At 37.9% G+C, this 57,671-nt stretch carries 45 protein-coding genes (2 of these 45 only partly in view); 29 read left to right on the plus strand and 16 right to left on the minus strand.

Features of this window, described 5'->3' with window-relative positions; translation table 11 throughout:
- Positions 1 to 506: the 5' portion of a diaminopimelate epimerase gene (gene dapF, locus ASF92_RS13510; RefSeq protein ID WP_056093905.1), read on the minus strand. Its footprint begins 277 nt before the window's first position; 506 of the gene's 783 nt are visible here — the first part of the coding sequence; it begins with the start codon at positions 504 to 506; its stop codon lies off the left edge, out of view.
- Positions 507 to 900: 394 nt separating this feature from the next.
- Here dapF and ASF92_RS13515 point away from each other — a divergent pair, with 394 nt between their 5' ends.
- From ASF92_RS13515 to ASF92_RS13530, 4 genes are all read left to right on the plus strand, one after another.
- Entirely contained in the window at positions 901 to 2,451 is a 1,551-nt protein-coding gene (locus ASF92_RS13515; protein WP_056093910.1) for a trypsin-like peptidase domain-containing protein, read from the plus strand.
- Positions 2,452 to 2,673: 222 nt separating this feature from the next.
- Positions 2,674 to 3,357, plus strand: coding sequence for a bifunctional 2-polyprenyl-6-hydroxyphenol methylase/3-demethylubiquinol 3-O-methyltransferase UbiG (locus ASF92_RS13520; protein WP_056093915.1), 684 nt, complete (start codon positions 2,674 to 2,676; stop codon positions 3,355 to 3,357).
- 155 nt (positions 3,358 to 3,512) lie between these two features.
- On the plus strand, positions 3,513 to 5,213 hold the full coding sequence (locus tag ASF92_RS13525) for a glycoside hydrolase family 3 protein (RefSeq protein ID WP_056093917.1): 1,701 nt from the start codon (positions 3,513 to 3,515) through the stop codon (positions 5,211 to 5,213).
- Between the two features lie 156 nt (positions 5,214 to 5,369).
- Positions 5,370 to 5,573: a hypothetical protein gene (locus ASF92_RS13530; RefSeq protein WP_056093920.1), complete on the plus strand. Its 204-nt coding sequence runs from the start codon at positions 5,370 to 5,372 to the stop codon at positions 5,571 to 5,573.
- A 73-nt stretch (positions 5,574 to 5,646) separates the two neighbouring features.
- On the opposite strand, the gene ASF92_RS13535 is transcribed toward ASF92_RS13530, so the two are convergent.
- Positions 5,647 to 6,180, minus strand: coding sequence for a thioredoxin family protein (locus ASF92_RS13535; protein ID WP_056093923.1), 534 nt, complete (start codon positions 6,178 to 6,180; stop codon positions 5,647 to 5,649).
- Positions 6,181 to 6,288: 108 nt separating this feature from the next.
- Here ASF92_RS13535 and ASF92_RS13540 point away from each other — a divergent pair, with 108 nt between their 5' ends.
- From ASF92_RS13540 to ASF92_RS13575, 8 genes are all read left to right on the plus strand, one after another.
- Positions 6,289 to 6,945: a TatD family hydrolase gene (locus ASF92_RS13540; protein ID WP_056093926.1), complete on the plus strand. Its 657-nt coding sequence runs from the start codon at positions 6,289 to 6,291 to the stop codon at positions 6,943 to 6,945.
- A 129-nt stretch (positions 6,946 to 7,074) separates the two neighbouring features.
- Positions 7,075 to 7,869: a ThiF family adenylyltransferase gene (locus ASF92_RS13545; protein ID WP_056093929.1), complete on the plus strand. Its 795-nt coding sequence runs from the start codon at positions 7,075 to 7,077 to the stop codon at positions 7,867 to 7,869.
- 270 nt (positions 7,870 to 8,139) lie between these two features.
- The gene (locus ASF92_RS13550; RefSeq protein WP_056093931.1) at positions 8,140 to 11,358 is read left to right on the plus strand and encodes an exodeoxyribonuclease V subunit beta; all 3,219 of its coding nucleotides are present in this window, start codon (positions 8,140 to 8,142) and stop codon (positions 11,356 to 11,358) included.
- Positions 11,359 to 11,366: 8 nt separating this feature from the next.
- Entirely contained in the window at positions 11,367 to 14,231 is a 2,865-nt protein-coding gene (locus ASF92_RS13555) for a PD-(D/E)XK nuclease family protein (protein ID WP_056094489.1), read from the plus strand.
- 275 nt (positions 14,232 to 14,506) lie between these two features.
- Positions 14,507 to 15,064 carry a GNAT family N-acetyltransferase gene (locus tag ASF92_RS13560; RefSeq protein ID WP_056093933.1) on the plus strand — a complete coding sequence of 186 codons (558 nt, stop codon included), beginning with the start codon at positions 14,507 to 14,509 and terminating at the stop codon, positions 15,062 to 15,064.
- A gap of 37 nt (positions 15,065 to 15,101) precedes the next feature.
- Entirely contained in the window at positions 15,102 to 15,305 is a 204-nt protein-coding gene (locus ASF92_RS13565; RefSeq protein ID WP_056093935.1) for a hypothetical protein, read from the plus strand.
- A gap of 99 nt (positions 15,306 to 15,404) precedes the next feature.
- Complete coding sequence (locus tag ASF92_RS13570; protein ID WP_197413296.1) at positions 15,405 to 15,755, plus strand: hypothetical protein; 351 nt, start codon at positions 15,405 to 15,407, stop codon at positions 15,753 to 15,755.
- Positions 15,756 to 15,989: 234 nt separating this feature from the next.
- Positions 15,990 to 16,976 (plus strand): pyruvate dehydrogenase complex E1 component subunit beta, encoded by a 987-nt coding sequence (locus ASF92_RS13575; protein ID WP_056093938.1) that lies wholly within the window; start codon positions 15,990 to 15,992, stop codon positions 16,974 to 16,976.
- A 272-nt stretch (positions 16,977 to 17,248) separates the two neighbouring features.
- Here ASF92_RS13575 and ASF92_RS13580 read toward each other — a convergent pair whose 3' ends face one another.
- Together ASF92_RS13580 and ASF92_RS13590 are read right to left on the minus strand one after the other, a co-directional pair.
- The gene (locus tag ASF92_RS13580) at positions 17,249 to 20,029 is read right to left on the minus strand and encodes an outer membrane beta-barrel protein (RefSeq protein WP_197413297.1); all 2,781 of its coding nucleotides are present in this window, start codon (positions 20,027 to 20,029) and stop codon (positions 17,249 to 17,251) included.
- 232 nt (positions 20,030 to 20,261) lie between these two features.
- On the minus strand, positions 20,262 to 21,338 hold the full coding sequence (locus ASF92_RS13590; protein WP_056093946.1) for a DUF5694 domain-containing protein: 1,077 nt from the start codon (positions 21,336 to 21,338) through the stop codon (positions 20,262 to 20,264).
- 231 nt (positions 21,339 to 21,569) lie between these two features.
- Here ASF92_RS13590 and ASF92_RS13595 point away from each other — a divergent pair, with 231 nt between their 5' ends.
- Complete coding sequence (locus ASF92_RS13595) at positions 21,570 to 22,070, plus strand: DUF6624 domain-containing protein (protein WP_369817101.1); 501 nt, start codon at positions 21,570 to 21,572, stop codon at positions 22,068 to 22,070.
- Between the two features lie 6 nt (positions 22,071 to 22,076).
- Here ASF92_RS13595 and ASF92_RS13600 read toward each other — a convergent pair whose 3' ends face one another.
- From ASF92_RS13600 to ASF92_RS13620, 5 genes are all read right to left on the minus strand, one after another.
- Positions 22,077 to 23,225, minus strand: coding sequence for a M28 family metallopeptidase (locus tag ASF92_RS13600; protein ID WP_056093952.1), 1,149 nt, complete (start codon positions 23,223 to 23,225; stop codon positions 22,077 to 22,079).
- Between the two features lie 95 nt (positions 23,226 to 23,320).
- Positions 23,321 to 24,238, minus strand: coding sequence for a DUF6607 family protein (locus ASF92_RS13605; RefSeq protein ID WP_082489563.1), 918 nt, complete (start codon positions 24,236 to 24,238; stop codon positions 23,321 to 23,323).
- A gap of 13 nt (positions 24,239 to 24,251) precedes the next feature.
- A complete protein-coding gene (locus tag ASF92_RS13610; RefSeq protein ID WP_056093958.1) occupies positions 24,252 to 25,415 on the minus strand; it encodes a PepSY domain-containing protein in 1,164 nt (387 codons plus the stop codon).
- 8 nt (positions 25,416 to 25,423) lie between these two features.
- A complete protein-coding gene (locus tag ASF92_RS13615; RefSeq protein WP_056093961.1) occupies positions 25,424 to 27,811 on the minus strand; it encodes a TonB-dependent receptor in 2,388 nt (795 codons plus the stop codon).
- A gap of 507 nt (positions 27,812 to 28,318) precedes the next feature.
- The gene (locus tag ASF92_RS13620) at positions 28,319 to 29,029 is read right to left on the minus strand and encodes a DUF4397 domain-containing protein (protein WP_056093965.1); all 711 of its coding nucleotides are present in this window, start codon (positions 29,027 to 29,029) and stop codon (positions 28,319 to 28,321) included.
- A 253-nt stretch (positions 29,030 to 29,282) separates the two neighbouring features.
- Here ASF92_RS13620 and ASF92_RS13625 point away from each other — a divergent pair, with 253 nt between their 5' ends.
- The 12 genes from ASF92_RS13625 (at position 29,283) to ASF92_RS13680 (ending at position 41,649) form a co-directional block, all read left to right on the plus strand.
- A complete protein-coding gene (locus ASF92_RS13625; protein ID WP_056093968.1) occupies positions 29,283 to 29,825 on the plus strand; it encodes a hypothetical protein in 543 nt (180 codons plus the stop codon).
- 366 nt (positions 29,826 to 30,191) lie between these two features.
- Positions 30,192 to 30,890, plus strand: coding sequence for an N-acetyltransferase (locus tag ASF92_RS13630; RefSeq protein ID WP_056093972.1), 699 nt, complete (start codon positions 30,192 to 30,194; stop codon positions 30,888 to 30,890).
- A gap of 1 nt (position 30,891) precedes the next feature.
- Positions 30,892 to 32,085, plus strand: a complete 1,194-nt coding sequence (argG, locus tag ASF92_RS13635; protein ID WP_056093975.1) for an argininosuccinate synthase — start codon at positions 30,892 to 30,894, stop codon at positions 32,083 to 32,085.
- Between the two features lie 151 nt (positions 32,086 to 32,236).
- A complete protein-coding gene (gene argC / locus ASF92_RS13640) occupies positions 32,237 to 33,262 on the plus strand; it encodes an N-acetyl-gamma-glutamyl-phosphate reductase (RefSeq protein WP_056093978.1) in 1,026 nt (341 codons plus the stop codon).
- Positions 33,263 to 33,322: 60 nt separating this feature from the next.
- Positions 33,323 to 33,571, plus strand: a complete 249-nt coding sequence (locus ASF92_RS13645) for a four helix bundle protein (protein ID WP_056093980.1) — start codon at positions 33,323 to 33,325, stop codon at positions 33,569 to 33,571.
- Between the two features lie 168 nt (positions 33,572 to 33,739).
- The gene (locus tag ASF92_RS13650; RefSeq protein WP_056093983.1) at positions 33,740 to 34,876 is read left to right on the plus strand and encodes an aspartate aminotransferase family protein; all 1,137 of its coding nucleotides are present in this window, start codon (positions 33,740 to 33,742) and stop codon (positions 34,874 to 34,876) included.
- A 94-nt stretch (positions 34,877 to 34,970) separates the two neighbouring features.
- Positions 34,971 to 35,942: an acetylornithine carbamoyltransferase gene (locus ASF92_RS13655; RefSeq protein ID WP_056093986.1), complete on the plus strand. Its 972-nt coding sequence runs from the start codon at positions 34,971 to 34,973 to the stop codon at positions 35,940 to 35,942.
- Between the two features lie 63 nt (positions 35,943 to 36,005).
- A complete protein-coding gene (argB, locus tag ASF92_RS13660; protein ID WP_056093989.1) occupies positions 36,006 to 36,794 on the plus strand; it encodes an acetylglutamate kinase in 789 nt (262 codons plus the stop codon).
- Positions 36,795 to 37,024: 230 nt separating this feature from the next.
- Positions 37,025 to 37,834, plus strand: coding sequence for a pyrroline-5-carboxylate reductase (gene proC / locus ASF92_RS13665; RefSeq protein WP_056093992.1), 810 nt, complete (start codon positions 37,025 to 37,027; stop codon positions 37,832 to 37,834).
- Positions 37,835 to 37,922: 88 nt separating this feature from the next.
- Positions 37,923 to 38,990: a M20 family metallo-hydrolase gene (locus ASF92_RS13670; RefSeq protein ID WP_056093995.1), complete on the plus strand. Its 1,068-nt coding sequence runs from the start codon at positions 37,923 to 37,925 to the stop codon at positions 38,988 to 38,990.
- Positions 38,991 to 39,062: 72 nt separating this feature from the next.
- Positions 39,063 to 40,394 (plus strand): argininosuccinate lyase, encoded by a 1,332-nt coding sequence (argH, locus tag ASF92_RS13675; RefSeq protein ID WP_056093999.1) that lies wholly within the window; start codon positions 39,063 to 39,065, stop codon positions 40,392 to 40,394.
- Between the two features lies 1 nt (position 40,395).
- Entirely contained in the window at positions 40,396 to 41,649 is a 1,254-nt protein-coding gene (locus ASF92_RS13680; RefSeq protein ID WP_056094001.1) for a pyridoxal phosphate-dependent aminotransferase, read from the plus strand.
- 75 nt (positions 41,650 to 41,724) lie between these two features.
- On the opposite strand, the gene ASF92_RS13685 is transcribed toward ASF92_RS13680, so the two are convergent.
- From ASF92_RS13685 to ASF92_RS13695, 3 genes are all read right to left on the minus strand, one after another.
- Positions 41,725 to 42,858, minus strand: coding sequence for a Fic family protein (locus tag ASF92_RS13685; RefSeq protein ID WP_056094004.1), 1,134 nt, complete (start codon positions 42,856 to 42,858; stop codon positions 41,725 to 41,727).
- 189 nt (positions 42,859 to 43,047) lie between these two features.
- The gene (locus ASF92_RS13690; protein WP_056094007.1) at positions 43,048 to 44,472 is read right to left on the minus strand and encodes an RtcB family protein; all 1,425 of its coding nucleotides are present in this window, start codon (positions 44,470 to 44,472) and stop codon (positions 43,048 to 43,050) included.
- A gap of 195 nt (positions 44,473 to 44,667) precedes the next feature.
- On the minus strand, positions 44,668 to 45,765 hold the full coding sequence (locus tag ASF92_RS13695; protein WP_056094010.1) for a slipin family protein: 1,098 nt from the start codon (positions 45,763 to 45,765) through the stop codon (positions 44,668 to 44,670).
- Between the two features lie 910 nt (positions 45,766 to 46,675).
- On the opposite strand from ASF92_RS13695, the gene ASF92_RS13705 reads away from it, so the two are divergent.
- Complete coding sequence (locus ASF92_RS13705; RefSeq protein WP_056094017.1) at positions 46,676 to 47,713, plus strand: YafY family protein; 1,038 nt, start codon at positions 46,676 to 46,678, stop codon at positions 47,711 to 47,713.
- A gap of 104 nt (positions 47,714 to 47,817) precedes the next feature.
- On the opposite strand, the gene ASF92_RS13710 is transcribed toward ASF92_RS13705, so the two are convergent.
- On the minus strand, positions 47,818 to 49,401 hold the full coding sequence (locus ASF92_RS13710; RefSeq protein WP_056094020.1) for a peptide chain release factor 3: 1,584 nt from the start codon (positions 49,399 to 49,401) through the stop codon (positions 47,818 to 47,820).
- Positions 49,402 to 49,957: 556 nt separating this feature from the next.
- Between ASF92_RS13710 and ASF92_RS21540 the strand changes: the two genes are divergently transcribed.
- From ASF92_RS21540 to ASF92_RS13725, 3 genes are all read left to right on the plus strand, one after another.
- The gene (locus ASF92_RS21540; RefSeq protein WP_056094023.1) at positions 49,958 to 52,225 is read left to right on the plus strand and encodes a helix-turn-helix domain-containing protein; all 2,268 of its coding nucleotides are present in this window, start codon (positions 49,958 to 49,960) and stop codon (positions 52,223 to 52,225) included.
- A gap of 71 nt (positions 52,226 to 52,296) precedes the next feature.
- The gene (locus ASF92_RS13720; RefSeq protein ID WP_056094026.1) at positions 52,297 to 52,674 is read left to right on the plus strand and encodes a GxxExxY protein; all 378 of its coding nucleotides are present in this window, start codon (positions 52,297 to 52,299) and stop codon (positions 52,672 to 52,674) included.
- Positions 52,675 to 52,801: 127 nt separating this feature from the next.
- Positions 52,802 to 53,410, plus strand: a complete 609-nt coding sequence (locus ASF92_RS13725; RefSeq protein WP_056094029.1) for a SprT-like domain-containing protein — start codon at positions 52,802 to 52,804, stop codon at positions 53,408 to 53,410.
- 23 nt (positions 53,411 to 53,433) lie between these two features.
- On the opposite strand, the gene ade is transcribed toward ASF92_RS13725, so the two are convergent.
- The 3 genes from ade to ASF92_RS13740 all read right to left on the minus strand — a co-directional run.
- Complete coding sequence (gene ade, locus ASF92_RS13730) at positions 53,434 to 55,071, minus strand: adenine deaminase (protein ID WP_056094033.1); 1,638 nt, start codon at positions 55,069 to 55,071, stop codon at positions 53,434 to 53,436.
- A 95-nt stretch (positions 55,072 to 55,166) separates the two neighbouring features.
- Positions 55,167 to 57,143: a thiamine pyrophosphate-dependent enzyme gene (locus tag ASF92_RS13735; RefSeq protein WP_056094037.1), complete on the minus strand. Its 1,977-nt coding sequence runs from the start codon at positions 57,141 to 57,143 to the stop codon at positions 55,167 to 55,169.
- Between the two features lie 36 nt (positions 57,144 to 57,179).
- Positions 57,180 to 57,671, minus strand: partial view of a LutB/LldF family L-lactate oxidation iron-sulfur protein gene (locus ASF92_RS13740; protein ID WP_056094040.1) — the end only. The gene runs 897 nt beyond the window's last position; 492 of the gene's 1,389 nt are visible here — the last part of the coding sequence; the start codon falls outside the window, past its right edge; the stop codon is at positions 57,180 to 57,182.

The following is a 57,671-nucleotide window of genomic DNA, read 5'->3' on the forward strand; positions in this document are numbered from 1 at the left end:
TTGTCGGCATAGGTAGCATTGTTACGAATGGTTTTGCCAGCTGTATAGACATCGAAAATGTCTAAATTACTTTGTTGTGCAACATAGTGAGGTGAACCGGTGTTTAAAACGTACGCGTCAGCATCTCTTGTTATTGCATCAACATCAATCATTTGGAGATCCACCCAATCGCCGGAAGCTGAAATTCTGGCATAATGGGCGCCATCAACTGCCAAAAAGTTAGTATCATTCCCGATGATGCCCAAGTGCTTTGCAAAAGCAACAATGCACCTGCCTCCGTTTCCGCACATACTGCCAAGTTTGCCATCTGAATTGAAATAATGCATCTCAAAATCATAGTCGTCGTGCCCGGTTAAATACATTAGTCCATCGGCACCAATGCCAAATCTGCGGTCGCAAAGCCGCTCAATCATGCCATTATCGATGTTTTTTAACGGGCTTTTCGTGTGATCTATTAAAATAAAGTCGTTCCCGGCGCCTTGATATTTAAAGAAATTAATTTTCATTTATTCTTCATTATTTAATGCAATATTTGAGTTGCAAATGCGGCTTCAGATTTAATGTTTTTTAATTTAACATTTTTTAACACCGCTTGAAGCGCTTTGGTCATGCAAATATCGTTTATATGGTATTAAATTTGAATAAACTTACAAAAGAAAATTTGAGCAGAAAAAAACTGCCGGAGCATTCTGCTTAAATCAAAATGAATAAATGCTCTTGCGACCTTTACGAACAAATAAACGGATATTATTAAGCAAACAATTAGCTGGCAATAATGCTTTTAATATCAGGGGATTTTAAAAAACAATATATAACACATGAAACCATCAAAAGTAGACAAATGAACAAGGGAATAGCTTTTGATAGCTTCATGACCATTAAAAAACAATATACAAACACATGAAAAAAATATTAGGAATTACCGTGTTAGCTGCTTTTATAGGTGGGGCAGCAGCAATTGGGGGCTACAAACTATTTGAGCGAAACCAAACAGGCAGTACAATTTCAGAGAAACAGAATTTATATTTTGCCAATAATCCACTAAAAGTATCATCGGCAGGAACCGCAGATTTTACACAGGCAGCAGCAGCAGTTGCACCAGGTGTGGTTCACATTAAAACGACTTATGCTGCAAAAAGCGGTGGCGGCAGGGGTTCATCTCCTTTGGATATGTTCGATGATTTCTTTGGCGGGGGCGGTCGTCAGATGCAGCGTCAACCAAGAGCAGCGTCTGGTTCTGGTGTAATTATCAGCCAGGATGGTTACATTGTTACCAATAACCACGTTGTCGAAAATGCAGAAAAAGTAGAAGTGATTTTAACAGATAAGCGTAAAGTTGAAGCTAAAATAATCGGTCGCGATCCGAACACAGATTTAGCGTTGATTAAAGTTAGTGCTACAGGCTTGCCTGTTGTAAAAATGGGTAACTCCGATAATGTTCAGGTTGGTGAATGGGTTTTGGCTGTAGGCTTTCCTTTAGATCTTAATACAACGGTTACCGCAGGTATTGTTAGTGCTAAAAACAGGAGCATTGGAATCATTGGTCGTGAGCAACAAGGCAACGAAATTACAGAGGAAGAATATCGTGAATACCAACGTACAGGTAAAAGACCCGATCGTCCGGCCAATACAAGTATAGAATCATTTATTCAAACTGATGCCGCGATTAATCCGGGTAATAGTGGAGGTGCGTTAGTAAATGCTAACGGGGAATTGGTCGGTATTAATTCTGCGATTGCTTCTCAAAGCGGCTATAACCAGGGTTACGGTTTTGCTATACCAGTTAACTTAGCTCGTAAAATTGTTGATGATTTTATGAAATATGGTACTGTAAAACGTGGTTATATTGGCGTTAATTTTGTGCCGTTAAGTGGTGACGAAAAACCAGAAGGTATAAATACGAAAGAAATCAGTGGATTATATGTTAATGAAGTTGTTCCAGGTGGTGGTGCTGCTGCAGCGGGATTAAAATCAGGCGACGTGATTAAGAAAGTTGATGGTGTTGTAATTAATGATTCACCTGATTTACAAGAGAGAATCGGACGTTTAAACCCTGGAGACAAAGTTAAATTGACAGTCCTAAGAGACGGTTCTTTAAAGGATTACAGTGTTACGCTAAAAGATGAGGCCAGTTTAGGCGCAAATACCAGAACTGCCGCTACAAAAAGCATCGAGGTTTCCAAACTTGGCGCCACGTTCGTTCCGGCTACGCCAGCACAGAAATCTAAATATGGTGTAAGCAGTGGGGTTGTGGTAAGTTCAGTTGTTACAGGTAAGGCATTCGATAATATTGGTGTTGAAAAAGGCTTAATCATTACTAAAGTGAATGGACAACCGGTAAACTCAGTTGCTGATGTTCAAAAAGCATTACCTCAAACCAGAAATAACTTGATTTATATGTCTGGTGTAAGTGAGCAAGGAACATTTAATTTTAGTTTTCCTGCACAGTAATTAATTAAAAAATAAGTTATGCTAAGGGTTCCGATTTTCATCGGAACCCTTTTTACTTTAATCCTATGAATTGGCTCATGATTCACATGTAATGTATTCTGGCATTCAATGCAATTAATCAGCGCACTGATGTTTTCTTTTTTAACAGGATAAAGCACAATATCCACATGCCATATTTCGATTTTCTGTCCTTCCTCTAAGCTTTCTAACTATCTTTGTGCTATGGATGTTTTTGGTAAAGCGTTAACAGATTTCTATAAAACTGGAGTCGCAGGCGTGCTTTTGCTGCACAATTCTTACGATAAGCCCGAAGAAATGCCGATAGATTTTTTCTTTCGCGATGAGGAGGAAATGCCGGTTCTGGAACTTCAGGCTCTGCACATGTGTAAGGGAAAGGTACTGGATGTTGGTGCAGGTGTTGGAAGTCATGCGCTGGTTTTGCAGGCATTTAATGGGGATGTTACGGCAATCGATGTATCGGAAGCTGCGGTTGACATTATGAAAGACAGGGGCATAAAAAAGGCTTTATTACAGGACATTTTTACATATACGGAGAAATTTGATACCGTTTTAATGCTAATGAACGGAATCGGTTTAACCGGCACTTTAACTGTTTTCAAAGACTTTCTTGAAAAGTTAAAAGAACTAATCAATCCCGGTGGACAGGTGCTTTTCGATACATCGGATATTGCTTATCTGTACCATGATTTACCAAAACCTCAGAACCGTTATTATGGCGAGGTTTCTTATCAATACGAATATAAAGGAGAAAAAGGAAATTGGTTTAACTGGTTGTATGTTGATCCGGATACCGTTAAAAAAATGGCCTCAGAGGTGGGTTGGACCTGTGAAATTATTTTTGATGATGAACAAGATCAATATCTTGTGAGGTTAACTTTGGTTTAAAATACCCATCTGCGCATTATTGTGATCCATCTTATCTTTTCATTTCGACTTCGGATGGCTCTTATTTAATTCCATTTGTATTAAATCAATTACTTGGATTGGTTTTTGTTTAATTCGATTATTACTTATTAATTTAGCCGTTACAACAAAACAACGTGAAAAAGAATCTATTCCTGGCCATAATCGCCTGCATTGCTACATTTTCTGCAAGCGCACAAAAACAATCTTATTTAGAAATGTTATCCAATCAGCCTAAATGGGTTGATTCTGTTTTCAAAAAATTAAACCGAAGAGAAAAAATTGCGCAAATGTTTTTCGTTCGGGCACACACGAATTTGGGTAAAAAGTATTCTGACTCTGTTGGGATGGTTATTAAGAAAGAGCAACTTGGGGGGGTTATCTTTTTCCAAGGCGGACCAGGCAGGCAGGCAGCTGTAACCAATGCGTACCAAAAAGTAAGTCGCGTACCTTTAATTGTAGCTAACGATGGCGAATGGGGGCTTGGCATGCGTTTGGACAGCACCATTTCCTATCCTTATCAAATGACTTTAGGCGCCATTCAAAATAAGGATTTAATTTACAGAATGGGTCAAGAAGTAGCTAAAGACTTTAAGCGCATGGGTATGCAAATGAACCTGGCACCTGACGCAGATATAAATAATAATGCTAAGAACCCGGTAATTAACTACCGTTCGTTTGGTGAAAATAAATACAATGTTGCGACAAAGACTGCTGCCTACATGAAAGGCATGCAGGATGGCGGATTGTTAACCACCCTTAAACATTTTCCCGGCCATGGTGATACGGATGTTGATTCGCATTATGATTTACCGCAGCTTACCTTTAGTGCTGCCCGTTTAGATAGTTTGGAAATGTATCCTTTTAAGGAGCTTATTAAACAAGGTGCGTCGGGTATTATGATTGCGCACATGAACATTCCATCGTTAGATAACACACCGAATTTGCCGTCAACTTTGTCAAAGCCAATTGTAACAGGTATTCTGAAGGAGAAGTTAGGCTTTAAGGGCTTGATTATTTCCGATGCAATGGATATGAAAGGTGTTGTGAAATATTTCAAAGATGGTGAGGCTGATTTATTGGGCATAATTGCAGGAAACGACATTTTAGAGCTTTCTGAAAACAGTGACCGTGCGATTCATTTGGTGCGTAAAGCGGTACGTCAGGGTCGTATCGATATTAAATCTATTGATGAAAGTGTGCGTAAAATCTTAACAGCTAAATATTGGGCTGGCCTGAATCGACGGGATACTATTGTTACTCAAGGTGTTGTTGCAGGTGTAAATCGTAATGCAAGCAATGCATTGGTTCAGGAATTAGCGAACGCTTCGGTCACTTTATTAAAAGGCAAAGACTACATTAAAAATATGATTCCGATAAGAAGAACTGCCATTATTAGTATTGGTGTTCCTTCAGTTACACGATTTCAAAAAGAGATTTCTAAAGGTTTTTACAATTCAGTTTATTATGTGTTGGATAAGGATGCAACGGCAACTCAGATTTCAAATATCGCCCGCGAAATCGGCGCTTTTGATCAGGTAATCGTAGGTATTCACGACAGTAGAGCAAGACCTGGAAATAACATTCCTTTAAACGCAGGAGTAAAAAACTTTATTAAGGAGCTATCGGGTAGGAATGCTGTTTTTGCATTATTTGCAAATCCATATAACCTTGCGGGATTACCAGGACTTGAAAATAGTAAAGGCCTGGTTGTTGCTTATCAAAAAGAAGATTATATGCAAGTTTCAGCGGCAGCTGTAATCAATAACCGATTGCTGCCTACGGGGAAATTACCAGTAAGTATTTTACCGAATTTTAAGTTTGGCGAAGGTTTGTAAGGTGTTGTTAAGTTCTATTTAGATTGATAGATTAGCCACAGGTTTGCAGATATAGAATTATAGATAATCTGCGAAATTTGTGGTGATCATTTTTGATAACGTTTTTTTAAAACAATTACCTGCTCTAAAACATTATCTATTTATAAAATTAAAGTTATGATAGACCCAAAAGACGAAGATTATTCGAACGACCCAAACGATGCTTTACGCAGAGAGGACGACACAGAAAATATTAAGGAATTGGATGGCGATGATACCAACATTGAACATGATAAAGATTTGTTGGAGCAAGCCGATGAAGCATCGAGAGCATCATACGAATTGAATGTGGATGATATCAAGGATGATGAAAGCGATTAGATAAAAAAAAGAAAGCCGCAGATTTGCAGATTAATATCTGAAAATCTCCGGCTTTCTGCTTTAAGCTATACGATTATTTGGCTTTGAGCTTATATGTTTCAGGATTAACTGCAGCAACAGTCCAACCTTTTAAAAATGATATTGTTTTCTTCACATCGTGACCAACTTTCTTTTTACCGTTAGCACCAATTTCATCAGTTTCTAAATAGGCGGAATTTTCGATGTGCAACACTTTTCCTTTTCCATCTAAAATCACGAAAACGGGATAACCGAAACGATTAGGGAAACCTAAATATTTCATTGCCTCGTCATTGTGATGATCTTTATCCCAATTCACTAAAACATATTCGTAGTTATCACTAATGGTTTGTTTTAGAACTGCCGTAGTGTCAACCAAATTGTGAAAAGCAATACACCATGTACACCAATTGCCTCCAACCTGAACCAATACATTTTTATTAGCTTTAGCGGCTTTTTCTGTAGCTGCTTTAAGGTCGGACATTGCATTCGCCTCTGGGTTATAAATGCGAACGCCTTCTGTTTTAGCCTGGCTAAATGCTGATGCTGATATAAACATTGCAGCTAATATGGTGAATAATTTTTTCATGCCTTTTATATAATAATACAAAACTAGTAAAGTCGACTAACTTAATAGATTATTGCTAAATTCTTTACAGAAGAAATACATTTTACAAAAGCATATATTTGTGTATTAATGGATTTTTTAGACGTACATACGCATAAAGCAGCACAGCAAAAAGGTGTGGAAAGTATTCAAAGCTTGTCGTTAACGAGCGATATCTTTCTTGCCATGCCGAAAACAAGACCCATTTCCATTGGCTTGCATCCCTGGTATGCCACTTTAGATAAACTGGAAACACAACTAAAGTATTTGAGCGTTTTGGCGAAACAAGCAAATGTTAAGTTAATTGGTGAGTGCGGATTAGATAAGCTGATGGGTGACAACCTTGAAAATCAAATCTCGATTTTAACGAGTCAAATTACACTTGCTGAAGAATTCAGTAAACCATTAATTTTACATTGTGTAAAAGCCTTTTCAGAGCTTATTGAACTAAAAGAAAGGTTGAAAGTCAAAGTGCCAATGATTATACACGGTTTTAACAAAAATGAAGAGTTGGGCAGGCAGTTAATGGCGAAAGGATTTCTGTTATCCTTTGGAGCCGCGATTTTGAAGGAGAATTCTGGTGCAGGAAAGCTGATTCAGCAAAGCGAAAATTTTTTTCTTGAAACCGATGATTCTGAAATTTCAATTAAAGAAATTTATAAGGCAGCAGCCAATTTAAAAAAATGTTCAGTTGATGAATTGAAAGCATGTATTTTTGAAAACTGGAATAATTTGAATTTATTATAACTAACCGCAGATAAATACAAGTTATAGCGTCTATTATTTAAAAATATAAACATAGCCACGGAAGCACAGAAATCACAGAAAATTTTACGAGTCAATCCGTGTTTCCGTGGCAAAAATAAATTAAGCAAAATGTCTGATACGACCTGGCTTTCGCGCTCTGCCTTATTGGTAGGTAATGATGGAATTGATAAATTGCAATCGAAACATGTTTTGGTTATCGGTTTGGGCGGCGTAGGTTCTTTCGCAGCAGAATTTATTTGTCGTTCTGGTGTTGGTGAAATGACTATTGTTGATGGCGATGTTGTCGACCCGACAAACCGTAACCGGCAATTGCCTGCTTTAGCTACAAACCATGGCGTAAGTAAGGCAGATATTATGGAAGATCGTTTACTTGCTATTAATCCCGACCTGAAACTTCACGCGGTAAAAAGCTTTCTTACACCCGAAAAGTGCAGGGAAATTTTAGAGTTGAAATTCGATTACATTATGGATTGCATCGACAGTGTAATGCCGAAAATTACCTTGCTTTCTACGGCATTGGAAAAAAATATCCCTATTGTAAGTTCAATGGGCGCGGGAGGTAAAATGGATCCAACAAGATTAAGGATTACGATGCTTCCCGATACTTATCAATGTGTTTTTGCCAGTTACATACGCAAGCGGTTGAATAAACTTGTTGGTGCTGATAAAATTAAAGCCGTCTTTTCTACTGAAGAAATGGATAAAAACTCCATGATTATGACAGACGGTAGCAACTTCAAACGCTCAGCTTATGGTACAGTTTCCTATTTGCCAGCGGCTTTTGGCGGTGCTTGTGCGTCGGTCGTAATTCGAGATTTGCTTGGCTTGCCTATTGAAATGGCTGAAAGGCCAGCGAGGATCAGTCATAAGACTTTGGCGAAGAAGAAAAAGAAAAGTTTTTAGCCAATTATTTCCGTTTAAGTCCGTGAGGACACCAACCAATGCTTGCGGTTCATCTGATTGTTGATATCGTGATTTCTGAAAAATTTTAAATTGTTGTAATTTAGATTTTGTGAAAAACCACCCCGCCCTGCGGGCACCCGTCTAAATGAAGTGAATCGCAAATCGCCTTGAAACAAATGACAAATAAAGATTAGCACGTTTCTGCACTCAACAATTCCTTCCGATTAAATCGGTAGGCGCCCGCAGGGCGGGGTGTTTAAAAAAAATAATATGCCGCAACCCGTAAAAATTCTTCAAGCCTCCGCCGGTTCCGGTAAAACGTTCAGTCTGACTGCACATTACCTTACATTGCTGTTTTCCGGCGAAAATAAATACAGAGAAATTTTAGCTGTTACCTTTACGAATAAGGCAACAGAGGAAATGAAATCCAGAATTTTAGAGGTGCTTGTTGGCTTAGCTCAAGGCAATCCCTCAAAGAAAATCGACGATTACCGCAAGTTGATCTTAAAAGCTTATCCGCAGCTAAGTTCTCCCGAACTTCAGGTTAAGGCTGATAAAATCTATCGTAAAATTCTTCACGATTACAGTAGGTTTTCGGTAAGTACCATCGATGGTTTCGTTCAGAAAGTAATCCGCGGTTTTGCCTTTGAACTTGGACTAAATGCGGATTATAATTTAGAAATGAACTATGATAAGGTTAAAGATGATTTGGTAAACAAACTCGACGAAGCTTTAAACGATAATAAACAGCTTCTACAATGGATTATCGACTTGGCCATCGAGCGGATTAGCGATAACAAAAGCTGGAATTATAAGATTGAACTCTATAACCTGATTGGAGAAATTTTCTCCGAACGCTTTCAGATTTTTGAAGCTGCCGTTGAAGAGCTGGGATTAGAAAACATCGATGAACTTTTCAAGAAATACATTAGCGTAACGAAAGATGAAATTAAAAATTTCGAGCGTAAAATTATACAGCTGGCAACCGATGCACATGAAGCGCTTGAGGTTTTAGGTGTAGAACATGACCAGCTGAAGGGAAAGTCGAGAAGTCCGCTTACAAAGCTGATTATAGTAGCACGAGGTGATTTTTCTAAAATAGAACCTATTTTCAAACTCATTGACGATCCTGAAGAGTGGTTCCAAAAGAATGTCAGTGTTCCTGAAGTTTATGATACGGTGAATCCAATTTTGCAAAAGCTTAAAACGCATTATTTAACGCATTTGCCAAACTATCAGCTGGCTATTGCTTTCAATAAAAACCTCTATTATCTACGTTTGATGCAGGAAATTGCTGTATTATTGAAGGAATATCGGGCAGAGAATGAAAATCTTTTAATCAGCGATGCGCAAAAATTAATCTCAGGAATTACAGAAGATGCAGGCGACAATCCTTCGTTTATCTGGGAAAAAGTCGGCAATCGCTACCGCAACTTTTTGTTTGATGAATTCCAGGACACATCCACCAGTCAATGGGGAAGTTTTAAATCGCTTTTAACTAATGCGATTGCAACACCGAGTTTGGATCTAACTGACCATTTAATTGTTGGTGATACCAAACAATCCATTTACCGCTGGCGAAATGGCGACTGGAACATCTTGCATAAACATGCCAAACTCGATGTAGGCACACATAATGTTATTGAAGAAAGTTTAGAAGAAAATTATCGCAGTGCCGAAAACATCATTACATTTAACAATTTTCTTTACCGCTCCATTCCATTAACCCTGCAGAATGAACTCAACCAAAATCTGGAAAGCAAACCAGAAAATATTTCTTCGTGGTGGAGCGTTGAAAACTACAATTCTATTATCACCGACATTTATGCGGGCTCTACACAGAACTTCGCCACCAATACCTTAAAAGGTGGAACAATAAAGATTAAAAAATTTGGTAAAGAGCAAGCTCCCGACGAGCCTCGCTTTACCGAAACCATTTTTAGGGATATCTCTTTAGATGATATTATAAAGGAGATTTTTCTTTTAAAGAACAAGCAAAAGTATGCCTTAAAAGACATTGCAATATTGGTTCGTTCCAATAGTGAGGCAATGCTCACGGTTCAAAAACTGATGGAGCAAAAATTGCCTGTACTGTCGGGAGATGCCTTGTTGATTTCCAATAATACCGCTGTTCAACTTGTTATCAATACTTTAAAAACCTTAATTGGTTTAGATGCACAAACGGCATTATACAAAGCCAATTGCATTGCGCTTTATCATTCTCTACATGAAAAAGAAGCCAATGCAAATCACTATTTAAACCTCAACAATGTTTCTTTAAGTGCTTTGAGTAGCGTTTTGCCGCCATCGCTTTGCGAAAACTGGCAATCGTGGTTACAACTTCCGCTGGCAGAATTAGTTGAGATCTTGCTTGAGGCTTACGACTTGAAAAATCTGAGCCAGCACCTGCCCTATTTGCTTGCCTTTAGAGATTTAGCGGCTAACGCCGGAAAACTTGGCGAAAAAGGAATTATCTCTTTCTTAACCTGGTGGGATGAAGATGGCGTTAAAAAGTCATTGCCATCTCCAGAGGGTGCAGATGCAATTCAGATTATTACTATCCACAAATCAAAAGGTTTGGCATTTAGGGCCGTTTTTATTCCTTTTTGCAATTGGGAAGTGAAAGGCAAAACGAATTCCACATTCTGGGTTTCATCTGAAGATACGGTTTATAAAGAACTTCGCGGCATACCCCTAAAATACAATGAGGCGCTGGCAGATTCTTCCATCGCGAAAGCCTATTATGAAGAATTACTTTATAACAATATGGATGCTCTGAACATGCTTTATGTTGCTACAACGCGGTCGAAAGACTATCTCTACATCGCTACAATGGCAAAAAAAGAGCTTAAACTTTCGAATATGGGTGATGTTATCAACCTCACTTTTGATGAGCAGTTTGATGAAAATGGTGTTTATGAAATTGTGGACTATGTGGCGACTGAAAACAAACATGATGAGGCGAATTTCATCAAGTTAAAAAGTTACCCAACCACTACGCGGCTATCCGAACTTTATGTTTCATCAGAAGAAAAGCATTTGAAACATCTGGTGAACATCGAAAAATCGGGAAGGAAAGGCTCATTATTACACGATATTTTAGCCAGTGCTACCACCAAGAAAAGTGCTGTAGATTATACGAGCAACCTTGTTTTACATGGAATAATTAAAGAGGAAGAAAAACAAAAATTAATTGATTCTGCCTTGGAAGTGTTAAACCATCCGGAGTTGAAGGCCATTTTGAACAATGCATCCGAAAGCATTACCGAGAAAAATATTATCGATGCGAATGGCAAACTTCACCGGCCAGACCGCGTATTAATTGATGCTGATGAAGTTATCATTCTTGATTACAAGTTTACGTTGGAAGAGAGCGACAGCCACATTAAACAGGTAGATTCTTACCGGGCTTTGCTCGGAGAAATGGGCTATCAGAATATTAAAGCCTATCTTTTTTATGCGGTTAAGGGCAAGCTGAAATTAGTATAAACATGCAGATGAAACCATTTTTACAAGACGTTGCAGAAGATTTAGTTGCCAGATTTGGGAACCAGCTTGAAAACTGTGCTATAGTTTTTAACAACAAAAGACCGGCTGCATATTTACAAAAATATTTCGCTGATATTATCGGAAAGCCATTTTTCAGTCCGTCATTTTTCACAATTCAGGAGTTTTTTGCATGCTCTACAAGTTACAAAATTGCCGATTTTTACCTGCAGTTTTTCACGCTCCATAGAATATACAACCAACTTTTAGCAGAAGAAAAACTGGAAACCATTTCAAGCCATAAGTTTTTCCCTTTAGCCAAAATCATTTTAAGTGATTTTAATCAAATTGATGCTGATTTAGTTGATGCCGAGAAGCTTTACCGAGATTTGGAAGACATTTCAGTTATCAACCAGGATTTCGATTATTTAAGTCCTGAACAGTACCAGTTTCTCTCCCAATTCTGGACGTCCTACTCGGAGGGAAAACATAAAAAGCAACAGGAGTTATTCATAAAAATGTGGCGTAGAATGCCAAAACTCTACAATGAATTTCATGCTACACTTAAAGACGAGGGTTATTTAACCAATGGTTCGGTTTATCGCCACCTTGCAGGAGACATTACCAGTCACCAGGAATTTATTTCAAATTTTGATAAAGGCAAAATTATTTTTGTAGGGTTTAATGCCTTGAGCAGTGCTGAAGCAAAGATATTTACGCAATTGCAGGAGGCGGAAAAAGCGCTATTTTACTTTGATGCAGATAGTTATTATTTGGATGATGTATCGCAAGAGGCTGGTTTGTTCCTGAGAAAAAACTTAACTGTCCTCGGCCTCAGAAATGAGTTTGCAGAACGTGTTAGTCTGATGAAAACGGAGCAGCGTGAGGTTAATGTATTTAAGGTTCAGGGGCAGTCGGCGCAGGCCAAAATTCTAAATAATATTTTAGAAGAAGATTATACAAATGCGGAAACGGTAGGTAAAACTGTAGTGGTTTTAGCAGATGAAAGCCTATTGATTCCAACGCTTCAAACCATCCCGGCAAGCTACAACGATTCAGTTATTGACCTTAACGTAACAATGGGTTTTGCTTTATCTACGTCGAGTATTTTTGGTTTGGTCGATCTTTGGTTAACCAGTCAGCTGGAGATTTTGCATGCCAGTAAAGTGACCTATAAAAATGTTGAGGCTTTTTTAACACACCCGTTAACAGGCCTAACGCAAAGAATGCGTGATAAAATCCTGACTGCTTTGCTCGAAGAAAATCAGGTTGAAATTGACCATAAGCGGTTGTTGAGACAAAGTGGTTTATTTGAAGTTTTCTACAAAAAAATCGAAAATCCTCAGTCTGTTGTAAGCAATTTGCTGAACGTTTTAGATTTCGTTTTAACAAGATTATCAAACGCAAAGACGCTAAAGAAAATTGATGCCGAACTATTTGTAAAAACCATTCAGGAACTGAACCGCTTACATGATACTTTCAACAATCATATCGGAAAGGAAGAAATTCCTTTTGTGATTTATTTGGTGCAGAAATCACTACAGGCAATTGCAGTTCCACTTTCCGGCGATCCGCTAAATGGAATACAGGTAATGGGATTACTCGAAACCAGGAATTTGAACTTTGATAAGGTTGTGATTTTGGGTTTTAATGAAGGAATCATTCCGAAATCGTCTATAGGGAACAGTTTTATTCCCGATTCGATTCGCCGGGTTTATGGTTTGCCAGTATTAGAAAATCTTGATGCGATTTCTTCATACATGGTTTATCGCCTAATACAACGGGCAAAAAATATCAACTTTGTTTATAATAGTTTAACGGACGAATCTACTTCGGGCGAAGCCAGCCGCATTTTGAAGCAATTGGAATATGAAAGTGGTTTCAACTTTACTTATAATGAACTTAGCCTGGAGGTAAAAACAGAACAGTTTAAAGAAGTCCAAATTGAGAAAACGGGAAACGATTTTATCCAGGGAAAACTAAAGCGCTATTTGGATAAAACGAAATCGCTATCTCCATCAGCGTTGACACAATATATTTCCAATCCGATTGATTTTTTCTTCAACTATATTGCCGAAATAAAAGAGCCAAAAGAAATTAGTGCAGTTGTCGAGGCAAATGAAATTGGTTCCATTTTGCACAAAGTGATGGAATATTTTTATGCAGATTTGCGAAAAGCAGAAATTACGGAAGAACGGATTGCTGCGCAGCGTAAAAAAGTACCTCAATTAATTCAAAAAGCTTTTAACGCGGTAATGTTTAAGCATCCCGATTTGGTGATGGAATATAAAGGCATGCAAAAGGTAATTCTTGCTATTGTCGATGCTTATGTGAATATCATTCTTAATCAGGATGTTTCGCAAACGCCTTTTATGATTATCAGCCTGGAACAAAAAATTGAAGCTGAAGTGAGTTTTCCGCTCAATGGGAAAGAGGAAAGCATTAAAATCTTCGGATATATTGATAGAGTTGATGTTAAGGACGGCGTTACTAAGATCATCGATTATAAAACAGGCAGTGATAAACTGGCTTTCAAAGATGTTGATTCGCTATTTAATTCGGATGGAAAACACATTAATAAAGCACTGATTCAAACTTTACTTTACACTTATGCTTACGAACAATTTGCTGGCAAAACTTGTGTGGAACCAAATCTATACATAGTAAAAACCATGAACGATCCAACCTTTGGAGGTGTTTGGTTTAAATCTAACCGGCAGATTTTGAGAGGTGATTTCCTTGAAGAAATTAAACCTTTGTTCCTAGCCAGGTTAAAAGAAAAACTTACTGAACTTTTCGGGTCATCGCATTTCAAAGCCAGCGAAATCCCCGATAACTACAAGTATTCGATTTATAAAACGCTATTTGGTAAGTAGGATTTAACCGCAAAGAAAAAGAAGAAAAAGCGCAGAGAACACAGAGAATGGCGCCGGGGAAACACAGAGTTAGTTTGCAAAACTAAATCCCTATTCTTTTCTCAGTGGAGAACTCTGCGTACGCTGGGGTAAAACAACAGACTTTAAGCTGAACAATAGATCGCTGAAACATTAAACCTCATTTCTCTCTGTGAAAACCTTTGTGCACTCAGTGGTAAACTTTATTTCTTTGCGAAAACTTTGCGTCCTTTGCGGTTAATCTCCTAAATTTAAAAATGCTTACCCTCAACTTCACCAACTTTCCAATACTCGAAACTGAACTATTAATTCTTCGCGAGCACGCGCTTTCTGATGCCGAAACTTTATTTGCCATACGGACCAACGAAGTGGTAATGAAATACATAGACCGCGAACGACCAAAGGATTTATTAGAGATTAAAACGTTCATTACCACATTTAATGAGGGTTTCGAAAACGGCGATAACTTAGCCTGGGTAATCGCATTGAAAGAAAACCCAAACCAAATGATTGGCTCCATTGGTTACTGGAGAACCGATTTCGCTAACCACCGAGCAGAAATTGGATATATGCTACATCCTGATTATTGGCGAAAAGGCATTATTTCTGAAGCCCTTAAACGAACTATAGATTTCGGTTTTGAAGATATGAATCTGCATACAATTAAAGCAAACATCAATATAGAAAATAATGCTTCAAGGCAAATGCTCATTAAACCTGGTTTTGTTAAAGAAGCACATTTCAAACAGGATTTTTATTTCAGAGGGCAGTTTTTGGATAGTGAAATTTATGGATTGTTAAATCCGAATCATTAAATATCTAGCCACCAAAAAATATTTTTTACATTTGACTATGTATCGTTTAGACAGAACAGCATTTAAAGCCCAAACTACAGAAGAAGCCTCAAAATCTCATGCCGAATATTACCGTACTTTAACCTGGCAAGAACGTTTGCGAATTGCAAACTATTTAAACAGTATTGCTTACAATTTTCCTGAAGATAATCCACCACGTATGGATAAAACAAAGTTTAGTGTTAGGGCAAGGAATAAGTAACGGGGAATATTTTTAATGAAGATTTTCGAGATTTTATTGATGCTTTAAATAAAGCTGAAGTTAAGTACATATTAGTTGGTGGTTTTTCAGTAACTCTTCATGGCTATTCGAGAACAACGGGGTGATATGGATATTTGGGTTGAAAGAAATTCAGAAAATTATCAGAAAATTAAGCTCGCCTTTTTAAATTTTGGAATGCCTGTTTTCTATATGACAGAAGAAAATTTCCTAAGTCATAAAAATTGGGATGTATTTACTTTTGGTATTCCCCCATCAGCAATTGATTTAATGTTAGCTGTTAAGGGTTTAGATTTTGACGCCAGCTACAAGAATGCGATTCTATTTGAAGAAGATGGCTTATTTATCAGAACAATACATAAAGATGACCTAATAAAGGCGAGAAAGTCTGCAGGTAGGTCAAAAGACTTCAACGACTTAGAGAATTTATAATCATCCATTTTGGTGGAGATATTTCGTAAAAACAATAAAATCTGATACAAAAACAAGTTTACTTAAAGCCTTGCGAAATAAAATTTCATGTATCCCAAAATTGCAGAAAACTAAGTAATTTAAAACCTACAAAGAACTTCAATATCAACCATAATTATTACAAAATACAAGCCTGATTCCCTTTGGTTTGGTAGCGATTAATAATTATATTTGCCACCGTTATTAAAATTTACAATGAGAGAAATCCAATTTAGAGAAGCACTACGCGAAGCCATGCAAGAAGAAATGCGTAAAGATGATCGCGTTTTTTTATTAGGTGAAGAGGTAGCAGAATATAACGGAGCTTACAAAGTGAGTCAAGGTATGCTTGAGGAATTTGGAGCGAAGCGCATAATTGATACACCAATTGCAGAGTTGGGTTTCGCGGGTATCGCAACCGGTGCTGCAACAGCAGGTCTTATTCCAATTGTGGAATTCATGACCTTCAACTTCTCATTAGTGGCTATCGACCAGATTATTAATGGTGCCGCCAAAATTTTATCAATGAGTGGTGGTCAGTTCTCTTGCCCTATGGTTTTCCGGGGCCCGACAGGAAATGCTGGTCAGTTAGGGGCACAACACTCTCAAAACTTTGAAAACTGGTATGCGAATACACCGGGTTTAAAAGTTGTTGTTCCAGCTACACCTTATGATGCTAAGGGTTTATTAAAACAAGCTATTATTGACCCGGATCCAGTTATTTTTATGGAGTCTGAAGTTATGTACGGTGATAAAGGAGATGTTCCTGCAGAAGAATACTACATCGAAATTGGTAAAGCAAAAGTAACCAAAGAAGGTACCGATGTAACCATTGTAACTTTCGGTAAAATGTTGTCACGTGTGGTAAATCCGGCCGTAGAGGAATTAACTAAAGAAGGTATTAATGTGGAGGTTATCGATTTACGAACCGTTCGCCCTATTGATTATGCAACGATTATCGAATCGGTTAAAAAAACAAATCGTTTAGTTGTTGTTGAAGAAGCATGGCCTTTGGCATCACTTTCCGGTGAAATTGCATTTATGGTTCAAAAACAAGCATTTGATTATTTAGATGCACCAGTTTTACGCATCACTTGTGCTGATGTGCCACTTCCATACTCACCAACTTTAATTGCAGCCAGCTTACCAAATGCGGAAAAAGTTGTTAAAGCGGTTAAAGAAGTTATGTACGTTAAAAAGTAATTCTCTTTCTAAGCACAGCGAAGACTAAGATATATAAATCCTCCAAGTAATTTTGGGGGATTTTTTTGGTTCAAGCGGTATAAAATAATCTATAGCTGAAGGGAATTATCTGATAATCAATCTAATTCTACCTCTGGAAGATACCGTAATTATACAGATAATGCTGGAAAGATTTGACCATTAAATTATCCGTTCAATACACAAATAAGATTAAATCTGAAGGAATTGACAAAGCCTACATTAATCACTAATTAATATGTTGTACTTTAATTTTAAAATCTAAAGAATGTTTCTTTTCCACCAACTTTTCCGCCAAAATTCTGAATGTTATAGGTGAAGATTAGCAGTGCATGTCTGCCCAGGTTGTTGTAACGTGAATCTCGGATTAAGTTTTCGGTGATGGTTACATACCTTCTGGTGTTTGTGTTGAGAATATCGTTCACAGAAAATTTAAGCTGTGCTCTGTCGTTTTTCATGAAAAGATACGTTAATGCAGCATTCCATATTTGAATTTTGTTGTTAAATCCGGCAACAGTTTGCGTGTTGTAATTTATGCGGTAGGTTGTTTCCCAAACAAGCTTTTTAGGTAAGCGTAAAATAAGTTCACTGTCGCTTAAGTGCGTAAAATAATTTATGTTAGTGAAATAACTATCATCGTACCTGCTGTTATTAATGCCCAGGTTATAGCGTGTTGAAATTTCCAGTTTATCGTTGAGGTTAATTTTAGCGCTGATGTTTGGGTTGAAGTTTAAAATCTTGGCATAACTCCGAACATCATTCACCTGAACCAAATTTCGGGTGAAGTTTGTATAGAAACCAGTACCTAATGTGATCTGTCTTTTATCTTTTTTTATATCCTTACTAAAATTTAATCCGGCGTTTAGTCTGATAATTCCATCAACATTTATTGGCGTTGATGTTTGCAGACCATTGGATGCAATTGTTCTGGACATAATTACGGCATCATTATCGATACTGGCATTGCCGTAAGCATTGTAATTTAGGGTATGTTTTACATCATATTTATAAAGGTTTAAATAAATCTGGTGGGTTTTAGTTGGTACGAGGTTAGGATTTCCGTTTTGAACATATAACGGATTTGTATTATTGGCTACGGGCTGAATATAGCTGACATCAGGTTCACGGAAACTAGGTGTGTAGTCAATGCTGAAATCTTTGAACCGAAGATTTGCTGAAGGCGCAAGAAAAGTAAAATTTTGATTAAACGACGGATAACTTGTGAAACCGTTTTCCAAATTAATGGTATTGAAAACCACTCCTGGCTGAAAAGTTAAGTTTTTAGTTATCTTCCATCTTAATGATGCACGGTTGCTGGTTTTATAGCCTTGCTGGTTTACCGTTTGAGAAAGTGTTGGCACAGCAATGTCATAGGCCTGATTTGTAGGGCCTTTATAGAAAGTTGCCAGGGCATTTTCGTTATCTAAGTAATTTGCGTTTGTAGCAACAGTTAAGCTTAGCTTTTTTGAAAGGGTTCGATTAAAGTTTACGCTCAAATAAATGCCTTGATTTTTAATGTTATTATCCCTTAACTGGTCTAAGATCTGTGTAGTATTTGGGTTGTAAAAATTACTGACTGTATTGTTATAGTAATCAACGAAATTGTTTTTCCTGGTGAGGTTTAAAGTCGTGTTTAAACTTCCCTTATTTTTCTTGAAATCTTTCCAGAAATTTGTCGAAATCTGGTAGTCCATGTTATCTCCTGCTGTTCTGGATTGGTTATATCCATTGTTAAGCTGAGCATTATTGATGTCTCGGGTTTCTGTCAGTAGAACACCGTTATTCCTGATGTTATTTATCGTTACAGAAGGTGAAATTATAAGCTGTGTTAAGCTATCGAGTTTAAATTCTCCTCGTCCGCTAATATTGTGGTTGTAACTCTTATTTAACTGGTTTTGATTTGTTGAGGATAACAAGTCGCCGGTTCCTAAGCTCTGTCTGCTATCTGTTAGCGTACTATTTTCCTGGTCACTTAAGCCGAAAAAGTATTTTAGATTTATTTTTGCGCCCTTTTTCGTTAAGGTATTAAAATTTGCACCAGCACCAGCAGATTTTTGTATACCACTAGATGCTCCGCCAAAACTTATACCATTTAATGCATATCCACCATCACTATTAAACATCATGGAATTAACACCAGTACGGTCCATGCCGCCAATTCGCATTACATCATTCATGGAGAAGCCAGGTTTGTTTATATTATTACCATAGCCTAAGATACTTACCTGAGTAGTGTCTCTAAAGAAACTCATAATTCCTCCAGCTTCATAACGGCCATTCGGAATTCCGCCACCGCCGTACAATTTTCCAAAGGCACCTTGCTTAATTGCCCTTTTAAGCTTTAGATTAATTACCTGTGGCGTATTCACGGCAAGTAAATCCGGATCAGCCCGTTTTGCCTCTTTATCATCCATCACCTGTATTTTATCAATAATATTAGCTGGTAAATTCTTAGTTGCGATTTGTTGGTCACCGCCAAAAAACTCTTTTCCATCGACCAGTATTTTGCTCACGGTTTTGCCATTAACCTGTATCGATCCGTCGGCGGCAATAGCTACGCCAGGTAATTTCTTCAATAGATCTTCAACTACCGCCGAAGGAAGTGTTTTGAAAGATTCTGCGTTAAATTCAATGGTGTCTTTCCGAACAATAACGGGTGGCCGTTCTGCAACGATATTTACGTCATCTAAATTATTTGTGTTCGTTGAAAGATAAATTAAACCTAAATTCACTGAAGGGTTTTGTGTGGTTAGTTCAACTTCCTTTCTATAGGTGCCATACTGCCAGGCGGTTATTACCAACCTATATTTAACACCAGTAGTCAAATTATTGATTTTAAAACTGCCTTTCTCATCAGATAGTTTATAAGTTGTTAAAACACTATCACCAACTTTGTAAACTGAAACAGTTGAATAGTTCAGCGTGGTTTTATGATTGGCGCTATCTGCTAAAATACCAGTTATACTACCATTTTTTTGAGCAAATAAGAGCGTTGAAATGGCAAAAAAGAATAAGCAGAGTATAAGTTTCTTCATGTTGATGTGATATGTTTTAGTATCGCGGTTATTTAAGTTCGGTTTTCTAACTACATCTAAGACACTTTTTCTATCTGGATGTTGCATCAAAAAGAAGAAATAACTAAGTTTTTAGGTAAAGATAGTTTTGAGTTGGACGATTTGCAAATGTGCACAAGAAATTTACAATCGGGTGCTAACAAAAAGGTCCATATTCAGTTTGCTGAATATGGACCTTTTTCAACAACAGTTTTTATTTTAAGTTGTTGTAGTTTATGATTTTTACATCAGGATTCTTTGCCAGAATCTCTTCCATCCAAACCCTATGTGCTGCACCAACACCAACTACAACCCGTTTTGCTTTTTTCACTTTTGCCTGTTCTAAGATGTTTTTGCACATACCTTCATTTCTTAGCATCCATTGAGCAACCATCTCTTTAACGGCCTCAGTAGGAAAGCCCGCATAGCCGTAAAACTTACGACCGCCATAAAAATTCCAGGCTTCGATTAATTCGCCGTATTTGTCCGTATTCATACCAGCATACTCATCAGCTGAAAGTCTCTTTTCTTCTTCCTCGCTGTATGCCCAATATTTGTTAATTGCCTTTATGGTTTTAGCTTCAGGAGATAAAGAATCTGCTTTGGCGATTTTGGCCATGATTTTATACAATGAATCTGTTTTTCCCCATGCCTCGCTCCATGGCTTATCGTAAGACTGACAGTCCATATTATAAATCTGGTTTTGCCCAAGCTGATAAATTAGAGGGAAATATATTTTGCTGTATTCGCTGCCAGGTCTGGTTATGTTCAATTTTTTCAAGGAATCGGTACTACCGATCATTTTATCATATGAAGCTTTTTCTTCCTTACCAAAACTAGATTTCATATAGGTTTCCAGAACGTATACCTGATAATCAAAATTTCCTCTATCCCAGGTTTTAGCATACGCAACTGCTAAATTCATTCTTGTTTTATGATAGTAAGGGAAGGATAAAAGTGCCTTTTGACTTTTATTGATAAGTGCTGAAGAATTTTTTACAGGTTCCGGATTTAATCTTTCAATATAATTCACTTTGGTTTTAAAACCTTTCTTAGCCCAGTTGTCATCCTCCAGTTTTGCATAATCTTCGGCGGGTAAATATTCGCCGAAAACCATATCTGGTTTAAAATTTTTGAGTTTGTCGATAACGGCCTGAAAGTTTTGGGTCGATTTAGAGTTATCGTGGCTTGAGCCGAGAATTACAATTTCGATTTGGTTCTGAGCATATGATTTAAACGCAATCGCGAGTAACATCAGGAATGCAAGGCTTAGTTTTTCTATCACTTTCATAATGAATCTTGTTTTTGATTTGTTGATTCAAAGATGCACTGAAGATAAAATGTGGCGTATTTTATTATTCCAACTGCCTGAAATTTTATCCCAAAGAGAACTAAATAAATAAAATTGCTATTTTACCTAAAAAATTAGTTATTATGAAAGCTTCATTCACATTTATTTTAATGCTATGCATTTTAATTTTCAAAAGCACAGTCCGGAATCAACAAGCCCCTTAAAAATCAAATTTTCACGATGTTTGAAGAAGACCAAAAATGGCGAAGGGAATACAATAAAATAAATTTTGGTGAAAAATCTGATTATGATGAAATTACTGTAAATAGAAAATTGTCAGAAACAGATAGTTTGAATTTAATTTCGGCAAAGGGGATTATTTTGAAATATGGATTTCCAGGTTATAATTTGGTTGGCTCAGAGGGAAGTAATAAATTTTGGTCAATAATTCAGCATTGCGATGATGATTTAGCCTTCCAGAAAAATTTTTTAATACTTATGGATAAAGAAGTAAAACGAAACAATGCTTCTGCTTCTAACAATGCAATGTTACGCGACAGGGTTTTGATAAGTGAGGGAAAAAAACAAATTTATGGAACTCAGGTTCGTTATAACGTCGAATTAAAGAAGAGTCAGCCCTTTCCAATTGAAGATCCCGATAATGTAGATGTAAGAAGAAAAAAAGTCGGTCTTTCTACGTTAAGTGATTATTTAAAATTATTTAATCGATAGGTCACTTTATATTTTTTTATAGAAATTTATTATTAGCCTAAACAAATCATTGTATTCCGTTAAGGGTAAGGTTTCGGGTTTATCAAATACATCGTGATAAGCGGCTGGACCACCTTGTGTGTAAAAAAAGAAAGCAGGAACACCCTTTTCAGTAAAAAAGTAATGATCGCTGTTTGCCGCCTTTCCTCGGGAGTTAATTTTGGATATCAATTTTTGCTCCCCATTAATTTGATTTAAAATTGAAAATGCCTTAGGATAAATACTTGCGTTTACTACGGTTATTCCACTTTCGCCAGTTCCTACCAAATCGAGGTTAATAAGGAATTTAATTTTACTCAATGGTACGACAGGATTTTCCGTAAAATACCTTGAACCCAATAAGCCTGCTTCTTCGCCGGCAAAGCAGATAAAAGCGACTGAATAGGCTTGTGGATTTGAGGCATAGTATTTTGCAAGGCTTATTAAGGTCGCTACACCTGCGGCATTATCATTTGCGCCTGGGAAATAGGTATCCGCACCCATCCCACCCAAATGGTCGTAATGGGCAGTTATCATCAGCATGGAATCAGGATGTTTTGTTCCTTTTACGTATCCAATAATATTAGAAGCCTTAAAATCGGGGATAAGTTTATTTTCAATGTCCACCCGAATGTTTTGAGGAGTTTCTTTAAAAGATTTTTTATTGATTTCGATTTTAGTAAAATCAGCTACCTCAGAAGCAACAGACCAGGTTAACTTATCTTTTAAAACAACCTCAAGGTTTGAGCCTCCTTGAAATTTTACCGAATCAATCTTCGTTAGCTTTACGTTCGTATTTATGGATGGACTTTCATTATTTACAATAAAATCTTTTCCTGGAATTAGCTCTTTGCCATTTACTTCTACCATCATTTTTCCAGGAAAAGTATTCACCGGGTAGCTAAAATCCTGCTTGTAATTTTCGCCAATTGGCAACAAACCTAATTTTTTATATTCAGTGGATAAAAAATCCGACGCCTTTGCCATCCCGTCTTTTGTATAACCCCTGCCCCAAAACTTTTTAGATGTTAATTCATTAATCGTGTGGCGCACATATACAGAATCCTGACCGTAGCTTGTAAAAAAGGAAAACAGAAATAGTATAAAAATGGTATGTTTTGAGTTCTGAATTTTCATAATGCCAATTTAAGCATTGTTGCTCTTCTAAGGCAATTAAAATAGAAAAGCCGGTTCATTTGAATGACCGGCTTTACAAAAGATGAGGGTGTTAACTATTTTGATAAATAGGGTTGTAATGCTGTTTTAACTTTTTCCTGGTTTTGTACTGCTGACCATTTTTCTTTGATAGATTGGTCGCCAAGGGTAAATAAAGTTTCGTAAAGTAATTTTCCGTTAGCCATGGTTTTCACTTTGAAAGTATCGCTTGAGCCGATAACATCAGCCCACACGATACGAACATCTGCCCAATAACCGTTTTGGCTGTTCCACCATTTTTGAGCGTAGGCAAACTTTTTAGGGTCTATTTTTGTAAATTCTTCATAGCCTTTCTCTATTGCCAGAACTTTATCACCCTCGGGTGTTCTAAGCACTTTTTTGTTGTCTTGCTCAAACATCCAACCGTCTTTAGTAATGGTAATCCTGCTGCCACGATTTAAAACATTGTAGTCTTTACGAACGGTCGATTCTCTTCTTGGTAGGGGCGAATCTGTTTCGCTCGACCAGGAATCGTGTCCACCAACATGGCTCCATGTCCCATAGCCCTGGTAACGCGGACTATCATCAACCTGGTAAACTTTTTGGGTCCACTTGCCTTTAACATCAGCAGCAGTCAGGTTGCCTTTTTTCCACGCATTATCCTGCGTGTAAAGCATAATGTTCGTGTCCTCATAAGTCCAGTCCTGACGCCAGTGCTTAATTACCGTAGTATCATCAATTGCTAACATATGTTGTATAACGATTCTTTTTGGTTCATCAACAATAATTTCGGCCCATTCATTGCCATGACTTCTGTAGGGTTTGCTAAATGTGTAATCAGGATTTGGAGAAGTTACTTCACCGTAATTGAAGTTCACTTTGTAGAAACCCGCTAACGATTTAATCGCTTTTCTGTCTTGCTCCAGTTTGTCCTGGGCATTCGCGCCCAAAGTTACAAGCCCTGTCAGCACTAAGATTAGATTTAAAATTTTCATAATTATTCTGTTATTATTTACTGATTGTTATGGTTGATTTTTTCTTTTTCTTATTTCTGCCAATCCATATAATAACGCCCGTAACCGGCATGCTTGCCGCAATCAGGCTTGCAAAAAATGCGATAACTTTCCCCGGTAAGCCAGCGATTGAACCCACATGGATATCGTAATTCATTCTATAAATTTTATCGGCAACGGTTGTGTTTTCGTATTTACCGAAAGCGTGCTTAACTTCAATTTCCTTTAAAGTATGCTGGTCGAAATATCTGTAATCAGATTTCCAATAGGTTTCAGGATCTGGGTTTTTGGCAATTTCTATCGATGCTTTTTCATTTTCAGGAACGTGTACATCCAGGCTGCCTTGAAATTTTGGATCCGCTTTTAAGTACGATTGCCAGATTTTGTCGGCTGCCGACGGGTTTAATTTCAACTTTGCATTGGCTGTCGTATCCGAAAAAGCTTCGGTAAATTCCGTTAGTGATTTTCCGCCGGAGGTTACGAAATAAACAGATTTTGAAAACCATTGAAAACCCATTACCATACCCGATAAAGCAATAAAAATTATTATCCATGTGATATAGAAGCCAAGTACGTTATGAAAATCGTAATTTACCCTTCTCCATTTTGCATTCCATTTAATCGTGAAACGCTGTTTTGATGCGGCCTTATTTTTTGGCCACCAAAGGATTAGTCCAGATATCAACAATAAGACAAAAATTAACGTAGCACTGGTTAAAATTGGTTGACCAATGGTTGGTGGCAACCACAAATAGTAGTGGCCCATGATAACAATTCTGAAAAAATCATCATTCATGTTCTTAACCTTTAATACTTCACCACTATATTGATTTACAAAAACGATGTAATAATATTCGGGGTCGAAATTGTAGTAAACAACCTGAGCGCTTTTTCCGGGTTGGTATGTAATGCTGTGTGCATGTTTGTTCGGCAAAGCGCTGTCTGCAATTTCTTTTAATTTTGTAGGTGGGAGTAAGGCTTTTTTTTGAACTTCAAGGTTCCGGTAGGGTTGCGTAACATTTTCCATTTCTCTTTCAAAAGCTAGTATACAGCCAGTAATTCCCAAAAAGCATACAAATAGCCCGGATGTTAGTCCGAGCCATAAGTGGATTCTTCCAATCCAATATTTAAAGGTTTTATTTTTCTTCTTCTCAGACATGATGCTGATTAAAATTTATAAGCTACGCTCACTCTATAATTTCTTGGCGCTTCTGCCTGGTAGTAATAGGCATTTAACCACTCGTAGTAAGAGCCACTGAACAAATATTTGTTCAGGATGTTGAATGCATTACCTGTAATTTTAAATTTCGGACGTTCGTAAAATAATCCGCCATCTAATTTGAAGTAATTCGGTAATTTTTGAAGTCCGACGCTCCAGGTGTCGGTTGCACGATCTGCCAGATAAGTGAAACCAGCTGATATACCCGAACCTTTTAGGGCTCCTTTTTGTAAAGTGTAAGTTAACCACGCATTTGAAACATGTTTGGCGAAACCTGGTATTACATCTCCAACATTAATGCCTGTAACACCAGGGGTAACTTCAGTAACTTTGGAGTCTGTGTAGGCGTAGTTTGCGATTAAGGTTAATCCGTCAGTAATCTTTCCTCTTAAATCGAATTCAATACCTTGCGACCTTTTTTCTCCTAGAACGACGCTAAAGTTTTGTCCTGGTGTGTTTGTTGGATCGGCAGTCAATTCATTTTGTTTGAGTATTCTGTATGCTGATAAAGTTGTATTCCATTTTCCGTCGAACCAGTCTTTTTTAATACCGATTTCATTGTTTGTTCCAGTAATTGGTTCAACACTTCCGCCGTTGCGGATTAAACCGCTTTGAGGCGTGAAAGCCTCGTCATAAACAGCATAAATCGCAGTGCTTTTATCAACTGAGAAACTTAAACCAACTCTTGGCGTCACTTTTTTGGCTTTATCTGGTGCGCCACCCCAGGCAGCCTGACTTACATAAGTATAGCGGCCAGCTAATGTTAAACGAACTCTGTTATCAAAGAAACCAAGTTCGTCTTGTGCATAGGCACTTAAATATTTAGAATCCATTAAACCACCAGCATTGATTGCTCTTTGCTCCAATGAGGTAAGACGGTCGAAATCCGGGTAGCCATTTTGTGGAAAGCCATAATTTGGATTGTTCAAATCGAAAGGTGAAGAAGCTAGATCTAAATCATGCGACTGACCCCAATCGGCAAAATAGTTTTTCTTACCCCCATCAAAACCGGCCAAAATTCTGTGGTTTATGCCACCAGTTTTAACCTGTCCGTTGATGAATAGTTGGGCAAGTTTCATACTGCTTTTTGAATCCCATATGGCTACGTTTCTAATAATTGATCCATCTGCATTTACAGCAGATGGCCACGAGCTGTAACCTTCCTGGTTGTAATTAAAGTAAGCGGCCTGTGCCGTTAGTTTCCAGTTGTCGTCGAAATTATGTTGGAGGTTTAGAAATAAACTTTGGTCGTTGATGCGTGTGCCAGGCAAATTTGGTTGAGTCATTGTCGCTTCTCGAGGGTAAGTTGCGTAGCCATTCGGAGAAAAAATGTAATAAGAACCCACCTCGGTCATTTTAGCATTTTGGAAAGTGTATTCAGCAGTAATTTTTGTTTTATTTGTTAGCTGATAACTTAACACCGGAGCAAAGCTATACCTGTTGTTTTGCTCATACGGGCGGAAGGAACCTTTATTTTGAACCGCGGTATTTAAACGGAATAATAATTTACCGTCGCTGGTTAATTTGTGGTCGAAATCAACGGTGGTTCTGTACAAATCGTAGCTGCCCAAGGTGAAAGATACTTCGCCTCTGTTAAATCCTGTTGGCTTTTTTGTTACTACATTGTACATGCCGCTTGGGTCGCCATTGCCAAGCATAAAACCAGCAGGACCTTTAACAAATTCAATATGGTCAACAAAGCTCATGTCTTCTGTAAGCGGACCCCAAAAGGATGACACAACGTTAAAGCCGTTTCGCATTGCCTGGATTTGAGAACCACGCATGGTTATGTTTGTGTACATGTCCCCCCAATGTTCCAACCTTACTGCACCACTAACGTTTCTGATTAAACCATCACTCATGCTGATGATTTGTTGATCTTTTATAACTTGATCGCTTACAGTCTGAATATTTTGTGGCGCTTCTAGAAGAGGTTCGTTTAATCGCAATGAAGCTGAAGGAAGGCTGATTTTGTAACGGTTGTTTTTACCTGCAACTGTAACTTCTTCCAACGCCTGGTTGTTTTCAGAAAGCACAAAATTGACTGTTTTATTTTCTCCTCCGGCAACTGTGACCGATTGCTCTGCAGTTTGTATGCCAACAGCAGAAGCTTTAATTAAATATGATCCGGGTTTAATTCGGTGGATGGTAAATTGACCGTTATCGTCGGTAAGTGTTCCATTACCCTGACCCTTCAAACCTACAGAGATATATGCTGCGGGCTTACCGTCAGAAGTTGTAATGGTCCCTTTTATCGTAGCAACTTGCTGTGCGGAAATACGGAAACTAAGAAAAAACATTAAAAAGAAGAAACTGAATAGTCTAATTGTATGCATGCTATATTTATTTGGATTAATTCTAAACAATTACAAAATAACGTTAGAAAAATTAATTATCCAAATTATTTTGAATTATTCTAAATAGAGGAGTTTTTGCAGGAAGCTTTAGGTAGATTGTCCTAAACAGGTCTACACATTTTGATAAAGACAAAGCGGTTGAGCTGAAATCCGTTTAAATGCATACATCAATACGCATAAGATTAAGGGCAGAAGATTATATGCGTTTATTTTATTAGATGTTTTTCACAAGCAATAAAGAACACCATTTTTTGGATTCAATAATTCCTGTAAACATCCGATTTATAGTAGGCGAATGATTTGGACTGGAAATAACGCGTTAACTTTTAAAGAAGTGCTTTCTTCGAATTTGAAATCCAGGGCATTTCAAGGATTGGCTGTTTATCGATAATGTTATTCTGCGTCAAAATATCGTTTCTAATCAAATGGAAATTATTAAATTATCATATCCAATTAATACAAAGCTCTTAAAAAGAATTAAATGTATTATTTGATCACCATAACTTGTAAGCTTGCTGAACGTTCTGTATCATCCTCGGGTGTTATTAATCCTCCGCAAATCACGTCGTAATGATAGCCAGCAGCAAAAGCAGCATCTGTTTTAGTCGCTCTAATTATTCCGGAAGCTGTTTCTTTTGCATCAATAGAGTAAGTTCCAGCTGCAATTTCTACGAAGCCATTGGCTGTTTTAAAGGCTTTATTTTCGCCATAAGAAGTTGTGGTTCCGGTTTTGACTAAGTCTAATGCAGGGGCATCAGGAGATAAGTTTATAAAACGGATATATGCTTTGTCTGTTGAGCCTGCACTTATGTCTTCGCTGATAATAAGCCCATCTAATTGACCTGGTTTGTTAACTAAGTAATACGAGTAACTACTTCCAGCGCCCAAAGTAATATCCTTACTATATAAACTTTCAACCGAACTCCCGCTGGTGAATTTTAAACCATAATTACCAGCAGCCCTTGATGTGTAGGCTATAGAGCCAAGAAAAGGTAAGGCTGTGGAGTTTATCGCATTACCATTTAGATAAACGTTGTAAGTTGCCAGGGATGGAGATGCGTTAATTACTCTAAGGTATGAAATTGTCGTATCTGTATTTTCTGTTTTGCCGCAAGAACTTAGGGTAATTGCCGTTGCGAGTATTACAAATGCTTGAAAAATTATTTGTTTAATATAACCGAAAGTAAAATTATTCATTTATGATCTAAGATTGAGTTTTTGCTAAAACGATTTTGCTTGTCACTTCGCTACATGCCTACAAATATCCGGTATAGATATGTATGCAGGTGTTAAATGATGTTAATCAGATGTTAAAGTATGTTATGAGTTTAGCCTGCTAAAACAAAAAAACAAATTAGCTGTTCATATAAAGTTTACCTAATTGTTTAATAATCTTAATATTAAATAACACTTATAAGTTTAATTTTGGTTAACCAAAAACCTTTTAAAAATGATAAAGAACATCTCAAAGCTAGCAATTATTTCTGCTGGCGTATTCGCGTTTTCTTCTTGCAGTAACTCATCAAAAGACAAACCTGCAGATACTACATTTACTAAAACTGAAACCACTGTAACGGTTCCTGCAAAAACAGAAAATGCTCCGGAAAGCACTGAATTCACCGCGTCTCCTGATAGCGCAATATTAGGCAAATCAAAAGAGGCGTTGGTTAAGGTCACTTCGGTATCGTCGATTGATTTAAAGGATGCTGAGGGAAAAGCAACAGGAGCTGAATTAACGATTAACTTACAAGTAACAAACAAAAGTTCGTTAGAGGCTAAGAAATTCTTTTCGGTTTCAAGTTCCGATGCAAGATTAGAATTGGATAATGGGACTTCAATAACCGGAAAAGAAAATTCCGGCAGTACGAATCCAGACCCGGAGGCATCATCACAAGCTGTTTGGTCATTTCAACTGCCACCAAATGCTAGCCCTAAAAAACTGAATTTCTTTTTAGATGGAACTAGGGTCTCAGTAGGCCTATCAAAAAAATAAAAAATCGAGCCCCGACGCAAATTCGGGGCTTTCTTGTTTCTTATGATAACTATAAAAATGTAAAAAAGTTAAAAACTATTGTGTAACTCAATTATTATTTAAACCTTTGCACCTCAATAGAGTTAAAGCCGTTTTAATACGCAAGAAATGATTAAACAATTTTTACATAAACTTTCTGTTTTTACATCGCAATTAGCGTTTGGAAAGCGTATGGTTGTTAATCGTTTTCAACCCGTTTTTCATTACCCCAACAGCCGGCAAAATTTTACTCCGCGTATTTAGTACTCTACTAAACGTAATGAGGAATTGATCCTCTCTAAAAACCCAATTAACAAGAATACTTATAATTTTTCGTTAGAAAAACGAATGGATATTAACGAATTTATCGTGCAGGTTGCACTTCCTGAACATCGTGTATTTGCCGAAGAAATAGTAACAGAGATGGCAGAATCGGCAAAAGCTCGTGGAACAGGTATTGCTAAACGTTCGCCAGAATATATTTCGAACAAAATGCAGGAGGGCAAATCGGTTATTGCTTTTCATAAGGATGGTTCCTGGGCAGGATTTTGCTATATAGAAACGTGGAGCCACGGGCAATTTGTTGCAAATAGCGGTTTGGTAGTAAGCCCTAAATACCGTAAAGCTGGATTAGCAAAAGCCATTAAAAACGAAATTTTCGGTTTATCGAGAAAATTGTATCCAAAGGCGAAAATATTTGGCTTAACAACGGGCCTGGCTGTAATGAAAATCAATTCTGATTTAGGTTACGAGCCTGTAACCTACAGCGAGCTTACTCAGGATGAAGAATTTTGGAAGGGCTGCCAAAGCTGCGTAAACTTCGAAATCTTAAAAATGAAAGAACGCAAAAACTGTATGTGTACAGCCATGCTTTATGATCCTGCTGAAAAAAAACACGAAGTTGCCAAACAATTTGCTGAAGAACTGCAAAAGAAACCTAAATTATACGAGCGTTTTATGCGTATTAAACAGCGTTTGGTTGTTAAACCTAAGCCAAAAAATGGCTTAAAATCCTTATTATTTTTATTTACCTTTTTATTTAAGTAGCATGAAGAAAGTAGTTTTAGCTTTTAGCGGAGGTCTGGATACCTCGTTTTGTTGTATTTATCTGGCGCAAGATCGCGGATTGGAGGTTCACTCGGTAATTGTAAATACCGGTGGTTTTTCTGACGATGAATTACAGGAAATTGAGAAAAGAGCTTATGCTTTAGGCGTAAAATCACACGCTGTGGTAGATGAAACTGAAAGTTATTATGATGGTTGCATTAAGTATTTAATCTTCGGAAATGTATTAAAAAACTCAACTTATCCGCTTTCGGTGAGTGCAGAACGTGTAAGTCAGGCTACAGCAATTGCGAACTACGTAAAAAAAATTGGTGCTGATTATGTGGCTCACGGAAGTACGGGTGCGGGTAACGACCAGGTAAGGTTTGATATGATTTTTAATATCATTATTCCAGATGTTGAAATCATTACGCCAATCAGGGATTTGAAATTATCCCGTGAAGCGGAAATAGACTATCTCGCTGAACATGGTGTTGAATATAGTGCTGAAAAAGCGAAATACTCAATTAACAAAGGTTTATGGGGAACTTCGGTAGGCGGAAAGGAAACGCTAACTTCAAACGAGACTTTACCTGAAAGTGCCTGGCCAACTCAGGTTACAGAAACCGAATCCCGCAAGCTTGAATTAACTTTTGAAAAGGGAGAATTAGTTGCTATCGATGGTGAAACTTTAGAACCGGTTAGGGCGATTCAAAAACTACAAGCCATTGCGCAACCATTTGGTATCGGCAGAGATATTCATGTTGGTGATACCATTATAGGTATTAAAGGCCGTGTGGGTTTTGAAGCTGCAGCGCCTGTTTTAATCATTAAAGCACACCATACTTTAGAAAAACATACGTTAACTAAATGGCAGTTAAGCTGGAAAGAACAATTGTCTTCTTTTTATGGTAACTGGCTGCATGAAGGTCAGTTCCACGACCCGATTATGCGGAATATTGAGGCTTTCTTGGCTGATACCCAAAAAGTAGTAAGTGGGAAAGTGTTTATAGAATTGTTGCCTTATCGTTTCCAGATTATCGGTATTGAATCGAACCATGATTTAATGAGTAATAAATTTGGCAGCTACGGCGAAATGAACAATGCCTGGAGCGGTGAAGATGTTAAAGGTTTCTCTAAAATCTTCGGTAACCAAGTGATGATTTGGCATAAAGTAAATAATGAGGTAGAGGACTAAAAGGTTGAAGGCGAAAGGTTTCCTCGCCTATCGTCATTGCGAGGATGAACGAGGAAGCGATCTCATTAATGTTGTCATCTTGATTTGTGCCGATCCGATAGCTATCGGATTAACGTCGGTGGCTTGTCGAAGGATTAAAGTTATATAGACTATGAGTAGTAAAATAAAAGCAGGAATAATTGGAGGCGCGGGTTACACCGGAGGCGAAATGTTACGCATTTTGGTTAACCACCCAAATGTTGAAATTGCTTTCGTGAATAGTACCAGTAATGCCGGGAATTCAATTTCTGATGTGCATACTGATCTAATCGGTGATACTGATTTACGTTTTGTAAATGATATTCCACAAGATATTGATGTGTTGTTTTTATGCGTTGGCCATGGCGATGCTAAGAAATTCTTAACTGCTAATCCAATTAACGATAACATAAGAATCATCGACTTATCTCAGGATTTTAGACTTTCAGCAAATGCTATTTTTTCAACTCAGGATTTCGAACTTCAGACTAAAGACTTTATTTACGGGCTTCCAGAGTTAAATCGCAATCAAATAAAATCAGCAAAAAATATTGCTAATCCGGGTTGTTTTGCAACTTGTATCCAATTAGGTTTATTGCCCTTAGCTGCAAAAGGTTTAATAAAAAGTGAAGTCCACATCAATGCTACAACTGGTTCAACAGGAGCCGGGCAAAGCCTATCAACAACTTCTCATTTTAGCTGGAGAAATAATAATCTTTCCATTTACAAAGCTTTTGAGCATCAACACTTAAATGAGATTGGAGAAAGTTTAGCACAGGCTGCTAAAGCCTCCCCTTCTGGGGGAGGTTTGGAGGGGGCATTAAATTTCATCCCACAACGTGGCGCTTTTACCAGAGGAATTTTAGCCTCCATGTATTTAGAAAGCGATTTAACTTTAGAAGAAGCACAAACTATTTACGAAGACTATTACAATGCTCATCCTTTTACACACGTAAGTCGGAAAAATATTGATTTAAAACAGGTTGTAAATACCAACAAAGCGCTGGTTCATGTAGAAAAGCATGGAAATAAATTATTTATCATCAGTATTATCGATAACCTGTTAAAAGGCGCCAGCGGACAAGCGGTTCAGAATATGAACTTGATGTTCGGCCTGGAAGAAACAGCTGGCTTGAAGTTGAAGGCAGTTTATTTTTAGGTAGAGGGTAAGAAGGCTGAAGGCGGGAAGGTTTGGACCCAGACCTATAAAACTTAAGATATGAGAGATTATCAGAAATTAGACGTTTGGAAGAAAGCACACTTATTTACTTTACAGGTTTATAAGGAGATCTTGCCTGTTATGCCTATTGAAGAAAAGTTTGCTTTAACTCAACAAATCCGGCGGGCCACCTATTCAATTCCCTTAAATATTGTGGAAGGCAGTGGTAAGAATACAGATAAAGATTTTACAAGTTATCTTGACAATGCCCTTGGTTCTGCAAAAGAAGTAGAGTATGCTTTTATTTAATCAGAGATTTAAATTATATAAATGAAAGTTTATATGCTATGGTTAATAAAAGCATTAATGAAATTAAGGCGATGTTAATCGTATTTATAAAATTTTTGAGAGGCGGTGGAAAAGGCTAGACGACCTTGACCCTCAACCTTCCAGCCCTCAACCTTTAACCTTAAAAAAATGAATTTATTCGACGTTTATCCTCTTAACGATATAGAAATCACAAAAGCATCTGGCAGTAATGTCTGGGATGCTAACGAACAGAAATATTTAGATTTATATGGCGGTCACGCCGTGATTTCAATTGGCCACACCAATCCCCATTATGTAAATCGCTTAACCGACCAATTAAACAAAGTTGGTTTCTACTCTAATTCAGTTAAAATCCCTTTACAAACTCAATTGGCTGAGAAATTAGGACAAGTTTCGGGTAAGAAAGATTTCCAATTATTTTTAGTTAATTCTGGGGCAGAAGCCAATGAAAATGCTTTAAAACTGGCCTCCTTTTACAATGGCAGAAAAAAAGTAATTGCTTTTACTGGCGCTTTCCACGGACGTACATCTTTAGCGGTTGCCGTAACCGATAATCCGAAAATTGTTGCGCCTGTTAATCAAACTGAAAACGTCATCTTCTTGCCTTTTAACAATGAAGTAGCACTCGAAGAAACTTTTAAATCGCAGGGCGATGAAATTTCGGCCGTAATTATTGAAGGTATTCAAGGTGTTGGGGGGATTAAGGAAGCCTCAAAAAGTTTCTTGCAAAAAATCCGATCGCTTTGCGATGAGTACAATTCAGTTTACATTGCCGATTCAGTTCAGTGTGGTTACGGTAGAACAGGGTTGTTTTACTCACACGATTATTCGGGTGTTGAGGCCGACGTTTACACCATGGCTAAAGGAATGGGTAATGGGTTTCCTGTTGCGGGAATTTCAATCGCACCTAAATTCAAGCCATGGCATGGCGAATTAGGAACCACTTTCGGTGGCAACCATTTGGCTTGCGCTGCGGCCCTGGCTGTTTTGGAAGTTATGGAGGAAGATAACCTGATGAAAAACGCCGAAGAAATAGGTAACTATTTAATTACTGAATTAGAGAAATTTGAGCAGGTGGTTGAAGTTCGCGGCCGCGGTTTGATGATTGGAATTGAATTGCCAGACGAGCTTGCTCATGTTAAAAAAGACTTATTATTTACACACCATATTTTCACCGGCGAAGCTAAACCAAACGTTATCCGTTTATTGCCAGCCTTGAATTTAACTAGGGCACATGCTGATGAATTTTTGGAGGCTTTTGCTTTAGTTTTAAGTTCTAAGTAGTACGTTTTAAGTACACGGGACTTTATTTATAAATTATTTAGGACGAGGAATACGAAACTTACTACGTATAACTTACTACTTACAACGTTTTAAAATGAAAATTTTCACTTCCGTACACGATGTTCCAAGCATCAAACAATTTGTAAAAGATGCGCTTGAATTAAAGGCAAATCCTTATGTACACCAAGATTTAGGTAAGAACAAAACCTTAGGTTTGGTTTTTATGAATCCAAGTTTACGTACCCGGTTAAGCACTCAAAAAGCGGCTTTAAACTTAGGTATGAATGTGATGGTGATGAACATGGATAAAGAAGGCTGGGCTTTGGAAACCCAGGATGGTGTGGTAATGAACGGCTCTACTGTGGAGCACATTCGTGAAGCAGCAGCTGTAATGGGTCAATATTGCGATATTTTGGGCTTGCGTTCTTTTCCGAAACTGAATAACCGCGAGGAAGATTATAGCGAAGATTTCTTTAATAAATTTGTGAAATATTGTGCTGTACCTGTAGTCAGTTTAGAAAGTGCTACCCGTCACCCTCTGCAAAGTTTTGCCGATATTATAACGATCCATGAAACCTGGACCAAACAACCAGATGGCCGAAAACCAAAAGTTGTTTTGGCTTGGGCGCCACATGTAAAAGCCTTGCCGCAGGCCGTTCCTAACTCATTTGCTGAATGGATGTGTAAGGCACAAGCAGAGGGCATGGTCGATTTCACCATAGCCCAGCCTGAAGGCTATGAGCTTGCCGAAGAATTTATGCCAGGCGCCAATATTCAATATAATATAGAAGAAGCTTTGGCTGGCGCCGATTATGTTTACGTAAAAAACTGGAGTAGTTATAAAGAATACGGTAAAGTTTTAACTTATCCGGATGGCTGGATGATGAATAATGAAAAGCTGAAATTCACCAACGATGCAAAGGTAATGCACTGTTTACCTGTTCGTCGTGATTTAGAATTGTCTTCTGAGATTTTGGATGGCCCAAACTCGTTGGTTATTCACGAAGCAGGAAATAGGCTTTGGGCCGCGCAAGCAGTGATTAAGGCGATGTTGGAAGAATTATAAAAAAAGCTAAAGCGGAAAGACTAAAGCTTTGGGCTTTCTGCTTTACACTTTAAGCTCAATAAAATGAAACAACTTACAATCATTAAAATAGGCGGAAACGTAATTGATAATTCTGCGAATTTGCATCAGTTTTTATTAGATTTTACGGCCATGCCTGGCGATAAAATTCTGGTTCATGGTGGCGGAAAAATTGCAACAGAACTCGGCGAAAGTTTAGGCGTTGAAGCGAAAATGATTGAGGGACGTCGGATTACAGATATTGAAACTTTGCGTATCGTTACAATGGTTTATGCAGGTTTAATTAATAAGAACATGGTTGCCCAGTTGCAAGCCAGAGGCAGCAATGCAATCGGTTTAACAGGTGCAGATGGAAATATAATCAAAGCCAGAAAACGACCCGTAAAAGAGATAGATTATGGTTTTGTTGGGGATTTGGATGAGAATTCTGTTTCTGTGAAAACATTAGATAGCTTAATAAAGGCAGGCTTGGTTCCTGTTTTATGTGCGATTACCCATGATGGCGACACCCAGTTGTTAAATACCAATGCCGATACCATCGCATCATCAGTTGCTGTCGCAATGTCATCATTATATGAAACTCGATTAGTATATTGCTTTGAGAAAAAGGGTGTTTTGAAAGACGTTAATGATGACGGCTCTGTTGTTAGAGAAATCAAATCAGATGAATTTGACGGTTTGAAAGCTGACGGAACCGTACAGGGTGGAATGATTCCGAAATTGCACAATGCTTTTGAGGCGATAAAAAAAGGTGTTTCTGCGGTTTATATCGGTAAAGCCGATGAGCTCGCTGAACTTGCCGACGGAGCTTTTGGCACTAAAATGCTAAAGTAAAGGTAGAGGGGAAGTGGTCTAATGCAAAATGGATGACGGTTTTGGCGTTAGAAAGAAAAGAAACCGATTACACGATGTCTTTGCCAGCTAAACCTGATAGTAGTGAAAAGCTCCCGATTTTTCATCGGAACTTGTAATGGATAGCAGGACTGAATATCAATAGTATTACTGCAATTGCTTTTCTAAAGAAATAAATCAGTAACCAACTGAAAAAATATAAAACCAACCACATGAAAAAAATAGCCATAATTGGTAGCGGAAATATCGGGTTATCTTTAGCGAAAGGTCTGGTGAAAGCCGATTTTGCTAAAGCTGGCGATATCATGCTTACCAGAAGAAATGTCGACCATTTGCAGCCTTTTGCGTCTGCAGGCTTTATAGTATCAAACGACAATAAACAAGCGGTTATAAGTGCTGATGTGGTAATTCTTGCCGTTTTGCCGCAACAATTAAATACGGTTTTAGATGAAATTAAGCCCTCGATAAATTCAGCGAAACACCTTGTAATTTCGGTGATTTCGGGTGTGAGTTGTGCTGCGGTTAGAGAAAAATTAGGAGACGATGTAGAAGTGATTCGAGTGATGCCAAACACCGCTATTGCCATCGGGCAATCGATGACTTGTATGGCTAGCGACAATGCATCGGCAGGAAATATTACCGATGTGACCAAAATGTTTGAAACGGTTGGTTCTGTGGTGAAGATTAATGAAGATTTGATGACCTCGGCAACTGCTCTTTGTGCTTGCGGGATTGCGTTCTTTTTGAGGGCGATCAGGGCAGCCTCGCAAGGTGGTGTAGAAATCGGTTTTCATGCAGATGAGGCATTGAAAATGGCAGTTCAAACAGCTAAGGGGGCAGCTGATTTGCTTTTATTACATGGTACACACCCGGAATCAGAAATAGATAAAGTAACTTCGCCGAAAGGTTGTACCATTGCCGGTTTAAACGAAATGGAACACAATGGCTTTAGCTCATCACTGATTAAAGGTATTAAACTTTCGGCTCTAAAAGCTGGGAATTTGTACACTAAAGAAAGCTAAAGCCAAAAGAATAAAGCTTAAAGCGAAAAAGAAGTAGCAAGTTTACTGCACAATTTGTCTCGATACTTGATACTAACTACTCAATACTATGTTATTAGAAAATATAAAAAAAGAATGTCTGGATTTATTGCGAGCTTTAATTCGCATCCAGTCTTTTAGTAAAGAAGAAGACCGTACCGCGAATTTAATTGCGCAGTTTTTGGAGGAGAGAGGGGTTAAGACGCAGCGTAAAATGAACAATGTTTGGGCTTACAATATGTATTTTGATGCAAGTAAACCTACCGTTTTATTGAATTCGCATCATGACACCGTTAAGCCGAATTCAGGCTATACCCGCGACCCGTATGATGCAGCAATTGAAGGTGATAAATTGTTTGGTTTGGGCAGCAACGATGCCGGCGGTTGCCTGGTGTCGTTAATCGGTACGTTTCTTTATTATTATGAACAAGAAAATTTAAAATATAACATCTGTTTAGCCGCAACGGCGGAAGAAGAAATTTCTGGAAACAATGGTTTAGAACTGGTTTTACCTGATTTAGGCGAACTGGAATTCGGAATTGTTGGAGAGCCAACAGAAATGAATTTAGCCATTGCAGAACGCGGCTTGCTGGTAATAGATTGCGTCGCTCATGGTAAAGCTGGTCATGCAGCTCGCGAAGAGGGCGAGAACGCTATTTATAAAGCATTAAAGGACATTGAGTGGTTTAGGAATTACCATTTCCCGAAAGTTTCAGAAGTTTTTGGTCCGCTGAAAATGACGGTTACCATTATCAATGCAGGTTCTCAGCATAACGTGGTGCCGGCAAACTGCACTTTTACAGTTGATGTCCGCGTTACAGATGCTTACACTAACGAAGAAGTTCTGGAAATCATCCGTGCAAATGTAGATTGCGATGTAACGCCTCGTTCGATTCGTTTGAAACCATCATCAATTGATAAAAATCATCCGGTTGTTCAGGCAGGTGTGGCATTAGGTAAAACAACTTATGGCTCGCCAACTACATCAGATCAGGCATTGTTAGATATCCCGTCGGTAAAATGTGGCCCGGGATTTTCTGGCCGATCACACATGGCCGATGAGTTTTTATATGTTAGAGAAGTAGCTGAAGGTATTGATGGCTATGTGAATATGTTGAAACCAGTGATACAAATTTAGATTTTAGATTGACGAATTACGATTTCGTAGTTCAAAAATCGTAAATCGTAAATTTTAAAATCGTAGATTAAAATGAAGATTTGGCAAAAAAATATAGATGTAAATCAGTTTGTGGAAAGTTTTACGGTTGGTAAAGATCGGGAACTGGATCTGCAAATGGCAAAATTTGACGTGTTGGGTTCGCTGGCTCATACACAAATGTTGGAGACTATTAACCTGCTTACTGCTGATGAATTGAAAGCGGTTCAGCAAGAACTTAAAAGTATTTACTCAGAAATTGAAGCTGGAAATTTCACCATTGAAGATACTGTTGAGGATGTGCATTCGCAGGTAGAATGGTTATTAACGCAACGTATTGGTGAAGCAGGAAAGAAAATCCATAGTGGCCGTTCGCGTAACGATCAGGTTTTGGTAGATTTGAAGTTGTTCTTTCGTGCCTGCATTGAGGATATGGTTAACCAAACCTCAACCTTGTTTAATCTGCTCATCGAATTAAGCAATACACACAGGGATAAATTGATGCCAGGTTACACGCATTTGCAAATTGCGATGCCATCATCTTTCGGTTTATGGTTTGGTGCTTATGCGGAGAGCCTTGCAGATGATATGGAATTAATGCTTGCCGCATGGAAAATTACCAATAAGAATCCTTTAGGTTCTGCAGCAGGTTATGGATCATCATTTCCTTTGAACAGAACTTTAACAACTGAATTATTAGGCTTTGAAAGTTTAAACTACAATGTGGTTTATGCACAGATGGGCCGTGGAAAAACGGAAAGGATTTTAGCGCAGGCCATGAGTGCTGTTGCGGCAACTTTGGCTAAAATGGCGATGGATGTTTGTCTGTTTATCAACCAGAATTTTGGATTTATCAGTTTCCCGGCAGAGCTTACCACAGGTTCGAGTATTATGCCACACAAGAAAAATCCTGATGTTTTTGAGTTGATCCGTTCGCGATGCAATAAAATTCAGGCTTTACCGAACGAAATTGCCATGATGATTACAAATTTACCATCAGGATATCACCGCGATTTACAACTGCTCAAAGAAAACCTTTTCCCAGCCATAACTTCTTTAAATGAATGTTTGGAGATTGCTACGTTTATGTTCCAGAACATCACGATAAAAGATGATATTCTGAGAGATAAAAAATATGACTACCTGTTTAGCGTTGAAGTGGTGAATGATCTGGCTTTACAAGGTGTTCCATTTAGAGAGGCTTATAAAATTGTTGGCGAACAGATAGAAAATGGTACTTTTGCACCTTCTGGCCAAATACATCATACACACGAAGGGAGCATTGGTAACCTTTGTAACGAACAGATCGCTGCAGGAATGCAAGCTGTTTTGTCTCAATTTGGTTTTAGTAAAGTGAATAAAGCAATAGAAGATTTAATAGCATAATATGAAAGTTTCAGTATTAGCCAGTGCCTTAATTGGTTCAGAAATTATAAAAATTGGTAACGAGGTTAACGAAATGAAACGCAAAGGCGCTTCCATCGCTAACTTAACCATTGGCGATTTCGATTCGAATATCTATCCGATTCCTACAGAATTGAAATCAGGAATTGTAGATGCCTACAATGCAAATCAAACCAATTATCCTCCTGCTGATGGTGTTTTGCCTTTAAGAGAAACGGTTTCTGAATTATTGAAAGATAGATTCGGATTGGAATACAACACCAATAGTATTCTGGTTTCAGGTGGATCCCGTCCTTTAATTTACGCTACTTATTTAGCCCTAATCGACCCGGAAGATACGGTTGTTTTCCCTGCCCCATCCTGGAATAACAATCATTATTGCCATTTGACTTCCGCAAAAGCTATTGCGGTAGAAACCGATGCAGCGCACAACTTCATGCCAACTGCAGCGCAACTGAAACCTCATTTGAAAGGCGCTACTTTATTGGCTTTATGTTCGCCATTAAACCCAACAGGAACCATGTTTGATGCGGATTCTTTAGCTGAAATCTGTGATGCTGTTTTAGAAGAAAATGCATCACGTGGTGCCGACGAAAAACCGTTGTACATGATGTACGATCAGATTTATTCGCTTTTAACCTTCGGAAAAGAGCATGTAAACCCAGTTTCTTTGCGACCTGCAATGCGTCCGTTTACGGTTTTTGTTGATGGTAGTTCGAAATGTTTGGCTGCAACTGGTGTACGTGTTGGATGGGGTTTTGGTCCAGAGGATATTATCAATAGAATGAAAGCTTTGGTTGGTCATATGGGTGCCTGGGCGCCAAAAGCCGAGCAAGTGGCCATGTCTAATTATTTTAACGATAAAGCACAGGTTGATACGTTCTTAACCAGTTTTAAAGGCCAGATTCAAGATAGCTTAAATGCGCTTTACAATGGCTTTAACGAATTGAAAAGTGAAGGTTTTAACGTTGATGCTGTGGAGCCAATGGGCGCTATTTATTTAACAATTAAAATCGATTACATCGGAAAAACAACTGAAGATGGTCAGCTTTTAAAAGACAGTGCAGATGTGAATTTTTACCTGATTAAAGAAGCCGGGGCTGCATTAGTACCTTTTTCGGCCTTTGGCAACGAACATAGCATGCCTTGGTTCAGGGCATCAGTAGGCGCTTGTACTTTGCAGGATATTAAAGATATGTTACCGAGAATAAAAACTGCTTTGAGTAAGTTGAAATAACTTTATAAACTTGACTATGGAATTTTATAGTCAAGTTTAATTAGTTTAAGTTGACTAAGAAATTGATTAGTCAACTTAAACTATGAATAGAATGTAATATCGCTTGAAGTAAAATATTCTGTTCCTTTGATTCCCGGTAACTTCAACTAAAATTTCTTTATCTAAAAAGTCCTTTATTAATTGATTAGCAGATTGCTTTGATAAATTTACAGCACCCATAACATCAGATAGATTAACAAATGGATTTGAATATAAGTGGTTAATTAACTTTTGCGCACTTTCAGCTTTCTTACCAAAAGTTATAATTAGTTTATGTATCTCATCTTTTAGCTCCAGTATTTTTGAGAATGTATCCTTTCCCTTCTTTGCCGTTTCAACCACTGCACTTAAGAAAAATTTTATCCAGTGTATTATGTCGCTTGTATTTCTTACGTGAGTTAAAGCGTCATAATATGATGATTTATGCTTCTCAAAAAAATCTGATAGATATAAAGATGGTTTTTTTAACAGTCCTGCTGAAACTAAGTATAATGTAATAAGAAGTCGGCCTATTCTTCCATTCCCATCTAAAAATGGATGTATTGTTTCAAATTGATAATGAGCTAATGCGATTTTTATTAAGTGAGGGACATTAATCTCTTCATTATGTAAAAATTGTTCTAGATTTCCCATTAAATCTGAAACCTCACTTGGATGAGGAGGGACGAATATAGCATCTGCAATACTGGAACCGCCAATCCAATTTTGACTTGTTCTGAATTCTCCAGGCATTTTATGGTTACCTCTCACATCTGATAAAAGTATTTGATGAGTTTTTCTAATTAAGCGATTAGATAATGGAAAAGTAGATAGTTCCTCAATACTATAGTTTAAGGCGTCGATATAATTCCTAACTTCTTGCCAATCATCTCTTTTGCTAGGGGTTATATCTTCCTTTTTCATTAATGCTTCATCCATGTTTGTTTGTGTTCCCTCGATCCGGCTAGACGTATTTGCTTCTTTAACAACGTGCATACGAATGAATAAATCAACATCAGGAAGTATATAGCTAAAAGCATTTAATTCTCCAAGTTGACGAGTGGCCTCCTCAAGCAACGTATTAATCTTGGGATCATCCCATATCCAGGTGTTGTTAATTTTTGTTGGCTGAAAGCTCTTGTAATTATATTGCTTTTGCCAGAAGCCGGATTTAAAGTTGGAGAAGTTCATTATCAAAAATAATAAAAAATCCTATTTTAGTCAAGTTTTGTTTATTAAACTTGACTAAGTATTTTTTTAGTCAAGTTTAATAATCATAAGAATTAAATACTGGTTGTAGTGAAAAAACATCCTACTTCAAATTTATTTTGGAATAAGACGTTCGATTGGTTATTAAAAGCCCCTTCATGAGTTTGGGGTTTAATCCTCCCGGCTTCCGTCATCAGCCATTCTCACCATTTTGGGCTCAAACCTGGCTACAACATCAACCAGTTCAGTTTGTGCAGCCATTACCTTGTTAATATCCTTATAAGCCATTGGAGCTTCATCTAAACCTGCACCAATTAAAGTAACATTGTGATCTTTCAAAATCGCTTTCATATCGGATTTAGTAATCGATTGAATCGCTTTGGTTCGGCTCATTTGACGCCCCGCACCGTGAGATGCTGAATTGATCGCGTTCAATTCACCTTTTCCCCTCACAAGGAATCCTGGAGCAGTCATGCTTCCCGGGATAATCCCCATTACACCTTTTCCAGCCGGTGTTGCGCCTTTGCGGTGAACAATTACTTCTTCGCCGTCAAGCACTTCTTTCCAGGCAAAATTATGATGGTTTTCTACCTTGGCCAAAACTTTAGCGCCAATAGCTTTTGTTAATCTTTTGTGGATTACCTCATGACATGCTGAAGCATAATCACCAGCTAAATTCATGGCAATCCAATATTCTTGTCCTTCGGCAGAATTTAGATCCAGATAAGCGAGGTTTGCAGCCTCTTTAGGAAGTTTACAGATGTCTTTGGCCAGTTTGGTGTAATGACCTGCAATGGTAGCGCCAAAACCACGTGATCCCGAGTGGGTCAATAATGCTACATAACGGCCTTTATCGATATTCAAAATTTCATCGCGTTCTGCAAAATCAATAATCCCCCATTCTACAAAGTGATTTCCACCACCCGAAGTACCCAGTTGTGCCCAAGCCTTTCCGTGTAAATTTTTAAGAAAAGGCGTAGCGTTGAAAGCCTCGTTTTCCAAGACATCATGTTCAGCTCTTTCATTACCTTTAAAATTTTGACCCGCACCAAATTTGGTAAAGGCAATTAATTCACGTTTGTACATCGCGTCTTTCCCGAAATAATGTTTTTCGGGGATATCGAAAATACTTAAAGCCATACGGCAACCGATATCTACTCCAACACCGTATGGAATAATCGCATTTCTGGTAGCCAATACGCCGCCGATGGGCAAACCATAACCTTGGTGGGCATCAGGCATTAATGCACCTGCTACCGAAACCGGTAATTTCATGGCAATATCCATTTGGTTTCTTGCGCCTTCTTCTATATAATTGGCACCAAAAATTGAATAATCCTTTGCGTTTTTAATCAGTTCAATCGTTCCATCTGATTTCGGATTGGCTTCCTCAATTATAGCAGTTGCCAATGTGCTTAATACCTCATCATCCAAAAAACTTTCCGGATAATCTTTTACTTTTTTAAATAAGGCCAGTAATTCTTTTTCTTCGATATCTGTGAAATTTTCTTTCACGATAGCTAAAGCCAGGCCTACTATTTTTCCTTCGGTATAACCTAAAGCTTTTAGGGTTTTACCTGTTATTTCTGTTTTCATTTTTATTCCTAACTAAACCTCGGCAGGCATCGGTCACCTAGCCGAGGGTTTCTAAAATTGATTTATTTTTTCTCCTTTTCGTCTTTTCGACCGTAGTGGAGAAATCTTTTAATTCTGGTTTTTATCGACTTGAAAGATTTCTCCGTTTTGCTGCGCTCCAGTCGAAAAGACGACTTTATGAGCGTTTAATAAATGTTACTTCACAAAGATTTGTTTCAATTGGTCAACAATTTGCCCACTGCCCGATAAGCTGATATTGTTGATTTTTTCTGCGATTTTCTCCACATACTCCATCTCTTTCAACTTATACAACATGGAATTGTCCTCCATCAATTTTGCCGTATTCAGCAAACTTCTGGTCGATGCAGTTTCTTCTCTTCTAGTAATCATGTTGGCTTGTGCTTTTTTCTCTGCAATTAAAACCTGGTTCATGATATCTTTAATCTCTCCAGATAAAATGATGTCTTTCACACCACCATTGGCCAATTTTACGCCCAACTCTTCTGCTTTATTAATGGTACTTCCCAAAACCGATGTTCCGATTTTTTCTTTGCTTTCCATCAATTCATCAAAAGTTAATAAGCCTACAGCTTCTCTCAAAGCCAATTGCATCGTAATGTATAATTGTTTTTCGAAATCTTTATTCGCCAACAATGCTTTAACCACATCCTCCACTTTATATTGAACCGTAAAGTTCATCCTCAATTGCGCTTTGTCTTTTGTTAAAATCTCCTGTCCGATAATCTCCATATTCAATTGCCTCATATCGGTTTTCAAAACTTGGATAGTGATGTTATTTTTCCAGTAGACATAGTTTCCCGCCAATAACACTTTATCAAATTTGCCATCAATAAATAACAAACCTGTTTCGTAAGCTTCGATTTTATAGGCCCTGATATAGTTTACCAAGGCGGCTTTCTCAAACAAATTTCTATCGATGTTTTCTTCAATTTCAGTTTTGCTGATATTCACTTTAACGAAACTGTATTCCGACAAACCTTTCCAAATCGCATATCTACCTGCCCTTAAAACGGTTTTAAAATTTCTGTTTTGATATACCAAGGCCAACTCATTATCAGCTACGCTTACCAAATAAATTAATTTAGCAAAGTCTGTATTTAATAAATACATATCTAATTCTGAAACAGAGAAATCATAATCTTTGCTCATGTCGTACATAGTGAAGGTTTCGCCAAAGCCCAACCAGTAACTACCTGCTGTTAATACTCTTTTTAATTCTCCTTTTTTAAACACCAGTCCAACATAATTGGTGTTAATGGTTACTCTTTTCATGTTTTTTTGATGTTAGCCCCACCTAAGTCCTTTTCTAAAAGTGAGGGCTTAAATGAGTATAGTTAATTATTTATTCTTTTAAAAGCGTTGCACAAGAACATTTACCTGTTTTTTGCGGAAGTAAAAGTTTATCAAGCTTTGTTCAAAAATGAAATGAGGCTTGTCTTATCGGTTTTATACTCACTTGGAGCATTTTTCCTTCTCGATTTAACCCGTTTGATTTTTAAATCTCTTCTTGTTGCACTGATTCTCACTGAGCAAATGCAGATTTGCTTTTTGGATTTCGAAAAATCCTAAAGCCAAATGCGGTTGCACAACGCTTATTCTGGTGGGCGGTTTGAAAAGTTGCCCTTCTTTTTAGATGGAACCTTAATCCATTGCATTACCATTTTGCTATTCCAAGTGACCGTTGGAAGCAGGATTCGAACCTGCATTTTGGTGTTGTTATTCTACCACTGAATTATTCCGATTGCCCGGAAGTGGGATTCGAACCCACGACACACAACGTGTTTTAGACACTCTATCATAATTTCTATCAGAATATGCTACGCAAAAGCGTGAATACTTTGGGGCATTCCGAAACCCACAACTTTGGATAGTTATTATTTAGTACTGCCATCCCTTTCGGGATTTCTTATAATATATTATGATTAATTTCTCAAAGAACATTATCGACTGGCGACATTACAAAGATGCCACTACTACTACGCGACAGATTTGCGCAGTAAAAAATAATATCGTGAAATAGTAATTAAAGTGCTTATTATCAGTATAATAAATTTGATAAAATCCTGGTATTTATCTTTTTTGGTTTCAATTGCGCAATTGTATTGCGTAGTTATTGAAGTCTTTTCTATATTTAGATAAGCTAAAACATCGGATTTTTAGCTAAAAACAAAATTAATTCAAAATGGCTGTAAATAAATTAGCGCTTATCCGATACAAAACCATCGACGATTGTCTGAAAAACCGTTTCCGTAAATGGACCCTAGAAGATATTATCGAAAAGGTTTCAGCAACACTTTATGAATTAGAGGGAATAACTTCAGGTGTAAGCAAAAGAACCATTCAGGCAGATATCCAGCTTATGCGGAGCGATAAGTTGGGCTATAATGCACCGATTGTGGTGAAGGATAAACGCTTTTATGCCTACGAAGATGCTGGTTTCAGTATTACAAAAGCGCCGATCAATAACGCTGATGTAGATAAAATGAAAGAAATTGTGGGTGTGCTTAAGCAGTTTAATGCCTTTAATTATTTCGATGAAATGAGCGATATGATTGCCCGTTTAGAAAACAACCTCTACAAATCGACCAAACAGAGCGGTAATAATATTCAGTTGGAAAGTAATAAACTGGTTAAGGGTTTGGAATGCATTCCGCCGTTATACCAGGCAGTTTTAAATAAACGATCGCTGTTGATTGAGTATAAATCGTTCAAGGCGCAACAATCTCAACAGGGAATTTACTATCCGTATCTGTTAAAAGAATACCGCAACAGGTGGTTTTTGATCTGTAAAGCGAAAAAACGGCCAGGGATCTTAAATTTGGCATTAGATAGGATAGTAGAATTTCAGGAATTGCCTAACGAAGAATTTGTAAGTTATCATGGCGTAGATTTCGATCGATATTATGAGGATCTAATTGGTGTAACGAAAAATGAGCGTGACCGTGCACAAAAAGTAATCCTCGAATTTACAAATGATCATGCGCCTTACGTCGTAACGAAACCAATGCATCAATCGCAGGTGGTATTAAGTAAGAATGAAAAAACGACAACTTTTCGAATCGATGTAGTATTGAATTATGAACTGGAACGCGAAATTTTAGGCTTTGGAGAATGTGTTAAAGTGCTTTCACCCCGATTGTTGATTTCAAAAATTAAAAGGCGTTTGGAACAAAATTTTAGTCAATACGAAATTACAGAGGATGTGAGAGATATTAAGTAATTGAATCTTGAATTATTGAATGAGAGCGTATGGTAACTCTGTTAATAAATTCTCTCATCCAACTTTTCCTCATTCAATCATTCTCTAATTTCTCTCATTCAATTCTAGCTTTTAAACTCGCTTGTTTTATGGAATTCAATATCAGGGTAATCCTGTTTTGTTAAATTAATCATATACTCACTATCGGCCAGATAAACAGGATTGGCTTCCTTATCGAAACCGATGTGCTGTTGTTTACGTTTTACAAATTCATCTAATTTCTTTCTGTCGGTAGAAGTTACCCAGCTCGAACGCGTATAACTCAAGGTACGGAAACGACATTTCGCTCCATATTCATGCTCTAACCTAAAATTGATTACCTCAAACTGAAGTTCACCTACTGCACCAATTACTTTTCTATTTCCGGGTTGCATCACAAATAATTGTGCCACACCTTCATCAGTTAATTGTTCAATGCCTTTTTCCAACTGTTTAGTACGCATCGGATCCATGTTTTCTACTTCCTTAAAAATAGAAGGCGAGAAACTTGGGATGCCTTTAAATTGCAATTTTTCGCCCTCTGTTAGGGTATCGCCAATTTTAAAGTTACCGCTATCGTATAAACCAACTACATCGCCAGGCCAGGCTTCTTCTACAATGCTTTTTTCGTTCGCCATAAAATCCATTGGATTAGAGAACTTTAGCTTTTTATCCTGACGGGTGTGGTAATAGAATTTATTGCGTTCAAACTTGCCAGAACAGATCCTTAAAAAGGCAATCCTGTCGCGGTGTTTCGGGTCTAAATTGGCGTGGATTTTAAACACAAATCCGCTGAAATTTTTCTCTTCAACCAGTACATCACGCTCTTCCGCTTCTCTATGTCGAGGGCTCGGGGCAATATCAATAAAGGTGTCTAAAAGTTCTTTTATCCCGAAGTTGTTAATCGCACTGCCAAAAAACACTGGTGCAACCAATCCGTCGGTATATAAATCCTTATCTATCTTACCGTAGATGCCATCAACCAATTCAACATCATCTTTCAAGGTATTGATTTCGTTTTCTTTCAGGTAATTTAATAAAGAAGGGTCATTTAAATCGCTTGCCGCGACAACCGAATCGGTTACTTTGGTTTTATCCGAATTAAATAAATTCAAATGTTTGTTATAAATGCTGTAAACACCTTTAAAAGTATGCCCCTGGCCAATAGGCCATGAAAGCGGGCATAAACTGATGTTCAGTTTTTCTTCAATTTCATCCAATAGATCGTAAGCCTCTTTACCTTCACGGTCCATTTTGTTGATGAAGATAATCACCGGGGTGTTACGCATGCGGCAAACCGACATTAGTTTTTCCGTTTGTTCCTCCACACCTTTAACACAGTCGACTACCAGAATAACGCTATCCACTGCCGATAAAGTACGGTAAGTATCTTCCGCGAAATCTTTGTGACCAGGCGTATCCAGGATGTTAATGCGTTTGCCACTGTACTCAAAACCCATTACTGAAGTTGCAACCGAGATACCACGTTGTTTCTCAATTTCCATAAAATCTGACGTATTGCTTTGGTTCGCTTTGTTACGTTTTACCGCACCAGCCGTGTTGATGGCACCACCAAAAAGCAGGAATTTCTCCGTTAAAGTGGTTTTGCCCGCATCGGGGTGACTAATAATGGCAAAGGTTTTACGTTTTTCTATTTCAGGGTTAAGCATAATAAAATTTTGGGTGTAAAGGTGATGAAACCTGGTTAAAGGAATTTAACAGCGATAAGGTTAGAATAATTTTGTTTCATCAGGCTGCAAAGATAAAGAAAATTGCTTAACTGTTCGAATAGGTTAACCGTTAATCTTTAGCAACTTTACATCGTTAATTCTAAAGATACTCATAGTAGTAATCCTTCGAAAGCAGTCCCGCTATCAATTTCCGTCTCTTTCAAATTTTTGTCATACCAGGGAGGAAATGACTTAGCATCTTTCACATTAATAGAAAGTATTTCCATTACTGCCTGGTTCAAAAACTTTATACATTTATTTCGCCAAAAGCGAAACTTCGTACATAAACCTGATGACAGCGAACATGGAGTGTAACGAAGTAAAGCGAACAGCCGGACTGCCAATCCCGATGAAAAACTGAACATTCATTTTCAAAAAAGAAAAATTCAATCTTTACTTATAACTCAATTATCTTCGAAATCATGACTATTTTTGCTCTAAAATTGCTAGCTTTAACTATCCCTTCAGAATAAAGTAAACCGAAATCTTATTGCCAATGCCACAACCAGAAGAAACTTCTATGCCTGCAGAAATTGCGGCAAAGTTTGTTAATTACACTTCAAAACACGTTTTCCTAACCGGAAAAGCGGGAACGGGTAAGACCACTTTCCTGCGTAAATTGATTCAATTAACACATAAGAAAGCGATGATTTGTGCGCCTACAGGGATCGCCGCAATCAACGCTTCCGGGGTTACGATTCATTCGCTTTTTCAACTTCCTTTCGGGGCTTTTTTTCCGGATGCTGCGGGTAATTTAATCAATCAAAACATTAATTTTAACTTCAATACGCCGCGAACGATTGTTAAGCATTTAAATATGCAGGGTAACAAAAAACGCATGATTCAGGAACTTGAATTGCTCGTAATTGATGAGGTAAGTATGCTCCGTGCAGATATGCTCGATGCAATTGATTTTTCTTTACGATACATCCGCAGGAATAGAAATGTACCTTTTGGAGGTGTTCAGTTGCTATTCATCGGCGATTTACATCAATTGCCGCCAGTAGTGAAAAATGACGAATGGCGTGTAATGGCTGGGTTTTACAAAAGTATCTATTTCTTCGATGCTCTGGCTTTACAAAATAATCCACCGGTATATATTGAATTGGATAAAATTTATCGTCAGGATGATGCGGTGTTTATTGATTTGCTGAATAACCTTCGAAATAATAAAATTACAGCCGAAGATACTGCGTTGCTTCGCCAGCATTTTAAACAGGATTTTAAACCTGCGGCTAATGAAAATTACATCACTTTAACTACGCACAATAATAAAGCTGATGCGATTAATAGGGAAAGGTTAACGCAGCTGAAATCAAAATCTTATTTTTTTGAGGCAAAAGTTACTGGCGAGTTTAGCGAGTACGCGTATCCGAATGAAAAGAGTTTAGAACTTAAGGTTGGTGCACAGGTGATGTTTATAAAAAATGACATAACTGCCGAGAAACGCTATTACAACGGCAAAATCGGCGTTGTGCACCATATCGAAAAAGATGTTGTCGAAATTGAATTGCCTGAGGAGCAAAGCATAATTGCAGTTTCTCCATACACATGGGAAAACGTAAAGTATAAATTGAACGAGGCCACCAATGAAATTACAGAAAACGTTGCGGGTTCTTTTATTCAATATCCGTTGAAGCTTGCGTGGGCGATCACCGTCCACAAAAGCCAGGGATTAACCTTTGATAAGGCGATAATTGATATCGGTGACGCTTTTGCACCTGGCCAGGCTTATGTTGCGCTTTCACGCTTGCGCTCATTGAAAGGCCTTGTTTTAACCTCACACCTGCGCGAAAGTGGCTTGCAGCAAGACCAGAACATTCATTATTTCTCGAGTACAAAGCAACCCGAAGAGGTTTTAACGCAACAAATCAGCCTGGAGAGTTACGATTTCGTGAGAACTTATTTATTGGCCGCATTTGATTTGAATTTAATCAGGTATTACATTAAAGAGCATCTGCAAACTTTTGACAAAAGTGAGAAGTCAACGAAGCAACACTACGATAACTGGACGATGGAGCTGTATGCTGATTTCCAAAAAATTACCTCAACAGCAGATACATTTATTAACCAGTTAAAAGGATTATTCTCACAACAAACCGAGCATACTTTGTTTAATGTTTCGAAAAGGGTAGATGCTGCGTTGAAATATTTCAATCCTTTAGTGAAAGAAATATCCGCTAAATTTTTGACTCAAATTGAAGCTATTAAAGAGGAAAAAGGAATTAAAACGTATTTAACCGAATTACTCGAATTGGAGATTTTGGTTTATGAACAATTGAAAAAAATGCATAAAAGTAAAGCTTTATTACTTGCCATTATTGATGGGAAGGAATTCAGCAAAGCAGATACTGACGCCCTCTTAAATGTTTCTGAACGAAACGAACAACTACAAAAGGCAATTCAGCTGAAGGGCCAGGTTTTGAAGGTTAAATCGCCTGTTGAAAAGAAAAAGAAAGAACCAAAAATTGATACAAAACTGGTGAGTTTTGAACTTTATGAACAAGGCAAGACGATTGAAGAAATTGCAAAGGAACGTGGTTTTTCAATAGGTACGATAGAGGGGCATTTGGCATACTATGTATCTGCTCAACAAATAGATGTTTCGAAATTGGTTAGACCCAATAAAATTAAAAACATCAGCGATGCTGTTGAAAGCCAGAAGACCAAGTCGATGGCTACGATTCGCGAGTTTTTAGGTAAGGATTATTCTTTTGGGGAGATTAAGTTGGTTTTGGCTTCGCTATTTCCATCGGAGGAGTAAGCTTAGTTTAGTTTAACCGCAAAGAACACAAAGAAAAGAGACGCAGAGAACACAAGGCTAGATTCAGAATTATGGATGAGAATGATTTATCAAGAGTTGTAATTGGTCTGGCGATTGACGTACATAATGCATTAGGGCCAGGTTTGTTAGAAAGTGCTTACAAAGAATGCTTATTTTATAAAATTGCTAAAGCTGGTCTATTTGTTGAAAAGGAAAAGATAATGCCCTTAATATTTGAAGGGGTAAAGTTGGAATGTGGTTACAGAATTGATATTTTAGTTGAAAATAAATTAGTCCTTGAATTGAAAAGTGTTGAAGCATTGAATGATGTTCACCTGGCTCAAACATTGACTTATATGAAATTAGGAAATTACAAATTAGGCCTATTGATGAGTTTCAATGTAACCCTTTTGAAAGATGGGTTAAAACGTATTGCTAATGGCTTGTAAATTTCTTTGTTTCTTTGCAAAAAAAAACTTTGCGAACTTTGCTGTGAAATTTTAAACTTTGCTTAAATCAATCTGCATTTAACTTTTCTTTGTTTCTTTGCGAAAAACTTTGCGAACTTTGCGGTTAATGGAGAAAGTAAATCTTTTAGCGCAGTACATGCCTGCCGAGGCTGCACCGCTAATTGCAAAGTGGATAGATTATTTTCAGTGCGAATTTAAAATCGCTAAAACCCGTTCTACAAAACTGGGCGATTACCGTCACCCCTACCGCGATAAAGGCCATCGGATTTCAGTGAATTTCAATTTGAATAATTACGCATTTCTGGTTACAACTGTTCATGAGTTTGCCCATTTGCTTACCTGGAACGATTTCAAAAATAAAGTAAAACCGCATGGCTCAGAGTGGAAAAAAAACTTCCAAAGGATGATGGTTCCATTTTTTGAAATGAATATTTTTCCTGCCGATATCCATAAAGCAATTGACAATTATATGTCGAACCCGGCGGCATCAAGCTGTTCTGATCTGCATTTATCACGCGCCTTAAAAAAATACGATAGCAATAACACCGAGACTTTACATTTAGAGCAGCTTCCAATTAATACCGTTTTCAAAATAAAAGATGGCCGTCGGTTTACGAAAGGCGAAAGGATTAGGAAACGTTACCGTTGTGTCTGTTTAGATGATAAAAGGATTTATCTTTTTAATCCTTTGGCAGAGGTTCTTGTGGTGGAGTAGCTGAAAGACACTCGACGATTTGATTACACAAACTTAAACTTATCGCCGTCAAATAAACCTTTATCGCTTAATTTTAAATGTGGAATAACCAGGAGTGCCATAAAAGAGAGCGTCATGAAGGGAGCGACTAAAGTAGCGCCCAGTTCTTTCGCAAATTTGTCAATCGAAGTATAGCTTTCGGCAACTTTATAACCATTTTCATTGCTCATTAAGCCAGCTACAGGTAAAGCCAGAACTTCTGCCTTTCCATTGCCTAAAGCAACCACGCCACCAGTTTCTTTAATAATCAGATTAACTGCATCGCAGATGCTTTTGTCATCTACACCGACCGCAATAATGTTATGGCTATCATGGGCAACGCTTGAGGCAATGGCACCCTGTTTTAAACCAAAGTTTTTTACAAATGAAACAGCAATAGGTGCATCTTGATAACGGTTGACCACAACCATTTTCAATACATCGTTATCTAAATCGCTGACGATATTTCCGTTTGATACTTTGGGCTTTATGGCTAGTCTGTTTGTAATCAACTGACCGTCCAAAGCTCCTATTACAGGTATTTCTCCCTGTCCCTTAAAAGCACAAGAAAAGTCAGCTTCTTTTTTTAAACTGCAATTGAAATGATTGATAGATTCTTTTTCTTTTGAATGTTTGACCCAATCGCCAACCATTTTGCCGTCTTCAGCGAGCAGCATCCCATCGATATAGGTTTGTTTAACTCTGAAGGTTTTTAAATCTTCAAGCACGATAAAATCTGCATCATCATTGATCTGAAGTGAGCCAACATCTAGTTTATAGTGAAATATGGGGTTAATACAGGCTGCTCTTAGTATATTGAAGATATCGATTCGTTTTTCTACTGCCCTTGCACAGAGCTGATTAATATGATTTTCAACTAAACTGTCCGGATGTTTATCATCGCTGCAGAACATGATCATTTCCGGCCAATCATTCAACAAATCGATCAGCGCTTCGAAATTCTTGGCAGCGCTTCCCTCTCGGATAAGGATTTTCATACCGCGCTGCAATTTATCTAATGCTTCTTCGGCGGTAAAACATTCATGATCGGTCGAAATTCCTGCATCGATATATTGTTGAACAGCATCGCCACGTAAGCCAGGTGCATGTCCATCAACTGGTTTCCCCAACTCTTGTGCAGCAGCAATCTTTTTAAAAACTTCCTCATCCTTGTGAAGGACGCCGGGGAAGTTCATCATTTCACTCAGGTATTTTATTTCCGGCCGTTCTAACAGCAACTTAACGTCATCGTGATCTAATTCAGCCCCTGCAGTTTCAAAAATCGTTGCAGGAACACAACTCGGAGCACCAAAATTAAATTTAAACGGCACGGTATTGCTATTTTCAATCATAAATTCTACCCCTTCTATTCCGCAAACATTGGCAATTTCGTGCGGATCGCTAATGGTCGATACCGTTCCATGAACAACCGCCAATCGCGCAAATTCACTCGGAATTAACATACTGCTTTCTATATGCACATGGCTATCGATAAAGCCTGGTGAGATAAAATAAGCACCTTCTTTCTGTTCAGAAATTTTAGAGATTGATTTAATTTTTCCATTGGCAACTTCTATTTCACCAAAGAAAATATTTCGCTTGGTGATATCAACTATGTTTCCCTTGACTTTAAAATTGCTCATGGTATTTGTTTAACTGTTTAAATTGGTGAACTGGTTGATTGCACAATCTTGCTAAACAATTAACCGATTCATACAATTCCAACAATAACCATTTTTTAATATTTCAATAGCTTATCTATCGTGTTAGCCAACCTTGCTTTCGCTAAAAAGTCTTCCTCTAATACTTTACTCATTGGAATTGCTGTGTCCAGACTTGCACATCGCAAAATTGGGGCATCTAAACAGTGAAAACAATGTTCACCAATCCAGGCCGATATTTCCGCGCCAAAACCATTGGTTAGCGTATCTTCATGTAAAATTAAAACTCTTCCTGTCGATTCTACAGCTGCTGCAACTGTCTCTTTATCCCAAGGCTGCAATGTTCTTAAATCGATCAGCGTTGCTCCGCATTCCGGATTATTGTTGATATATTCTAAAGCCCAATGAACACCTAAACCATAAGTGATGATGGCGAATTTATCCCCCGTAGCCATTGTAATTGCTTTACCAATTTCAGTTGTGTAATAACCATCAGGAACCGGCGCGCTTAAGCTTCTATAGAGGTATTTGTGCTCAAAGTAAAGCACTGGATTTGGGTCTTCGATAGCTGCCAGTAGCAAACCTTTTGCATCTTCCGGAAAAGCGGGATAAACGATTTTCAATCCGGGTGTCTTGGTAAACCAGGCTTCATTACTTTGCGAATGGAACGGGCCTGCGCCTGTTCCGGCACCTGTGGGCATGCGTACCACAACATCGGCCTTTTCACCCCAGCGATAGTGGGTCTTAGCCAGATTATTTATGATTTGATTAAAACCAACCGTCACGAAATCGGCAAACTGCATTTCTACAACAGCCTTATAGCCATTGATGGATAGGCCTAAACCTGCCCCTACAATGGCCGATTCACAAATAGGCGTATTTCGAACCCGTCCTTTGCCATATTTTGCTGTAAAGCCATCGGTTATTTTAAAAGCACCGCCATAATCAGCAATGTCCTGCCCCATTAAAACCAGGTTCGGGTATTTTTGCATTGCTAAATCCAACCCGTCTGTTATGGCATCTAAATACCTTCTTTCTGTGGAGGATTGGCTCGGCTCAATAATATTTTGCTGGTAAGGAAAATACATATCCGCCTCTTCCTGAATTGAGTCTGCCTTGGGTTCTGGCTCATCAAAAGCTTCTTCTACTTCAATTTCGATGTCTTTTTTGATTTGGATTTTGATGTCGATAATCACTTCCGGGGTTAAAACACCTTGTGCTATCAAATACGATTCATAATTACTTAATGGGTCTTTCTTTTCCCACTCATCGAACAATTCCTGCGGGACGTATTTTGTGCCAGATGCTTCTTCATGCCCGCGCATTCTGAATGTTAAACATTCTATTAGAACTGGTCGAGGGTCTTTTCTAATTTCTCCTGCCAGTTGATTGATGGTATCATAAACTTCAAGAATATTATTTCCATCAATTTGAATTCCTTCAATACCATAACCTATTGCTTTATCGACCAGGTTTTTACATCTAAATTGCTCGGATTTTGGTGTAGACAAGCCGTAGCCATTATTTTCAATAATAAAAATAACGGGTAAGTTCCAAACTGCGGCGACATTAACTGCTTCATGGAAATCACCTTCACTTGTTGCACCTTCTCCCGTGTAAACCAAGGTTACTTTTTGTTTTCCGGATAGGATATCAGCTAACGCAATTCCATCTGCCAGGGCCATTTGCGGACCGAGATGAGAAATCATCCCAATGATTTTATAATCTTGTGTACCGAAATGAAAAGAACGGTCGCGGCCTTTTGTAAAACCTGAAAGCTTGCCTTGCCATTGCGCCATTAATTTTTTTAAGGGAATATCCCGCGAAGTAAACACACCAAGATTACGGTGCATTGGCAAAATGTATTCGTCGCTTTTCATGGCTAAAGTAGAGCCTACAGCGATAGCTTCCTGCCCAATACCTGAGAACCACTTACCAATTCTACCTTGACGCAAAAGCTTTAGCATCTTCTCCTCAACCATTCGGGGATAAAGCAGCCTGTTGTATAAATTCAGTAAGAATTTGTCGTCTTTATCGCGGCGGTTGAAGATCATTGTAGTTTCTCAGTTTTCTCAAGATAGATAGGTGAATTAATCTTCCTTATTTTTTTTCAATTCTTCCCATTGCTTGGCGAAAGATTTATCGGCAACTTTTGGCATTTCCCGGTATTTACCCCAACCCTTTTTAAAGAAAGTTTTTAGCATAAAGTTCTTGAATTTTCCACCAAAGAAATCCATCCACTTGCGTTTTTGCATCATTCGGTTAAATATGCCCCAGCCTATTTCTTCTACTTTTCCGTTCTCATGTGTCGCCGCCGCATCTCTACGATTCAGCAACAACATTTTGTGGATATCGATTTTTACAGGACAAACTTCAGAACATTTTCCGCAAAGACTAGAAGCATAACTTAAGTGTTTAAATTCTTCCATGCCTTTTAAATGCGGCGTAATTACCGAGCCGATTGGACCACTGTACGTGGTGTTGTAGGTATGGCCACCAATATTTTTATAAACAGGACAAGCATTTAAGCAGGCTCCACAACGGATGCAATATAAACCTTGTCGCTGGTCTTTTTGAGCAAG

The sequence above is a fragment of the Pedobacter sp. Leaf176 genome (assembly GCF_001424305.1).
In the GTDB taxonomy this organism is placed as follows: Bacteria; Bacteroidota; Bacteroidia; order Sphingobacteriales; family Sphingobacteriaceae; genus Pedobacter.

Excerpts from the sequence above, each read along its gene's own strand:
- proC (WP_056093992.1), top strand. The coding sequence starts at position 37,025 with ATGAAAAAAATAGCCATAATTGGTAGCGGAAATATCGGGTTATCTTTA.
- ASF92_RS13625 (WP_056093968.1), top strand. The coding sequence starts at position 29,283 with ATGATAAAGAACATCTCAAAGCTAGCAATTATTTCTGCTGGCGTATTC.
- ASF92_RS13520 (WP_056093915.1), top strand. The coding sequence starts at position 2,674 with ATGGATGTTTTTGGTAAAGCGTTAACAGATTTCTATAAAACTGGAGTC.
- ASF92_RS13580 (WP_197413297.1), bottom strand. The coding sequence starts at position 20,029 with ATGAAGAAACTTATACTCTGCTTATTCTTTTTTGCCATTTCAACGCTC.
- ASF92_RS13705 (WP_056094017.1), top strand. The coding sequence starts at position 46,676 with ATGGCTGTAAATAAATTAGCGCTTATCCGATACAAAACCATCGACGAT.
- ASF92_RS13655 (WP_056093986.1), top strand. The coding sequence starts at position 34,971 with ATGAAAATTTTCACTTCCGTACACGATGTTCCAAGCATCAAACAATTT.
- ASF92_RS13535 (WP_056093923.1), bottom strand. The coding sequence starts at position 6,180 with ATGAAAAAATTATTCACCATATTAGCTGCAATGTTTATATCAGCATCA.
- ASF92_RS13550 (WP_056093931.1), top strand. The coding sequence starts at position 8,140 with ATGCCGCAACCCGTAAAAATTCTTCAAGCCTCCGCCGGTTCCGGTAAA.
- ASF92_RS13540 (WP_056093926.1), top strand. The coding sequence starts at position 6,289 with ATGGATTTTTTAGACGTACATACGCATAAAGCAGCACAGCAAAAAGGT.
- ASF92_RS13620 (WP_056093965.1), bottom strand. The coding sequence starts at position 29,029 with ATGAATAATTTTACTTTCGGTTATATTAAACAAATAATTTTTCAAGCA.
- ASF92_RS13725 (WP_056094029.1), top strand. The coding sequence starts at position 52,802 with ATGGAGAAAGTAAATCTTTTAGCGCAGTACATGCCTGCCGAGGCTGCA.
- ASF92_RS13565 (WP_056093935.1), top strand. The coding sequence starts at position 15,102 with ATGTATCGTTTAGACAGAACAGCATTTAAAGCCCAAACTACAGAAGAA.
- ASF92_RS13575 (WP_056093938.1), top strand. The coding sequence starts at position 15,990 with ATGAGAGAAATCCAATTTAGAGAAGCACTACGCGAAGCCATGCAAGAA.
- ASF92_RS13670 (WP_056093995.1), top strand. The coding sequence starts at position 37,923 with ATGTTATTAGAAAATATAAAAAAAGAATGTCTGGATTTATTGCGAGCT.
- ade (WP_056094033.1), bottom strand. The coding sequence starts at position 55,071 with ATGAGCAATTTTAAAGTCAAGGGAAACATAGTTGATATCACCAAGCGA.
- ASF92_RS13695 (WP_056094010.1), bottom strand. The coding sequence starts at position 45,765 with ATGAAAAGAGTAACCATTAACACCAATTATGTTGGACTGGTGTTTAAA.
- ASF92_RS13720 (WP_056094026.1), top strand. The coding sequence starts at position 52,297 with ATGGATGAGAATGATTTATCAAGAGTTGTAATTGGTCTGGCGATTGAC.
- ASF92_RS13515 (WP_056093910.1), top strand. The coding sequence starts at position 901 with ATGAAAAAAATATTAGGAATTACCGTGTTAGCTGCTTTTATAGGTGGG.
- ASF92_RS13610 (WP_056093958.1), bottom strand. The coding sequence starts at position 25,415 with ATGTCTGAGAAGAAGAAAAATAAAACCTTTAAATATTGGATTGGAAGA.
- ASF92_RS13645 (WP_056093980.1), top strand. The coding sequence starts at position 33,323 with ATGAGAGATTATCAGAAATTAGACGTTTGGAAGAAAGCACACTTATTT.
- ASF92_RS13690 (WP_056094007.1), bottom strand. The coding sequence starts at position 44,472 with ATGAAAACAGAAATAACAGGTAAAACCCTAAAAGCTTTAGGTTATACC.
- ASF92_RS13600 (WP_056093952.1), bottom strand. The coding sequence starts at position 23,225 with ATGAAAATTCAGAACTCAAAACATACCATTTTTATACTATTTCTGTTT.
- ASF92_RS13680 (WP_056094001.1), top strand. The coding sequence starts at position 40,396 with ATGAAAGTTTCAGTATTAGCCAGTGCCTTAATTGGTTCAGAAATTATA.
- ASF92_RS13630 (WP_056093972.1), top strand. The coding sequence starts at position 30,192 with ATGGATATTAACGAATTTATCGTGCAGGTTGCACTTCCTGAACATCGT.
- ASF92_RS13605 (WP_082489563.1), bottom strand. The coding sequence starts at position 24,238 with ATGAAAATTTTAAATCTAATCTTAGTGCTGACAGGGCTTGTAACTTTG.
- ASF92_RS13555 (WP_056094489.1), top strand. The coding sequence starts at position 11,367 with ATGAAACCATTTTTACAAGACGTTGCAGAAGATTTAGTTGCCAGATTT.
- argH (WP_056093999.1), top strand. The coding sequence starts at position 39,063 with ATGAAGATTTGGCAAAAAAATATAGATGTAAATCAGTTTGTGGAAAGT.
- ASF92_RS13650 (WP_056093983.1), top strand. The coding sequence starts at position 33,740 with ATGAATTTATTCGACGTTTATCCTCTTAACGATATAGAAATCACAAAA.
- ASF92_RS13735 (WP_056094037.1), bottom strand. The coding sequence starts at position 57,143 with ATGATCTTCAACCGCCGCGATAAAGACGACAAATTCTTACTGAATTTA.
- argC (WP_056093978.1), top strand. The coding sequence starts at position 32,237 with ATGAGTAGTAAAATAAAAGCAGGAATAATTGGAGGCGCGGGTTACACC.
- ASF92_RS21540 (WP_056094023.1), top strand. The coding sequence starts at position 49,958 with ATGCCACAACCAGAAGAAACTTCTATGCCTGCAGAAATTGCGGCAAAG.
- ASF92_RS13590 (WP_056093946.1), bottom strand. The coding sequence starts at position 21,338 with ATGAAAGTGATAGAAAAACTAAGCCTTGCATTCCTGATGTTACTCGCG.
- ASF92_RS13545 (WP_056093929.1), top strand. The coding sequence starts at position 7,075 with ATGTCTGATACGACCTGGCTTTCGCGCTCTGCCTTATTGGTAGGTAAT.
- argG (WP_056093975.1), top strand. The coding sequence starts at position 30,892 with ATGAAGAAAGTAGTTTTAGCTTTTAGCGGAGGTCTGGATACCTCGTTT.
- ASF92_RS13710 (WP_056094020.1), bottom strand. The coding sequence starts at position 49,401 with ATGCTTAACCCTGAAATAGAAAAACGTAAAACCTTTGCCATTATTAGT.
- ASF92_RS13560 (WP_056093933.1), top strand. The coding sequence starts at position 14,507 with ATGCTTACCCTCAACTTCACCAACTTTCCAATACTCGAAACTGAACTA.
- ASF92_RS13530 (WP_056093920.1), top strand. The coding sequence starts at position 5,370 with ATGATAGACCCAAAAGACGAAGATTATTCGAACGACCCAAACGATGCT.
- argB (WP_056093989.1), top strand. The coding sequence starts at position 36,006 with ATGAAACAACTTACAATCATTAAAATAGGCGGAAACGTAATTGATAAT.
- ASF92_RS13685 (WP_056094004.1), bottom strand. The coding sequence starts at position 42,858 with ATGAACTTCTCCAACTTTAAATCCGGCTTCTGGCAAAAGCAATATAAT.
- ASF92_RS13570 (WP_197413296.1), top strand. The coding sequence starts at position 15,405 with ATGGCTATTCGAGAACAACGGGGTGATATGGATATTTGGGTTGAAAGA.
- ASF92_RS13615 (WP_056093961.1), bottom strand. The coding sequence starts at position 27,811 with ATGCATACAATTAGACTATTCAGTTTCTTCTTTTTAATGTTTTTTCTT.